This window comes from Rhizobium hidalgonense (genome assembly GCF_005862185.2).
Lineage (GTDB): Bacteria > Pseudomonadota > Alphaproteobacteria > Rhizobiales > Rhizobiaceae > Rhizobium > Rhizobium hidalgonense.
Genome location: NZ_CP054027.1, coordinates 3,143,881 through 3,198,765, shown reverse-complemented (window position 1 = coordinate 3,198,765; position 54,885 = coordinate 3,143,881). Strand labels below are relative to the sequence as shown.

Annotated in this window: 57 protein-coding genes and 2 pseudogenes (2 of these 59 cut by a window edge); 41 read left to right on the top strand and 18 right to left on the bottom strand. The window is 61.8% G+C overall.

Annotation, left to right across the window (positions count from 1 at the left end):
- The 17 genes and pseudogenes from FFM81_RS15510 to FFM81_RS15420 form a co-directional block, all read left to right on the top strand.
- Positions 1–905, top strand: partial view of a hypothetical protein gene (locus FFM81_RS15510; RefSeq protein ID WP_138385186.1) — the 3' portion only. 127 nt of this gene lie to the left of the window's left edge; 905 of the gene's 1,032 nt are visible here — the last part of the coding sequence; the start codon falls outside the window, past its left edge; it ends in the stop codon at positions 903–905.
- Between the two features lie 32 nt (positions 906–937).
- Positions 938–1,912 (top strand): phage major capsid protein, encoded by a 975-nt coding sequence (locus tag FFM81_RS15505; RefSeq protein ID WP_003587937.1) that lies wholly within the window; start codon positions 938–940, stop codon positions 1,910–1,912.
- 21 nt (positions 1,913–1,933) lie between these two features.
- Positions 1,934–2,719, top strand: a complete 786-nt coding sequence (locus FFM81_RS15500) for a hypothetical protein (protein WP_138385187.1) — start codon at positions 1,934–1,936, stop codon at positions 2,717–2,719.
- 158 nt (positions 2,720–2,877) lie between these two features.
- Positions 2,878–3,441 carry a hypothetical protein gene (locus tag FFM81_RS15495; protein ID WP_097537383.1) on the top strand — a complete coding sequence of 188 codons (564 nt, stop codon included), beginning with the start codon at positions 2,878–2,880 and terminating at the stop codon, positions 3,439–3,441.
- Positions 3,442–3,486: 45 nt separating this feature from the next.
- Positions 3,487–4,194, top strand: coding sequence for a phage adaptor protein (locus FFM81_RS15490; RefSeq protein ID WP_138385188.1), 708 nt, complete (start codon positions 3,487–3,489; stop codon positions 4,192–4,194).
- Positions 4,191–6,014: a hypothetical protein gene (locus FFM81_RS15485; RefSeq protein ID WP_138385189.1), complete on the top strand. Its 1,824-nt coding sequence runs from the start codon at positions 4,191–4,193 to the stop codon at positions 6,012–6,014. The genes FFM81_RS15490 and FFM81_RS15485 overlap by 4 nt, the downstream gene beginning before the upstream one ends.
- Positions 6,011–6,427 carry a GNAT family N-acetyltransferase gene (locus FFM81_RS15480; protein ID WP_138385190.1) on the top strand — a complete coding sequence of 139 codons (417 nt, stop codon included), beginning with the start codon at positions 6,011–6,013 and terminating at the stop codon, positions 6,425–6,427. Before FFM81_RS15485 ends, FFM81_RS15480 begins: the two co-directional genes overlap by 4 nt.
- Positions 6,393–7,388 (top strand): annotated as a pseudogene (locus tag FFM81_RS15475) (tail fiber domain-containing protein); the annotation flags it as partial. The gene FFM81_RS15480 and the pseudogene FFM81_RS15475, both read left to right, overlap by 35 nt.
- A gap of 496 nt (positions 7,389–7,884) precedes the next feature.
- Positions 7,885–9,999: a phage tail tip lysozyme gene (locus tag FFM81_RS32750; RefSeq protein ID WP_246401111.1), complete on the top strand. Its 2,115-nt coding sequence runs from the start codon at positions 7,885–7,887 to the stop codon at positions 9,997–9,999.
- A gap of 90 nt (positions 10,000–10,089) precedes the next feature.
- Positions 10,090–11,430: a hypothetical protein gene (locus FFM81_RS15455; RefSeq protein ID WP_138385192.1), complete on the top strand. Its 1,341-nt coding sequence runs from the start codon at positions 10,090–10,092 to the stop codon at positions 11,428–11,430.
- A gap of 59 nt (positions 11,431–11,489) precedes the next feature.
- The gene (locus FFM81_RS15450; RefSeq protein ID WP_138385193.1) at positions 11,490–12,251 is read left to right on the top strand and encodes a class I SAM-dependent methyltransferase; all 762 of its coding nucleotides are present in this window, start codon (positions 11,490–11,492) and stop codon (positions 12,249–12,251) included.
- Positions 12,252–12,275: 24 nt separating this feature from the next.
- Positions 12,276–12,728, top strand: coding sequence for a DUF7338 family protein (locus tag FFM81_RS32745; RefSeq protein WP_246401109.1), 453 nt, complete (start codon positions 12,276–12,278; stop codon positions 12,726–12,728).
- A complete protein-coding gene (locus tag FFM81_RS32740; RefSeq protein ID WP_246401107.1) occupies positions 12,632–13,732 on the top strand; it encodes a hypothetical protein in 1,101 nt (366 codons plus the stop codon). Before FFM81_RS32745 ends, FFM81_RS32740 begins: the two co-directional genes overlap by 97 nt.
- A complete protein-coding gene (locus tag FFM81_RS15435; protein WP_138384712.1) occupies positions 13,732–13,935 on the top strand; it encodes a hypothetical protein in 204 nt (67 codons plus the stop codon). The genes FFM81_RS32740 and FFM81_RS15435 overlap by 1 nt, the downstream gene beginning before the upstream one ends.
- A gap of 94 nt (positions 13,936–14,029) precedes the next feature.
- The gene (locus FFM81_RS15430) at positions 14,030–14,848 is read left to right on the top strand and encodes a class I SAM-dependent methyltransferase (RefSeq protein ID WP_138384713.1); all 819 of its coding nucleotides are present in this window, start codon (positions 14,030–14,032) and stop codon (positions 14,846–14,848) included.
- Between the two features lie 838 nt (positions 14,849–15,686).
- Positions 15,687–16,832, top strand: coding sequence for an acyltransferase family protein (locus FFM81_RS15425; protein WP_138384714.1), 1,146 nt, complete (start codon positions 15,687–15,689; stop codon positions 16,830–16,832).
- 125 nt (positions 16,833–16,957) lie between these two features.
- Positions 16,958–17,881, top strand: coding sequence for a methyltransferase domain-containing protein (locus tag FFM81_RS15420; protein ID WP_138384715.1), 924 nt, complete (start codon positions 16,958–16,960; stop codon positions 17,879–17,881).
- 149 nt (positions 17,882–18,030) lie between these two features.
- Here FFM81_RS15420 and FFM81_RS15415 read toward each other — a convergent pair whose 3' ends face one another.
- The gene (locus FFM81_RS15415; protein WP_138384716.1) at positions 18,031–18,984 is read right to left on the bottom strand and encodes an acyltransferase family protein; all 954 of its coding nucleotides are present in this window, start codon (positions 18,982–18,984) and stop codon (positions 18,031–18,033) included.
- Positions 18,985–19,154: 170 nt separating this feature from the next.
- Between FFM81_RS15415 and FFM81_RS15410 the strand changes: the two genes are divergently transcribed.
- The 7 genes from FFM81_RS15410 to FFM81_RS15380 all read left to right on the top strand — a co-directional run bounded on the left by FFM81_RS15410 (position 19,155) and on the right by FFM81_RS15380 (position 23,140).
- Complete coding sequence (locus FFM81_RS15410; protein ID WP_138384717.1) at positions 19,155–19,409, top strand: DUF7940 domain-containing protein; 255 nt, start codon at positions 19,155–19,157, stop codon at positions 19,407–19,409.
- Complete coding sequence (locus FFM81_RS15405; protein WP_138384718.1) at positions 19,384–19,848, top strand: lysozyme; 465 nt, start codon at positions 19,384–19,386, stop codon at positions 19,846–19,848. The genes FFM81_RS15410 and FFM81_RS15405 overlap by 26 nt, the downstream gene beginning before the upstream one ends.
- Positions 19,848–20,210 (top strand): hypothetical protein, encoded by a 363-nt coding sequence (locus FFM81_RS15400; RefSeq protein WP_138384719.1) that lies wholly within the window; start codon positions 19,848–19,850, stop codon positions 20,208–20,210. Before FFM81_RS15405 ends, FFM81_RS15400 begins: the two co-directional genes overlap by 1 nt.
- A gap of 19 nt (positions 20,211–20,229) precedes the next feature.
- A complete protein-coding gene (locus tag FFM81_RS15395; RefSeq protein WP_138384720.1) occupies positions 20,230–20,442 on the top strand; it encodes a hypothetical protein in 213 nt (70 codons plus the stop codon).
- Positions 20,439–22,295, top strand: a complete 1,857-nt coding sequence (locus FFM81_RS15390) for an SGNH/GDSL hydrolase family protein (protein ID WP_138384721.1) — start codon at positions 20,439–20,441, stop codon at positions 22,293–22,295. The genes FFM81_RS15395 and FFM81_RS15390 overlap by 4 nt, the downstream gene beginning before the upstream one ends.
- A gap of 10 nt (positions 22,296–22,305) precedes the next feature.
- On the top strand, positions 22,306–22,656 hold the full coding sequence (locus tag FFM81_RS15385) for a DUF1515 family protein (RefSeq protein WP_138384722.1): 351 nt from the start codon (positions 22,306–22,308) through the stop codon (positions 22,654–22,656).
- Positions 22,657–22,954: 298 nt separating this feature from the next.
- Positions 22,955–23,140, top strand: coding sequence for a hypothetical protein (locus FFM81_RS15380; protein WP_003569599.1), 186 nt, complete (start codon positions 22,955–22,957; stop codon positions 23,138–23,140).
- A 495-nt stretch (positions 23,141–23,635) separates the two neighbouring features.
- Here the strand turns inward: FFM81_RS15380 and FFM81_RS15375 are convergent, their stop codons facing one another.
- Entirely contained in the window at positions 23,636–23,836 is a 201-nt protein-coding gene (locus tag FFM81_RS15375) for a hypothetical protein (RefSeq protein ID WP_003569598.1), read from the bottom strand.
- Between the two features lie 541 nt (positions 23,837–24,377).
- A complete protein-coding gene (locus tag FFM81_RS15370; RefSeq protein WP_138384723.1) occupies positions 24,378–25,883 on the bottom strand; it encodes a DegQ family serine endoprotease in 1,506 nt (501 codons plus the stop codon).
- A 555-nt stretch (positions 25,884–26,438) separates the two neighbouring features.
- Here FFM81_RS15370 and FFM81_RS15365 point away from each other — a divergent pair.
- Positions 26,439–27,473: a LacI family DNA-binding transcriptional regulator gene (locus FFM81_RS15365; RefSeq protein ID WP_003569596.1), complete on the top strand. Its 1,035-nt coding sequence runs from the start codon at positions 26,439–26,441 to the stop codon at positions 27,471–27,473.
- Positions 27,474–27,584: 111 nt separating this feature from the next.
- Entirely contained in the window at positions 27,585–28,505 is a 921-nt protein-coding gene (locus tag FFM81_RS15360; RefSeq protein ID WP_025415607.1) for a LysR family transcriptional regulator, read from the top strand.
- 56 nt (positions 28,506–28,561) lie between these two features.
- Here the strand turns inward: FFM81_RS15360 and FFM81_RS15355 are convergent, their stop codons facing one another.
- The gene (locus tag FFM81_RS15355; protein ID WP_138384724.1) at positions 28,562–29,515 is read right to left on the bottom strand and encodes an NmrA/HSCARG family protein; all 954 of its coding nucleotides are present in this window, start codon (positions 29,513–29,515) and stop codon (positions 28,562–28,564) included.
- Between the two features lie 202 nt (positions 29,516–29,717).
- On the opposite strand from FFM81_RS15355, the pseudogene FFM81_RS33335 reads away from it, so the two are divergent.
- Positions 29,718–29,842, top strand: a pseudogene (locus FFM81_RS33335) (GntR family transcriptional regulator); the annotation flags it as partial.
- Between the two features lie 201 nt (positions 29,843–30,043).
- On the opposite strand, the gene cysN reads toward FFM81_RS33335, so the two are convergent.
- From cysN to FFM81_RS15340, 3 genes are all read right to left on the bottom strand, one after another.
- A complete protein-coding gene (gene cysN / locus FFM81_RS15350) occupies positions 30,044–31,540 on the bottom strand; it encodes a sulfate adenylyltransferase subunit CysN (RefSeq protein WP_003569593.1) in 1,497 nt (498 codons plus the stop codon).
- Between the two features lies 1 nt (position 31,541).
- Entirely contained in the window at positions 31,542–32,495 is a 954-nt protein-coding gene (cysD, locus tag FFM81_RS15345; RefSeq protein WP_003569592.1) for a sulfate adenylyltransferase subunit CysD, read from the bottom strand.
- A 114-nt stretch (positions 32,496–32,609) separates the two neighbouring features.
- Complete coding sequence (locus tag FFM81_RS15340) at positions 32,610–33,368, bottom strand: phosphoadenylyl-sulfate reductase (RefSeq protein ID WP_138384725.1); 759 nt, start codon at positions 33,366–33,368, stop codon at positions 32,610–32,612.
- Positions 33,369–33,787: 419 nt separating this feature from the next.
- On the opposite strand from FFM81_RS15340, the gene FFM81_RS15335 reads away from it, so the two are divergent.
- Positions 33,788–34,234, top strand: a complete 447-nt coding sequence (locus FFM81_RS15335; RefSeq protein ID WP_003569590.1) for an RrF2 family transcriptional regulator — start codon at positions 33,788–33,790, stop codon at positions 34,232–34,234.
- Here the strand turns inward: FFM81_RS15335 and FFM81_RS15330 are convergent, their stop codons facing one another.
- Positions 34,235–35,578: a chloride channel protein gene (locus FFM81_RS15330; protein WP_003569589.1), complete on the bottom strand. Its 1,344-nt coding sequence runs from the start codon at positions 35,576–35,578 to the stop codon at positions 34,235–34,237.
- 136 nt (positions 35,579–35,714) lie between these two features.
- Here FFM81_RS15330 and FFM81_RS15325 point away from each other — a divergent pair, with 136 nt between their 5' ends.
- The gene (locus FFM81_RS15325; protein ID WP_138384726.1) at positions 35,715–36,101 is read left to right on the top strand and encodes a DUF6152 family protein; all 387 of its coding nucleotides are present in this window, start codon (positions 35,715–35,717) and stop codon (positions 36,099–36,101) included.
- A 17-nt stretch (positions 36,102–36,118) separates the two neighbouring features.
- On the top strand, positions 36,119–36,592 hold the full coding sequence (locus tag FFM81_RS15320; RefSeq protein ID WP_138384727.1) for a DUF6644 family protein: 474 nt from the start codon (positions 36,119–36,121) through the stop codon (positions 36,590–36,592).
- A gap of 84 nt (positions 36,593–36,676) precedes the next feature.
- Here FFM81_RS15320 and betA read toward each other — a convergent pair whose 3' ends face one another.
- The 3 genes from betA to betI form a co-directional block, all read right to left on the bottom strand.
- Positions 36,677–38,329: a choline dehydrogenase gene (betA, locus tag FFM81_RS15315; RefSeq protein WP_138384728.1), complete on the bottom strand. Its 1,653-nt coding sequence runs from the start codon at positions 38,327–38,329 to the stop codon at positions 36,677–36,679.
- Between the two features lie 215 nt (positions 38,330–38,544).
- The gene (betB, locus tag FFM81_RS15310) at positions 38,545–40,008 is read right to left on the bottom strand and encodes a betaine-aldehyde dehydrogenase (RefSeq protein WP_138384729.1); all 1,464 of its coding nucleotides are present in this window, start codon (positions 40,006–40,008) and stop codon (positions 38,545–38,547) included.
- A gap of 1 nt (position 40,009) precedes the next feature.
- Complete coding sequence (gene betI, locus FFM81_RS15305; RefSeq protein WP_025415617.1) at positions 40,010–40,606, bottom strand: transcriptional regulator BetI; 597 nt, start codon at positions 40,604–40,606, stop codon at positions 40,010–40,012.
- A gap of 140 nt (positions 40,607–40,746) precedes the next feature.
- Here betI and FFM81_RS15300 point away from each other — a divergent pair, with 140 nt between their 5' ends.
- The 4 genes from FFM81_RS15300 (at position 40,747) to FFM81_RS15285 (ending at position 44,734) form a co-directional block, all read left to right on the top strand.
- The gene (locus tag FFM81_RS15300; RefSeq protein ID WP_138384730.1) at positions 40,747–41,346 is read left to right on the top strand and encodes an HdeD family acid-resistance protein; all 600 of its coding nucleotides are present in this window, start codon (positions 40,747–40,749) and stop codon (positions 41,344–41,346) included.
- A gap of 107 nt (positions 41,347–41,453) precedes the next feature.
- Positions 41,454–41,696 carry a ribbon-helix-helix domain-containing protein gene (locus FFM81_RS15295; protein WP_138384731.1) on the top strand — a complete coding sequence of 81 codons (243 nt, stop codon included), beginning with the start codon at positions 41,454–41,456 and terminating at the stop codon, positions 41,694–41,696.
- Positions 41,697–41,852: 156 nt separating this feature from the next.
- Entirely contained in the window at positions 41,853–43,658 is a 1,806-nt protein-coding gene (locus FFM81_RS15290) for a GGDEF domain-containing protein (protein WP_138384732.1), read from the top strand.
- A 77-nt stretch (positions 43,659–43,735) separates the two neighbouring features.
- Complete coding sequence (locus tag FFM81_RS15285) at positions 43,736–44,734, top strand: NAD(P)H-quinone oxidoreductase (RefSeq protein ID WP_138384733.1); 999 nt, start codon at positions 43,736–43,738, stop codon at positions 44,732–44,734.
- On the opposite strand, the gene FFM81_RS15280 is transcribed toward FFM81_RS15285, so the two are convergent.
- The gene (locus tag FFM81_RS15280; protein WP_138384734.1) at positions 44,715–46,142 is read right to left on the bottom strand and encodes an MFS transporter; all 1,428 of its coding nucleotides are present in this window, start codon (positions 46,140–46,142) and stop codon (positions 44,715–44,717) included. The genes FFM81_RS15285 and FFM81_RS15280 overlap by 20 nt on opposite strands.
- Positions 46,143–46,244: 102 nt before the next feature.
- On the opposite strand from FFM81_RS15280, the gene FFM81_RS15275 reads away from it, so the two are divergent.
- Positions 46,245–46,868, top strand: a complete 624-nt coding sequence (locus FFM81_RS15275; protein ID WP_025415622.1) for a helix-turn-helix transcriptional regulator — start codon at positions 46,245–46,247, stop codon at positions 46,866–46,868.
- Positions 46,869–46,892: 24 nt separating this feature from the next.
- Here the strand turns inward: FFM81_RS15275 and FFM81_RS15270 are convergent, their stop codons facing one another.
- Entirely contained in the window at positions 46,893–48,104 is a 1,212-nt protein-coding gene (locus FFM81_RS15270) for an MFS transporter (protein ID WP_138384735.1), read from the bottom strand.
- Between the two features lie 213 nt (positions 48,105–48,317).
- Here FFM81_RS15270 and FFM81_RS15265 point away from each other — a divergent pair, with 213 nt between their 5' ends.
- Both FFM81_RS15265 and FFM81_RS15260 read left to right on the top strand, forming a co-directional pair.
- Positions 48,318–48,464: a hypothetical protein gene (locus FFM81_RS15265; protein ID WP_173883789.1), complete on the top strand. Its 147-nt coding sequence runs from the start codon at positions 48,318–48,320 to the stop codon at positions 48,462–48,464.
- 68 nt (positions 48,465–48,532) lie between these two features.
- Positions 48,533–49,540, top strand: a complete 1,008-nt coding sequence (locus FFM81_RS15260) for an asparaginase (RefSeq protein ID WP_138384736.1) — start codon at positions 48,533–48,535, stop codon at positions 49,538–49,540.
- A gap of 74 nt (positions 49,541–49,614) precedes the next feature.
- Here FFM81_RS15260 and FFM81_RS15255 read toward each other — a convergent pair whose 3' ends face one another.
- Positions 49,615–50,370 carry a DeoR/GlpR family DNA-binding transcription regulator gene (locus FFM81_RS15255; protein ID WP_138384737.1) on the bottom strand — a complete coding sequence of 252 codons (756 nt, stop codon included), beginning with the start codon at positions 50,368–50,370 and terminating at the stop codon, positions 49,615–49,617.
- A gap of 140 nt (positions 50,371–50,510) precedes the next feature.
- On the opposite strand from FFM81_RS15255, the gene FFM81_RS15250 reads away from it, so the two are divergent.
- Together FFM81_RS15250 and FFM81_RS15245 are read left to right on the top strand one after the other, a co-directional pair.
- On the top strand, positions 50,511–50,867 hold the full coding sequence (locus FFM81_RS15250) for a hypothetical protein (protein WP_025415626.1): 357 nt from the start codon (positions 50,511–50,513) through the stop codon (positions 50,865–50,867).
- Positions 50,868–51,132: 265 nt separating this feature from the next.
- Positions 51,133–51,753, top strand: coding sequence for a glutathione S-transferase family protein (locus tag FFM81_RS15245; RefSeq protein WP_097537225.1), 621 nt, complete (start codon positions 51,133–51,135; stop codon positions 51,751–51,753).
- A gap of 76 nt (positions 51,754–51,829) precedes the next feature.
- Here the strand turns inward: FFM81_RS15245 and FFM81_RS15240 are convergent, their stop codons facing one another.
- Positions 51,830–52,498 (bottom strand): glutathione S-transferase family protein, encoded by a 669-nt coding sequence (locus FFM81_RS15240; RefSeq protein ID WP_138384738.1) that lies wholly within the window; start codon positions 52,496–52,498, stop codon positions 51,830–51,832.
- A gap of 114 nt (positions 52,499–52,612) precedes the next feature.
- The gene (locus FFM81_RS15235; RefSeq protein ID WP_128398658.1) at positions 52,613–52,978 is read right to left on the bottom strand and encodes a hypothetical protein; all 366 of its coding nucleotides are present in this window, start codon (positions 52,976–52,978) and stop codon (positions 52,613–52,615) included.
- Here FFM81_RS15235 and FFM81_RS15230 point away from each other — a divergent pair.
- Positions 52,950–53,468, top strand: a complete 519-nt coding sequence (locus FFM81_RS15230) for a GNAT family N-acetyltransferase (RefSeq protein WP_138384739.1) — start codon at positions 52,950–52,952, stop codon at positions 53,466–53,468. The genes FFM81_RS15235 and FFM81_RS15230 overlap by 29 nt on opposite strands.
- Here FFM81_RS15230 and FFM81_RS15225 read toward each other — a convergent pair.
- Positions 53,453–53,818 (bottom strand): MmcQ/YjbR family DNA-binding protein, encoded by a 366-nt coding sequence (locus FFM81_RS15225; protein WP_097537227.1) that lies wholly within the window; start codon positions 53,816–53,818, stop codon positions 53,453–53,455. The genes FFM81_RS15230 and FFM81_RS15225 overlap by 16 nt on opposite strands.
- Positions 53,819–53,857: 39 nt before the next feature.
- Positions 53,858–54,052 (bottom strand): hypothetical protein, encoded by a 195-nt coding sequence (locus tag FFM81_RS15220; protein WP_025415631.1) that lies wholly within the window; start codon positions 54,050–54,052, stop codon positions 53,858–53,860.
- A gap of 179 nt (positions 54,053–54,231) precedes the next feature.
- Between FFM81_RS15220 and FFM81_RS15215 the strand changes: the two genes are divergently transcribed.
- Positions 54,232–54,885 carry the 5' portion of a LysR substrate-binding domain-containing protein gene (locus tag FFM81_RS15215; protein WP_025415632.1) on the top strand. It continues 243 nt past the right edge of the window, so only the first 654 of its 897 coding nucleotides appear in the window; its start codon is at positions 54,232–54,234; the stop codon falls past the right edge of the window.

Here is a 54,885-nt window from a genome sequence, read left to right as displayed (position 1 = left end):
GCGATACCGCCGGCCAGCCGCGCGACGGCGAAAATGGCCGCTTCCTCGCCAAGGGACAGGAGCACAAGGGGCAGGAACAAGCCGCCGCCCAGCAGACATCGCAGGCTGAGAACCGCGGGCAGGGCGTCGAACAGCCTGCCGTCGGCGGCAGCCGGGTTCCGCCCGGCTGGTCGGCGGAGGCCAAGGCGCAATTCACAAGCCTTCCCGGCGAAGTGCAGGCGGCGATCGCCAAGCGCGAACAGGAGGTCGATAACGGCTTCCGCGTGCTGCAGGATTACAGGGGCCTCGAGGAATTCACGCCGCTGATCCGTCAGGCCGGCATGACCCATGCCGATGTCATGCGCCGGGCGATCGACTGGGAAAAGGCGCTGATCCGCGATCCCGTCAACACCGTTCTTCACGTCGCCAAGGTGGCCGGGGTCAATCTTCACGCCCTGGTCAACGGTCAGACGGGGGAGACCCTGCAGCGCAATGCGCAGCAGATACAGCCACAGCCTCGATCCATCAATGTCGAGGCCACGGTCGAACACGTTCTGCGGAAAAGGGACACCGAAACTCAAGTCGATGCCTTCCTTTCCGACCCGGCAAACGCGCATGCCGAAGATGTGCTTGACGATATGGTCGCCCTTATCAATGCCGGGCGGGCATCATCGCTTCAGGACGCCTACGACGCCGCATGCTGGATGCGCCCGGACATTCGCCGCCAGTTGATCAGCCAGACTGCGCAGCCGGTCCACCAACACCAAGCCCAGAGGGCCGCAGCGGCAGATCAAGCCCGCCGCGCCTCGCGATCCATCTCTGGCTCCTCCGCACCGGGCCCGACCCGCGACGCGGCAAGAGGCCAGCCCACCTCCATCCGGGACTCGCTGCGCGACGCCATGCGTTTTTCGCGCGGCCAAGTCTGATCAAAGGCCAATTCTGATCAAAGGAATGATCGATGCCCATCTCGCCCAACCTCTCTGAAATCGTCACCACGACGCTGCGCAACCGCAGCGGCACGGTCGCCGACGACGTCACGAAGAACAACGGTCTTCTCACCCGTCTCAACAGCCGCGGCCGCAAGAAGCCCATTTCCGGCGGCCGCACCATCGTCCAGGAACTGCAGTACCAGGAAAATTCCACCTTCAAGCGCTATTCCGGCTACGACATCCTGAACGTCCAGCCCTCCGACGTCATCACCGCCGCCGAATACGATCTCAAGCAGGCCGCGGTCGCCGTCTCCATGTCGGGCCTCGAACAGCTGCAGAATTCGGGCGAGGATGCGATCCTCGATCTGCTCGAGCAACGCATCGAGAACGCCGAGACGACGCTGAAGAACAACATCGCGCTCGATTGCTATTCCGACGGCACGGCCGATGGCGGGAGGCAGATCGGCGGCCTGCAGCTGCTGATCTCGACTTCGCCGACCTCCGGCACGGTCGGCGGCATCTCGCGCGCCACCTGGGGTTTCTGGCGCAACCAGAAATTCTCGGCCTCGGCCGACGGCGGTGCGGCCGCCACCAATGCCAACATCCAGAGCTACATGAACCGGCTCTATATGTCCTGCGTGCGCGGCTCCGACGCGCCCGATCTTGTCGTTGCCGACAACAACTTCTTCCGCCTCTACTGGGAATCGCTGCAGGCGATCCAGCGCATCACCTCGGCCGACAAGGGCATGGCCGGCTTCCAGTCGCTGCAATACATGGGCGCCGACGTGATCTTCGACGGCGGCTTCGGCGGCGGTGCGCCTCTCAACCAGATGTTCTTCCTGAACACCAAATACCTGTTCTACCGCCCGCACCGCGACCGCGACATGGCGCCGATCGGCGATGAGCGCATGAACACCAACCAGGACGCGTTCGTGCAGCTCATGGGCTTCGCCGGCAACCTCACCATGAACAACGCCTTCCTGCAGGGCGTGCTGTTCGCCTGATCGAACGAAAGGAACAAGCAAATGTCGATCGCAACCATCCAGTCCGATCGTCTTGGCGCGAACCCGTTCGTCGTCGAAGGCCCGATCGTCTCCGGCTCCGGTATTCCGGGCCCGAATTTCGCCCTCGGCGCTATCGCCGGCGGCGACCGTGAATCCGAATGGGTCTATTGCCAGCTGGTGCTCGCCTCGCAGACGACCCTGCAGCCCGGCCAGTGGTTCCAGTGGACCCGGGATTATGTCGCCTCGCTGCTGACCACGGCGGCTGCCGTCGTCGGCCAGCGCTGCGGCGTCTTTTCCGGCGCCGCCCAGCCGCCGACGCTGACCGGTGGCCCGGTCGGTGCCATCACGCTTGCACCGGGCACCTATTACGTCTGGCTGCAGCGCAACGGCCAGGCGCCGTCGCAGGTGGCGACTGCAACGGCGGCCCTCGTCGTTGCCGAAACCACCGCCACCGCAGGCCAGGCAAGTGCGCCTGCCTCGGCGACGGCAACTACCAAGGCGATCGCCAACGTCAACTTCGCCGCCGCCAACCAGACGTTCATCGCAACCACCGTCAACGGCTCCAACCTGCTGACCAGCTTTTCCGGCCTCAATGCCGGTTCCGGCCCGTTCATCGGCGCGGCGGTTGCCGGCACGGGTATTGCAGGCGGCACGACGATCTCGGGCATCACCTACAACCCGAACGGCGTCGTCCAGAGCATCACGCTCTCGGCCAATGCCACCGCCAACGGCACCGGCATCACCGTCACGGCGACGGGCGTGCTCGAAGCGACGCTGATGCGGCCGTTTTTGTCGAAGGTGAACTAAAGCAAGCCAACGGGCGTTTTAGGCGCCCGTTTCGCCGACCTCTTTTTGAGGGGCAGGCCGCGCCCTCCAGCGCGAGCGGCGAGCACGCTTTGTCAACATCACACCAGGCGCATCCCCACCCATCCACATCTCCCCGCCATCAACCGCGAGCAAGCACCATGCCCGACAACACCGGAATTTATGCCTCCTTCAGCCTCGAGCCGGTCGAACAGACCTTTCTGACCGAGAAGGAGGGCCGGCCGATTTTTGCCGATAAGGAATTCGTCCGCATTTTCATCGCAGGCGACAAGCATACCGAAGTCTACCGCGAGGTGACCGACAACGACAAACAGCGCTTTGCCGACGCCTATAAGCGCTTCAAGGAAGGGGCCGAGGCCCGCGAGCAGCTGACCGGCACGCCGCTCTCCCAATGGCCCTATCTCAAGCCCAGCCAGATCAAGGAGATGGAGGCGGTCAATATCTATACCGTCGAGCAGCTCGCTGCCCTTTCCGATACAGCCAAGCAAAAGATCGGCATGGGCGCCAACGAACTGACCGCCGCCGCCCGGGCCTATCTCGCAACCGCCGAGAACTCCAGCGCCGCCTCCGCCTTTGCCGCCGAAAACGAGCGGCTGAAGGGCGAGGTCACCCGCCTGCAGGAGCAGATGAGGGAGATGGCCTTGCGTTTCGAGGCGATCGAAAAGGACGGTGAAGGCAAGGGCCGCAGCCGGCAGGCGGCCTGAGGAAGCGCTGAACCAACATCCTGCTCTGAACCGGAGATCTCCCGCATGTCGCTGCTGACCATCATTCAGAATGTCTGCGCCGAGATCGACCTCGATCCGCCGACGGCTGTCATGTCCTCGGCGGATCCGCAGATCATGCAGCTGCGCATCCTCTCCACCCGCGCCGGCCGCGACCTGATGCGCGAGCATGACTGGTCGGCACTCTCGGTCGACCGGCAATTCACCGCGACGGGTGTCAATCCCGAGCCGGCCGAGCCGCCCGCCGACTGGGACCGCTTTGCCGCCAATGCGAAGATCTGGAACGCTTCGCGCCTCTGGCAGCTGAACGGCCCGGTGGAGCCGCAGACCTGGCAGCGCCAGACGATCCTCAATTCGAACCCGGTGCCGCAGATCTGGCGTCTGGCCGGCGGCAAGCTCGACATCTACCCGAACGCCGCGGGCGAGACGATCAGATACGAATATATCTCCGGCTTTTGGGTGGCGGTGAATGGCGGCGTGAGTTTTGCCGGCAATTGGGCGAACGACACCGATACCGCCCGTTTCCCCGAAGACCTTCTCGAACTCTCGCTGATCTGGCGCTGGAAGCGGGCCAAGGGCCTCGACTACGGCGAGGAGATCGCCAGTTTCCAGCGCGCCAAGGAAGCGGCGATCGGCGCCGATCGCGCCGCAGCGCCCGTCGACCTGTCGCTGCCGGCGAGGGGCCAGGCGCTCGAGAATTATTGGCCCGGCACGATCACGGGGGCAAATCCATGACCCGCAGACCTGTTCCCCCCAACGGCCGCACCGGCCGCGTTTCGCCGGGCAAAGACTGGACAGCGCCGATCGGTGGCTGGCGAACCGATGTCGAGATGGCGGATATGCCCGAAAATGCGGCCTTTCAGCTCGACAATTTCTTTCCCGAGGCCAACCGGGTTCGCGCCCGCTACGGCTTCCTTCCCTTCGCCACCGGTCTCGGCGGCGACGTGCAGACGGTGATTGCCTATTCCGGAGTCGGCAATAGGCTGTTTGCCGCCGCCGGCGACAAGATCTTCGACGTGACGGTCGGCGGGGCTGCCGGTGCGCCCGTCGTCTCCGGCCTCGCCAGCGCCCATTGGTCGGTGCAGCAATATACCAACCCGGCTGGCCAGGAATTCCTGCGCCTGGTCAACGGCCTCGACACGCCGCTGCTCTTCAACGGCTCCTCCTGGACGAACAATTTTCTCACCGGCGCCGCAACGCTCGCCACCCAGAACGTCGCCGTCCGCAACATGGCCTATACGCTGAGCTTCTTCGGCACCGGCTCGGTGGCGCTTTCCGGCGCCTTCACCGGCACGCTGAACGGCACCGGCGTCGCCAACCGGGTATTGCTCACCTTCACGCCGGCGGCCGGCACGCTCACCGTTACCGTGACGGGATCGGTGACCAATGCGCAGCTGGAAAAAGGCTCAATCGCCACACCCTATGTCCCTTCGACGATGATCACGGGCATACCCGATGCCTCGCTGCTGATCGCGGTGACGGCCTATCGCTCGCGCCTGTGGTTCATCGAGAAGAACTCGACCAATGTCTGGTATCTCGCCACCGATGCCGTCAGCGGCACGGCGACGGTCCTGCCGGTCGGCGGCAATATGAAATATGGCGGCACGCTGGTTGCGATCAATGTCTGGACGATCCCGGTGTCCACAGGCCTGCAGCAATGCCTGGTGCTGATCTCCTCGGAAGGCGAGGTGATCGTCTTCCAGGGTTCCGATCCCTCGAGCGCGGCCAATTGGGGCCTGATCGGCACCTTCAAGCTCGGCCGGCCGCTCGGCAGCGATCGCTGCCTGCTGTCGGTTGGCGCCGATCTGGCGATCATGACCACCGACGGCATCGTGCCGATCACCAAGGCGGTGCAGCTCGATCGCGGCGCCACCAGCCTTGGGGCGATTACCGCCAGGATTGGCCCGACATGGCGCGAGACGGTGGCCGCCACCGGCACGACATCCGAGGAGTGGCAGCTTTCGAGCTTCCCGGCCCGGCAGATGGCGATCGTCAACCTGCCGTCCTCCTTCGGCCCCTATCAATATGTGATGAACACCGAAACCGGGGCCTGGTGCCGCTTCGTCGGCATGCCGGCCTCCTGCTGGGCGACATGGCAGGACCGGCTGTTCTTCGGGGCGGCCGATGGCACGGTCTATGAGGCCGAGGTCGGCGCCAACGACAATGGCGTGGCGATCGACGCGCTGATGGTCGGCGCCTGGAGCCGCTATGGCGACGGGCTCTCGACCAAGCTCTCGAAGCTGATCGGGGTGACGGCGCAGATCGGCGTTTCCACGGTGATGTATGCCGGGATCTCAGTCGATTACCAGACGAAGATCCCGACAGCGCTGCTCTCCTCGGTCGAAAACAATGCGGCGGCGAAATGGGGAACGGCGATCTGGGGCGTGTCGAAATTCCCCGGCATTTCGCTGGTGCGCAAATTCGCCTCCGCCGGCGGCGCGGGTTCGGCGCTGGCGCCGACGATCCGGGCGCTGATCTCCGGCTCATCCGGCTCCGTCTCCGAGGCCGCCGTCGTCGGCGGCTCGGTGCTTTACGAAAAGGGCGCGCCGATTTGATCGTCTGCCAACCCAGCGAGGAGATCGCCGCCTGGGTGGGCGGCAGGATCGGCGTCACCTTCCACCCGCCTTACACCACGCTTGCCCAAATCGACCGCGGCCGGATCATCGCCGGCTTCGTCTTCAATGTCTGGAGCGAACATGACGTCGAGGTTTCGCTGGCCGCCGACCGGCTGACGCTGACGCTGATGCGATCGGTCTTTGCCTATGTGGTGCACCAGCTCGGCTGCCGCCGCGCAACCGCCAGGACACGCGCCGACAACATCCAGACCCAGACCATGCTGACAAGGCTCGGCGCCCGTCTGGAAGGCCGCCAGCAAGCCTATTTCGGCGACTGCGACGGCCTGCTTTACGCAATCATGAAGGAGGATTTTCCCTATGGTCTCCACGCCGAAGGCACCGAAGGCGCCTGATCCGACACAGACCGCAGCGGCGCAGACGGCCACCAACGTCGACACCGCCATCGCCAATGCGGGACTGAGCCACACCAACCAGTACACGCCGGATGGTTCGCTGGAATACAAAGTCAGCGGCTACCAGACGATGAAAGACCAGACCGGCAAGACCTATCAGCTGCCGACCTATTCCGCCTATCAGACCTATTCGCCCGAGAACCAGGCGATCTACGACCAGACGCAGCAGACGCAGCTCGGCCTTGCCAGGCTCGCCAACGACCAGACCAACAAAATATCAGGCGTGCTCGGCACCAATGTCGATCTGAGCTCCGGCAATGTCGACAAATATGTCAATAATCACTGGCAGTCCGGCTTCGACAACCAGTGGAACCGCGACCAGGCGAGCCTCGATCAGAGCCTGGCCGACAAGGGCATCTCGATGGGCTCGGCCGCCTACGACAACGCCATGCGCGATTTCTCCACCCGCAAGCAGGCCGCCTCCGACCAGTATCTCGGCGACATGTATTCGAACGCCCAGAACGCCATCCTGACCGAGCGCAACCAGCCGCTGAACGAGATATCGGCGCTGATGTCGGGCTCGCAGGTGCATCAGCCGAGCTATGTCAATTCGCCGACGACGCAGCTGCCGACTGTCGATCAGGCCGGGCTGATCAATGAGAACTACAATCAGAAAATGGGCCAGTACAACCAGCAACTGGCCAAGTCGAACGCGGCGATGGGAGGCCTGTTCGGGCTTGGCGGCTCGCTGCTCGGCGGCTGGGCGATGGGATCGGACCGGCGGCTGAAGGAAAATATCAAACGCGTCGGCACGCTCGATAACGGCCTGCCGGTCTACGCCTTCCGCTACAAGAAAGGCGGCCCGGCGCAGATCGGCCTGATGTCGGATGATGTGCGCGAGGTTCACCCGGACGCCGTGTTCGAAGCTGCCGATGGGTTCGATCGCGTCGATTACGAAAGGGGCAGTCGCATGATCCCAACCATCTCAGGCGGCAATACCGGCAGGACACAGGGCGACATCGACGACCGGCGCAAGCAACTGGCCTACGCGATGCTGCAGCAGGGCATGGATACGAGCCCGGTGCAATCGCCGTGGGAAGGGGTCGCGCGGCTTGCCGAGGGCGGGCTCGGCGGCCTGGCGGTTCGCCAACAGCGGCAGACAGGCGCCGGTCAAGGTGCCGGCGCTCCGACAGGCCAGCCTTCCACGTCGGCACCGGCCTCTCCCGGCTTCCTGTCGCTGTTCTTCGGTGGCGGACCGACGCGCCGGACTGGCGGCTGAAGAAGGACATCTGCCGCGGCGGCGGGGGATAACGGCCTGCCGGTCGACCCTTACCGATGGACGGCGGTCCGATCCGGATCGGCCTCGTGTTCAACAATGTGTGAAAAATCCATCCAGACGCCGTGTTCAAACATGCAGACGGTTTCGACCGCGTCTTCTACGAAAGGGCAGTGGACCAATGTCACTAGCGTCATTCATTTTCGGCGGCGATACCGGCAAGACACAGGGCGACATCAGCGACCGGCGCAAGCAGCTGGCCGATGCCATGCTGCGGCAGGGCATGGAGTCGGGTCCCATACAATCCCCTTGGCAAGGGGCTGCGCGTCTTGTCCAGGCCCTCCTGGGTGGGCTGGCGATCCGCCAGCAGGAGCAGGAGCAGCAGGCAAGCGGCGACGGCAGCGCGGCGCCGGCGGGCGACCCGGGCGACTATCCCTTCGCGCCGCTGCCTGACAACGGGCCTATTCCGCCGGAAAGGCCCAATCTCGATCCGCTGATGACGACGGACGATCGCGGCGAACAGCCCATGGCCCCGGCCGCCCAGCCCGGCGCCGGTCTCTTCGCGCCGCTGCCCGACAACGGGCCCATTCCGACGCCGAAACCCTATCGCGATCCGATGGTCACGACGGATTATCGCCGGGAACAGCCCATGGCGGCCGGCCAGCCGCCGCAATTTTCGTTGGAACACTTTGGCGATCCCGTCGCGTCGCCTGCCAATCCGCCCATTCCGACGCCGCGGCCCTATCGTGATCCGATGGTCACGACCGACGATCGCCGCGAGCAGCCGATGGCGACCGATCAGCCGGGCGACGATGCCTTCGCTCCGCTGCCTGACAACGGACCCATTCCTTCGCTGAGACCTGGCTATCGCGACCCACAGGTGACGACGGACGAACGCCGCCAACAGCCCGCGGTGCCAGCTCCTGGCGCCGCCGTCGCCGGATCCGCAAACGACGGGGCAGAGCTTCAAACGATTCTGTCCGATCCCGTTCGTAGCGCCAAGCTGCCGGCCGGCATGCGCAACAACAATCCCGCCAATCTCAAATATGTCGGGCAGCATGGGCCAGGAATCATCGGCCCTTCCGAGAACACCGATCAGGGCGACCCGCAAGTCGTCTATGCCACGCCGGAAGCGGGCATGCGGCACAATGTCTGGCAGATCATGAGGAAGTATCGAAAAGGCATGCTGACCCCGAATCAGATGATCGCTGGAGCCGGCGGATGGACGCCTAAATCTTTCACGGCGGCTGCCAACATTGCGCAAATGATGGGCATCGACCCTGACGACGATCTGCAACTGACCGACCCGGCAATGGCAAAGAAGTTTGTTCGCGCCCTCATCACTCAGGAACAGGGAACATCGGGCGCTCTTTATCCGGACAGCATGATTGAAGCGGCAATCGCAGCACAGTCCAAGGGCGTTGCCCATGCCGTGCCGTCCCAGCCGGCCAAGGGGCCCGTTCCCACGCCGAGGCCGGAATATCCCGATCCGCAGATGACGACCGACGAGCGCCGCCAGCAGCCCGCGACGGCGCCCCAGCTGCCTGACGACGATCCCTTCGTTCCACCGGGCAAAGTGCCCGTTCCCGCACCGAAACCCAGCCGCCACGATCGGCAGGCGGTAAGGGGCACCTCCAGCCAGCAACCCGTCGACGCCGATGTCTTCCACGGTTTCATGGACACGGTGAAGAACGGTTACAAGACGAAGGATGGCTCGATCATCCAGGTCACCAACCCCTACGGTCTGGCGGCCATCGCCTCGACCGGCCAGTCCGAAAGCCGGTTCTCGACCAAGCTAGCCAACAGCTCCTGGTCCGATCCGAGCGCGAGCGGAAAGAAGGGCACCTCGGGCGGCATCATGTCGTGGCGCAATAGCCGCCTGCAAGCGCTCTACGATTTTGCGGCTCAAAAGGGCGAAAAGGTGGGGGCGATCAGCCCGCAGACGCAGGCCGAATTCTTCCTGCAGGAGAATCCCCACCTGATCGCCAGGCTGAACGCCGCCAAATCGCTCGAGGAAGCCCAATCCCTCATGAACAGAGCCTGGGCTTTCAAAGGCTACAATGAGCGTGGAAATCAGGAGGTCTCCAACCGGCTCGCCAGAGCCAGGAGCTTCATGCCGCAGTACCAAACGGAGGGCACTGCCGATCCCTTCGCTCCGCCCGGCAATCCACCGATTGCGACGCCAAGCCAGGGCTCTCGCAACCCGCAGGAGACAATGAAGCGAGGTCAGAAACAGCCATCGGCGGACGCACTCGTGCACGCACTCCTGGGACGGCAGCAAACTGGCCTGTGGTAGCCGGTTCAGGCTTCTGCGGACGTCAGACTAACGACTGCACAACACAAGGCCTCGCAATTCGCGGGGCCTTTTCCTTTTTGGAGAAGGCGAATGCCCAGAAACCCATCAACCGGCGTCTATTCCAAGCCCGCCGGCACGACACCTTCAGTTGGTCAGATCATTGATCCCGCACCGTGGAATCAATTGACGACGGACCTTGGGAACGAGATCACCAACTCACTGCCGCGCGACGGCTCGGCGCCAATGGTTGCGCCGCTGAAGCTTGCTACTGGTACGGCTGGAGCGCCGGGGATTGGGTTTTCGTCGACGCCGCAGACCGGCCTTTATTTGAAGGGCGGCGGGCTGCTTGGGTTCACCCAGAACGGCGTCGATATCTCCTTCGCCCGTGCCTCGGTCTATGCGGCAAAGTCTGGCGATTACACGGCCCTTGCGGTCGACGACGACGCCGTGCTGCGGTTCACTGCGGTGGCGACGCTCTCCCTTACGGCGGCCGCTACTCTCGGTGCCAACTGGTCCATCACGGTCATCGCCGATGGCGGGGATGTAACGATCGATCCGAATGGGGCAGAGACGATTGACGGGGCGGCCACGCTCGTCGTTCCGAATGGTTATTCCGTCTTCTTCGTCTGCAGCGGGACTGCGTTCTTCACCGATAAGGTGTTGACGAGGCTTCAGGCAGTAGCGGCGTCAGCAGAGCCTGGACATCTCTACGGCCTAACGCTTTCGAACAATGTCGCAGACGCAACGAATGACATAGACATTGCGATCGGCTCTGCGGCAAGCGATGCCACATCGCCCGTGATGATCACTCTCGCGTCGGCCTTGACAAAGAGGTTAGACGCCAACTGGTCTGTTGGACCCAATCAGGGTGGCCTCGATACGGGTTCGATCGCTAATACAACCTATCACGTCTGGCTTATCGCGCGATCGGATACGGGCGTCGTGGACGCGCTCTTCTCGACTTCCGCGATAAGCCCGACGATGCCGACAAACTACGACAGGAAGCGGCGCATTGGTGCGTTTAAACGAGAGTCCGGGGCGATTTGGGCATTCAAGCAGGATGGCGACTTTTTCGAACTAGTCGCCCCCACGACAGATACCACAACGATTACAACCAGCTCCGCCCTCAGGACCTTGAGAGTTCCGGTAGGGTTCCCCTTGAGAGCCAATATCACGGTGGTGATCGGCAATACGGCGGGCGCGATGTCTTCGGCCAATCATTGGAACCCAGCGCTCGGAGCAACACTCCCCTCATCTCAAAACGGGTTCGTCCAAACGTTTGTCAACACGCCGGTTTCTCAGGCAGCTTCCGAAATTATGGACATTTCTACAAACGCATCCGCCCAAATCTACAACCAGGCGACAGGCCCGCTATTGACGTCGTATTCCATTACCACTCTGGCATATTGGGACAGGAGAGGGCGCTTTTAAAATCAGCGTGAAGGTTGTAGATGCTTTCCTAATCCCGGAAGGAATAGAAGGCGTCTTGCATGTTGAAGCAGTTGGCGAAAGCCGTTTTCCCAGAGACCGTGCTTGGCGCAGCGAGGGAGTGGCGCGCTCGGGAAAAGCGTTACTGGTCATGGGGTAGCGCGACCAGGGCGGCCGGTGCCGAATATGCAGAAGGAGATTTGACGGCCTTCAGGGTGGCGAGGTCTCGGCAAATTGTTGGGAATGAAGAGTCCTTCGCCAAGCCGTCCGATGAGTTGCTGTTGGCCTTTGATGCGCCATGCGGTCGATTTGTTGATTTCGGCGGATCTGCTGGCGAAATGTGCGCCGTCTTGCAACGGCGGTTCGTCGCATGGTCATTTGCCGTTGTCGAGACAAAGGCGATGGCTGACGCCGCTCAGTCTATCCGGCCCTCGATCTCCTATTCCGACCAGTTGCCGACCGCCTTTGATGTCTTCTACAGCAGCGGGACGCTTCAATATCTCGCTGATCCCTATCCGTTGTGGCGGGATGCTCTCGCAAGGACGGAGCGTTACGCCTTCTTGGCGCGGAATGCTTTTTCAGAACAGAAGACGTTCAGCGTCCAATCATCTAGGCTCTTCGATAACGGCGCTGGGCCGATCCCGGAAGGGTTCAGCGATACCGTTATTCGATACCCGCATAGGACGGTGTCAGAACGAAGACTGATCAAGACCGCGCGTGAAGCGGGCTTCGAACTGGTCAAGCGGGTTGCCGATCAGAACGGCGGACTGATCAAGGGCGCTCGGAACATGTACGGCGCCGATCTGCTGTTCAAACGCCGGTAGCCCCTCACTTTGAGGATCACGACATTGCTGCTCCGCTACATCGCCTACCTGCCGGCAAACATCGGCCTCGTCGGCTGCGCCTATGTGCTGTCACCGTTCCTCGCTGCATGGTCAATGAAGCACGGTCCTGTCCTTCCCGGCCGGTGGCGCTGGTTCTCAACCCTGAACGCCGATCTGGACGGCTATATCCCGCAGCGTGTCTCTGGCTTCGATCCCGCCGCCAAGGGCTTCAAACTCTGGTGGCAGCGGACTCGTGGCGCAACCCCTGCAACGGCTCAATCGAAAGCGCTGGGTATGCCTGCGGATGGAACGCGCATCATCGAGCAGCGGATCACCGATGATCCGAATTCGCGGGGCCTTTTCCTTTTTGGAGAAGGCGAATGCCCAGAAACCCATCAACCGGCGTCTATTCCAAGCCCGCCGGCACGACACCTTCAGTTGGTCAGATCATTGATCCCGCACCGTGGAATCAATTGACGACGGACCTTGGGAACGAGATCACCAACTCACTGCCGCGCGACGGCTCGGCGCCAATGGTTGCGCCGCTGAAGCTTGCTACTGGCACGGTGTCCGTCCCTGGCCTTGGCTTCTCGTCGGTTCCGCAGACGGGTCTATACCTCAAGGGCACATCGCTTGGGTTCACTCAGAACGGCGTCGATATCGCATTCGGCCGCGCCTCGGTCTATGCGGCCAAGTCCGGAGCGTACACGGCGCTTGCTGTGGACGATAACGCTGTGCTGCGGTTCACCGCGAGCTCCACGCTCTCTCTGACTGCGGCAGCTACTCTGGCCGCGAACTGGCGCATCACCATCATCGCAGATGGAGGCGATGTCACCATTGACCCAGATGCATCGGAGACGATCGACGGGGCGGCAACGCTGCTCGTCCCTAACGGGGGATGGGTGAATGTCTTCTGTAGCGGATCGGCATTCTTCACCAACAAAACAGCCGCTCAGGGTGCGGCAATTGCCAACATGAAATGGCGGTCTCGCTTCATCGGAGAGGTGGTCTATGCCAATACAGCGGTTACAGGTGTGGAAACACCTCCAACGTCCGTCACTGACACCGTCTGGATTGAACTCACGTCCGGGCTGACTGGCGTCGGACAGTTCAACAACGCGAAACTGACCAACGAAAGCATCTCCGGTTCGGCGCCGCTTGTGCTGGCGACGGCTGCTATAAGCTATGCTGGTTCGGCGATGAACGGCCAGACCATTCGGTTGATCAACACCGAGTCCCGCGTCCTGCGTCCCAGCATCTCGCCGGGAACAATCCAGGATGACGCCTTTCAGGGGCATCGTCATCCCACAGGCACTACCGTGTTCACGGGTGGCGCTGGCGGCATTGGTACTGGTTCCGGTAACATCAACCCGTTGACCATCGGTGATCCTATCACTGACGGCACGAACGGCACGCCGCGCACCGCCAATGAAACCCGCATGAAAAACATCGGCGTCAAAGCCTACATGAGGATAGCCTGATGCCCTATGCAGTCGGACTCGACCAGATTGGCACCAACACCCCCGTCTATGACGGCAACGGGGAGTCGATCACTGGCGATTACATCGAAATCTCATGGGATGATTACCAAGCCGCAATCAACCTTCTTGTCAGCGGCAAGCACGTCTTCGTCATGGATGGGCAGTTTGTGCTAGGTTACGAGATCCCCCCGCAGGAGCCTTAAGGCAGAGCGCCTGTCTTGCACGCAGGCATTGTTCCCGCCCTTGCAGTCTTTCGATAAAGCTGTAATCGGTAGCTCCGGTTCAAAGGAGCAAAACATGTGGGTGCCATCCAGGCTTAGACACAAAAGGCACGCGCCAGTCGATCTTGACGCCGTATCTGCCGTGCCGTTCGACAAGGTTAGGGAGAAGGCGGAAGGCATCGAGGGGATGCTATCAGGGTTCTCCATGCAGGTCATGGATTCCGTTCTCACGTTCCAAAGAGCGGTCGGCAGCGAAGGCGGCATCTTTGAATTCGGCGTTTACAAAGGGCGATCCGCCGCTGTTCTAAGCGCCCATGCGCAGCCGACAGAAAAGTTCCTGATCGTAGATGTTGAGCGGTATATCACTAATGAGACGCTTTCCAGTCTCTTTTCCAGTCCGGAATTTCATTTGGGCAGTTCCGAGAACTTCTCAAAGGACTACGCCGACTATGCCGGTCTGAAGCGATCAGTGAGGTTCATGCACGTTGATTCCAGCCATTCGTATCGGACGACGTTGAACGAGCTGAAACTGGCCGATGCGCTACTGTCGGCAGACGGGGTACTTTGCCTTGATGACTTCTCTAACCTGCATTATTCGCAGATCTTGCCGGCGCTCTATAAATACCTCTATCGAAGCTGGACAGACCTTCGCGTTTTTCTGGTGACCGATGCGAAATGCTACATCTGCCGACGGAAGCATTTTGATCGATATGGAAGTTTCGTCCTCAACTCTCTTCTGGACGAAATGGGCAAGCGCGGTAATAGGCAAGTGACGCTCGCCAGGACTGACGTGGATCGGGAATACCGCGCGTTTTACTTACGGGAAAAAACCGATCCCGACGAAGACGACCTCTATGGGAGGTCCATTTACGGGCACTTCTACGAGAAACCATGATCGAAACAAGGGGCGCTCTTTCGGGCGCCTTTTCTATAGGGGCAAACAATGATCGTCCGCTACCTCGCCTACGTGCCGGCGAACCTGATCCCCGTTGCCCTGGCTTATGTCTGTCACCACTCCTGGCGGCCTGGTCAATGAAAAACGGCCCTGTCCTTCGGGGCCGCTGGCGCTGGTTCTCGACACTAAACGCCGATCTGGACGGCTATATTCCGCAACGTGTCGGATGGAACGCGCATCATCGAGCAGCGGATGACCGACGATCCGAGGCAGCAATGGACTGATGGAGACGGCCAACGGCGCCCGGTTCTTCTGACCAGCCGCGCATCGGTGGCTTCTGTCTCAAGATTTGGCTCGGAGGGCAAATAAGCCCTACGACGGTCGAAACCGTCACTTCGCATTCCAAGTCAAGCCCCAACGTTCCTGATCTCATCTGGAGCCTCCCCATGCTCGCCCCCTAACTGGCGAGCGGTGATAAAGCATGCCTGGCCGGATCGCTTCATGGTCCCGACGCCGCGGTCAGCAGTACGATATCGCGGCGGTTCGCGGGGCATTGCAATGCCGGTTGGCTTCACCGCCTAATGTCTGCTGCCAAATAGGTGAATTTGACAGATTCGCTGTGCGTGAAGAACGGGAAGACATATTCATGGTGCAAACGGTGCCTTCCGACCAGCCATATGCCAATCGGGAACGCAACCTGCTCGAATACCGCCTACGTGAATCTCCGAAGGCTGGTAGGTTAATGCCGGCAGTCAATCCCCGATGTAAAGCGATGACCTTTAGCGGCTTTTCATCACTCTTTGATTGAGTTATCCACTGCCGGGCATGGAGCTACCTAGTGGATAACGTAGTGACGTCTCAGTTTGTTCGTGGTGGCTCTCGCGATAGGGTTCGAGGGATTGATGGTCTGCGCGCCATATCCCTCATCCTGGTGCTTCAGGCCCATTGGGCGCCGTCAGAAGCATTCCAAGAGATAGCGGAATGGGGGCGTGCCGGCCTACTTGTCTTCTTCGTTATCAGCGGGTTTCTCATCACAAGAATTCTGATCGACCTTTCGGCGCGACGGCAGATTTTTGGCGCCCGCGCATTACTCGTTAACTTCTACTGCCGTCGCTTCTTCCGCATCCAGCCAATCTATTATCTTGGTCTGGCCTTCATCATCTGCATGAGCCTGAATGATGCGGTTCGAGAAGATGTGCTTTACCACGTCCTCTTCCTGCAAAACTTTTCGAACGTATTTCTACGAGAGGATCTCGGCACTTACGGGCCTGCATATCCGTGGTGGTCACTGGCTGTCGAAGAGCAGTTCTATTTGTTTTGGGCGCCTGCGGTGATTTTTCTCCGGCCGAGAGCCTGGAAGGCGGTTTTGGTTGGGTCGATTGCTCTTGCTATCGGGTGGCGCGCTTTTGCTTGGTTCGCAGATCTCGGACAGGCCAACGTCCTTGTGACACTCGGCAACCTTGACGCTTTAGGCGCTGGCGCCGCGGTCGCGATCATTACGTCATCAGACAGGGGGCCTGTCGCGGCTTCTCGGTGGTTCTCGGTAGTGATGGTGTCCGGCATTGTGGGATTTTGCATATTAGCTTGGGCCGAATATAACTTTGGGCTCGTAGCTTTCCGCAGCAGTTTCCTCGGCAAAGTTGTGTGCGATGTTCCGGTCTATCTCGTTGCCGCTTCGCTGATCTTTTTCTTGGCGAGCGGACGCGCGGATATCGCGGCAAAAGTGCTTGATAACCCGGTGCTGACATATTTAGGACGGCGCAGCTATGGCGCATACGTCTACCATTTGGTTGTGAGCTACACTTTCCTCTACTACGTCACTCCGCGATATATCGAGCCTCTCCTTGGCATAAAGCTTGGACTCTATGGGCCGGTTGAGTTTTGCGTATTCGCACCGATAACCATCGCGATTGCCGCACTTTCTTATCGGTACATTGAGAAGCCAATATTCCGACTGCGAGATCGCGCGGTCCCGACACTCTGAGAGAAGATAGGTTCAAAGATCCGCGGCTCGCCCCGCTTTCAGGTAGGACGCCCGCGCATCCGCGTTGAACGAGGCCGCCTTCCGTCGTATAGCTCGGGGAGAAAATGTGCGGCAGTGGTGATTAAATGACGTCGATTTTAGAACAATTGTTGAGTGTATTTTGGCTCCGGCCCGAGACCGCCGTCTGGCGGTATTTGGATACGGAGGCGATGAGGCGCTTCGAATTCGAAGGCAGATCGCTAGACTTTGGATGTGGAGACGGCATTTTTTCGTTTATTAGAGCGAGGGGACAGTTCACCGCAGAATTCGATGCTTTCCAAAAGACGGAGAGACTTGATCGATTTTACCAGAACGTAGACGTATTTGACGCTTATGATGAGAGTTACGATCCCCTCGTCGCTAGCCCTGCGTCGTATCAAATAAGTGTTGGCTTCGACCATAAGGCGAATCTGCTGCGAAAAGCGGCGGCGCTGAACTTCTACAAAGAAACCGTCGAGGGAGATGGAAACGCGCCTCTGCCTTTCGACGATAATTCATTTGGATCGATTTTTTCGAACATCGTCTATTGGCTTGATAACCCGGCCGAGGTCATTTCTGAGCTGAGAAGAATTCTGGTGCCGGGCGGCAAGATATGCCTGATGCTGCCAAATGAAACGCTGCCGCAGTACAGCTTCTATAATTCTTTATATGTCGAGACCAAGGATGAGCAATGGAAGTGGCTCGAGTTATTGGATCGCGGAAGACTGAGTGATAATATCAAGCAGTCGAAATCAGATGATGATTGGCGGCAGATTTTCAGCAGTGCAGGCCTTTCGGTTTCTCATCATTCGCAACACCTGCCTAAAGTAGTAATCCAAGCGTGGGATATTGGATTTCGACCGATGTTCCCAGCGCTCATGAACATGGTAGCCGGCGTCGAACCCGACAAGTTGCCTGGCATCAAAGCAGAGTGGGTGCGTGCGCTCCGAATGTTCGCCGATCCTCTTACCGCTATAGGCGAAAGAAATGACGAGAGCAGTGCATTTCACTGCTATATCCTTACAAAATGATAGATTCACGTGGCTCAATTTCGAGCCTAGCTGGGGCCGTTCTGCGGGGCGCGCCCCATATTCGTGGCGAGGTGCTGAGGTTGCCCAATCAGCGGTCGCGATTTGGCGCTGGGGATTGAACAATCCGTTTCTGGGTGACGCAACTTATCTCACGACGTCCCGACCACCATCCGGCCCCCCAAACGTCGAGAAAGTTCGTGAGCGGGCTTTTCCACGAAAAAGAAGAACGGGGCAACGAGCAGAAGTGAGCCGGCGCAGATGATGACCGGACTGGTGATGCCAAGCCGTTCTATCGCCGCCGCGGCGATGACATGGATCAAATAAATGGAGAAGCAAGCTTCTCCAACTTTCTCCATGATCGCCGAGGCGTTGCCACGCTCAGCATTCGACGCCTCGGAAAGAATCCACCCGCATGCCAGAACACCAAAAGGAATCATCGTCAGATAGAACCCGATCGGGGTGTTAAGCGTCGCCCAATACAGAATTGAAGCGGTGAGCGCGGTCGCCGCTCTCCATATCCAAATGTTCCCGAAATACGTTCCCCTTCGATAGATTTGGGCGATGTAACAACCCATGAACCAGGTTGGTAGTGAGACCACCCAATTCAGTGAGGGGCCGTAGATCTGCGCGTTGCCATATTTATCCGAGCCCAAACCGATCGCGATGAGGTAGGAAATGATGACTGAGACGACGATCATCAGCGGCCACCCCACTTTCCGTGATATTGGAAGGAGTAGCGGATAGAGCGAATAGTAAATGAGCTCACAAACCACGGACCATAAGATATAGCCGTCGATCGGATTGTACTGACGGATGCCGACCCACTGCGCCAGAACCAGTGCTACAGCGGTTGGAATCATGATTCTGAGATATCGCCTCTTTAGAAAAGCCACAGCAGACATTTCCGCCGTTCGGAACGGGAAGTGAATGCAAAATCCCGAGATGATAAAGAAGACTATGACGGCGGGGTGACCGGTGAAGATGTAACGCGAAACGCCGGGCATCGATGGCCCAAGCAAATGCGCAAACACAACAGACAGAGCGGCAACTGCTCTGACCGTATCCAGGCCCGCGATTCTATTTGAAAGTGGAAATGATCTCATTTCGCTAACGTAACCGTTATGCGAAAACGTTAGCAAGAGACAACTATTAGTGTACTTCGCGGTACCTTTATTGGATCTCCGTGCTTGGAACCGGTCCCGCACGCGTCTTCCTCGGTGAGAGCCGCGCGCACCGCGAGACCCAACACCCATCATAACCCGGAGCCCACCCCATGCTCGTCCATAACTGGCGCGCGGTGATCAAGCACGCCTGGTCCGTCCGTCTGATGGCGCTGGCGCTGCTCTGCATCGTCCTCGAGCCCGTCATCAATTTCGTCGCCGCAACCTGGCTGTCGCGCAACCTCTACATCCAGCTCGCCATGTCGGCGGCGACGGGGCTTTTCGCCGTGGCGGCGATCGTCGCCCGCATTTTCGTTCAGCAGAAAATCTCAGGAGATCTGAATGGCAAACCGCCTGCAGAAGGGTAGTGCCGCCGCGGCCATGGCCGTGGCGCTGGTCGGGTCGTTCGAGGGATTGCGGCAGAATGCCTATCCCGATCCGGCCACACGGGGGCAGCCGTGGACGATCTGCTACGGCAGCACCAATGGCGTCAAACCCGGGGATCGCAAGACGGTGGAGCAGTGCAAGGCGCTCCTGGCGCTGGAGCTCAACACCTATGCGCGCGGCGTTGAAGGCTGTGTGCGGGTGCCGCTGCCGGATGCGCGCTTCGTGGCGCTGACCTCCTTCGCCTATAATGTCGGGGTCAAGGCCGCTTGCGGCTCGAGCGCGGTCAGGCTCATCAACCAGGGTAGGACGGCCGAGGGCTGCGAGGCGCTGTTGAAGTGGAACCGCGCCGCCGGCATCACCTTTCCCGGCCTTGTCAGGCGCCGGCAGAAAGAGCGGCAATTCTGCCTGGAGGGCATCTGATGTTCTCCCTGTTCGACAGCCTGAAGATGGGCGCCGGCATCGCCGCCGGTCTGGTGCTCTATCACCTCTATGCCGTTGCGATCGGCTATCCCTCGGCGGCGCGCCAGGCGCGCGCCGGCTATGTGCTGCTGGCCGAGAAGGCTGCGGCCGATGCGAGAGCGGCCGAGATGGAGCGCCAGCGCAATGCGGCCTCGCTCGCCACCGAAGAGCACAGCAAGCGCCTTCTGGCCGCGGAGGCTTCAGAGCAGGCGGCCAGAGACACACTCGAAACCGAGATCCAATCCCATGAGCTTCAGCTTTCTGAAAAGAACCGCGCTTGCGCTGTCACTGCTGCTGATCGTCAGTGGCTGCTCCGCCACTGAGCGGCTGAACAGGGCCTCTGTGATGAAGGGGCAGGCGGCGGCCGGCATCGCGCTGCCGCCTTTGCCCGATGATCTGCGCCGGCAGGAAGCGCATGCGCCGGTCCGCGAAGGCGAGCCCGTGGTCGCCATCCTTGCCCGCGAGCGCCAGGCGCTCGACCGCGCCAATGCCCGCCAGGGGCGCATGGTGCAATTTTACGACGACCTCACCAGCAGAATTGGATCCCGCCGATGATGAACGGAATATCGCTCGCCGTAACAAGCCCGAGGTTCAGGGCTGGCGGATCCGGCCCGGTCGATCCCGATCGATATATGTTCTTCGCCACCCGCAACCGCATGCCCTCCGGGACCATCGTGACGGCCGCATCCGGCACGAATTATGTGTGCAGCAAGATCGTCGTCAGCACGCCGCAATATAAGACGCGGACTTTCCGCTTTCACCTCTCGGGCTTTGCCTCGACGGAAGGCGGAAACTCTCCGCAGGAGACGATCGTCACCGGAACCATCGGCACGCCCGGCAACTCCGTCCTTGTCGATGAAATGTATATGCGGGTTGGCGGCATCTTCCATCAGCTGCAGTTCGGTGCATCGAACACGGTCACGATCGCCGACCAGACCAACGGCGCGTGGACGGACGAAATCACCATTCCCGACGTCGCCGCCGAAAGCGCGATCGAACTCTGGACTTTCTACCACACCGCCGTTGCCGAAAAGATCTGGCCCGTCTACCGCATCCAGAAGCATCGAGGCGAGCGAATCTGGGGGGCAAGTGACCTTGCCACGCTGGAAGCCTTTATGGCCACCCCGGATGCCGACAGCACGGCGTCTCTCGACACGGGATATGGCACACAGGCGCAGCCGCAATATTACGGCCCCGACTTCATGGTCGCCAAAGGCGATTGGGATGGCCGCCCGGTCGCGCTCGGCTTTTGTGACAGCCTCGGCGAAGGTCGACAGGAGTTCAGCTCGGCTGCGGATGACCGCGGCAATCTCGGCTGGTTCCGACGCTGGCTCGACAAGGACGGGATCAATGGCCGCACGCCGCATCTGCTGATGGGCATGCCGGGAGCGGGTTCCGTCCGCGAATATACCGGGTCCGGATCTTCCATTGCCACGCGTCGCAGGGATATCGTCCGCGAAATTATCGCCTTCAACAACGGCGAATGGCCGTTCACTGTCGTCGCCAATCAGCTGGGGCAGAACGATATTTCGACCTCTTACAGCACGTGGTTCAACACCAACTACCGCAGTTTGGTGACCCGCATCCGCGCTGAATATTCTGGCGCCAAGATCGTCGCCTTCCCGCCGCTTGGCCGTACCGACATCCAGAAGACCATAACGCTGACGTCGGTAGGGACGGTGGCAACCGGCACAATAGCGGCCGGCACCACCGGCCTTGCCAGCGGACAGACTGTCAGCATTACCGGGGCGACACCGACCGCCTACAACGGCAACGTCGTGATTACGGTCACAGGTGCGAATAGCTTCACATACGATTTTACGGGCGGTACGTCGCCGGCGACTGGAACAATTCGCCTCGGCGAACTGGGATTGAGGGTCGAGTTTCAAGCCTATTCGGCGAATCAGTCATGGCCGACCGACGGGACGGACGCATCGGGAAAGTGGCGGCTGCATGATGATATCATCGCGCAGACCTCGTCCTGCTGCGACGCGGCGATCGATACTTACTCAGCCTGGGTGTCGCCCTCACGCGGCGGCTGCTGGCCCGGTATGCTGGAACTGCCCAGCACGACGCTGACAGTCCAGGCCGGCACGGACGGTGTTGCTACCTACAATTCCATCACCGTGGCAGATGCGAGCTTCCTTCGAGCAGAGCAGACCATCAATCTCTATTCCGGCCCCGACGGCGTCGCGCGCTTAAGCACGCAGGTCATCGCCAGCATTGCCGGCAACGTCATCACATATCAAGGCACGAGCGCTGTGGTGATGCCGATTGGAACGGTCGTCCGCCCGGCCGCGGCGATCGGCGAAAACACCCCGGCATCCATGGTGCACCCGCAGCCCGTTATGATCGACCGCATTGTGGCTGGCATCGCCCAGTCCGAAAAAACGAAATTCGTAATCTAGAGGCACCCGCATGAACACATCTGACTTCGACCCCCGGCTGCATCAGCAGATGGGGGAACTGCTCGCAGAGGTCCGCAATCTCAGGGATGCTTTCAGGCAATCGGAAATCAAATCCGACAACAGCCGGTCTCAGATGCACGGCCGGCTGGATCTCCTCGTTGATCGCGTTGGCAAGGTCGAGGGAACCGTTTCGGCCGTGCAAGAGGATATCTCGGAAATGCGGCCGGTGACCGATGACGTCCGCCGGTGGAAGCTCATGGGGCTCGGCGCTCTCGGGATCGTCGGGATAGGGGCGTCGGCGCTTACCTTCATGATCACCAAGTTTGGCGCGTCTGCTGCTGGATGGCTTCTCGGAAAATAGAAGGATGGCTCAAAGTAAACTGAGCTGTTGCATTTTGTTTCCACGGCGTTAGATCCCAAAAAAAGCCCCGCCGAGGCGGGGCAGTCTAGACAACTCGGATCGCACGGGAGGAACACCCATGCTTTCCTGCTAATATAACGAAAGAGGGCCCGGCTAGGTTCCGCTACGGTGTCGTATTGACGATAATTTACTGGTCGCACCAAGCGTTCCGCTGCCCTGAAACGAGCCTTTTAAATTTTAGCTATCTCTAACGAACAAATCGGCATCGGGCTGGTTCTCCTTTCAGGAGGAAACAGTCATGAAGAGCATGAACAATCGCCAGGTTCGCATTCCCGGTCCCCGGGAGCTTGATATTGCAGAACATTGCCGCAAGTTCGGGATCAGTCCGGCCGAGGAAAAGAAGCTGAAGAAACTTCTCGGGTCTCGCGCACCTCTGCATGAAATCCAGGCCAACGCTCCGCCGCGACAGCCGAGGTGGCGTTGACAGAGGATGCGTCTGTTTCACGCTGCGTTACGGCCATGACTCAAAGATTGAGCGGCGCCAGACGATGCCGCGAAGGCGAGGGGACCGGATCTTGCTGCCGGGCGTCCTGATCGCCGATCCTGTTGATCAGGAGGGCCGATTGTGGTGCTTACCCGTGAAAATCCGCTGAAAGCCCCGGTCCGCCGGGGTTTTTTGATGGGGTGCCGAGGCGCTTTGGTTTTTCGCAGGCGCCGAAGCATGCCAGTCTAACGATTGAAGCGGATCGAAGCAATTTTTGCTTGTTACTTGGCCCGACGGGGCGAGCGCGCCGGCTGATCTGCGGCGCCTGATTGGCGGAACTTCCGACAAATAGTGACGTTGTGGCCGACGGACCGCGTAGCAGGTCTCGTCTCCTGTACCAACTGCTACCCCTGCAGTCGCTGCGCGGTCCACTGCACATCCGGGATGGCCGGAGCGCTTCTCTGCCCGGCCCGCACAGCCCGAAGCGCGAGCCGATCAATGGGCAAGTTGGCGCGACAGCATGAGGATGTAATCATCAGCGATATCGGCGACCACCATTGCGGCTTCGGCTGGCGGATAGCCCTTGCCGATGGCCTCGCTGAGGATTTTCATCACGAGCGGTTCGAGCGCTTCCCGGCAGTCGGCGAGAGTTTCGACATGCGGGCATTTCGGACGAAATTGCAGGACGTTGTTCATGGCGTACCCTCCATATGATCGAGTTCGGCCCTTTATGGAAGCCGGCCTCTCGATGAAAGGCGGGCCACGGTTCCGGCGAGCTGTCCCGAAACCAAATGAGTCATCGTGAAAATACGATGGCATAGGGCGGGAGGTATTCAAGGTGATGCTGATATTAAGGTAAGCCAGTAGGGTTAATTCGTCCACTGAGGGTTGATCGGTCCTCAACGGGTGCGTCCGTCAATGGCGCAACACCTTGTTTACATGTCGCTTTTCGGGACAAAAAGACGGGGCGTTTTTTCAGATTTCCAGAAAAATGCCAGCATTCGCCATGCGGGCGTCAGGCTTGACATCGCGAGCCGGAGGATTTGTCCCGGGGCTGGACACCACATCGGAAAAGCCCACTTTCGCGGGCTTCTCCTTTCCAATCTCAAATTCGAAATGCGCGCTCGTCCCAGGCTGCGCTGAACGGCACGGCGACGACGGTCTTGCTGCCAGGCGCGGCCGTTCAGGCGGCGGCAAATGGCACGGCGACGAAGGTTTTACTGCCAGGCGCGGCCGTTCAGGCGGCGGCAAACGGCACGGCGACGAAGGTTTTATTGCCATCGCGTTCGACGAGCAGCAGCACCGATTTGCGGCCGGATTTGCCGGCCTCGGCAATCGCGGTCTTGACGTCGCGGCTGTTGTGGACCGGTCGGTCGTTGACCGAGACGATCACATCGCCCGCCTGGATGCCGGCGGCAGCGGCCGACTTGTCGGGATCGACGCTGGCGACCACCGCGCCGCTGACGGCGCGCGGCAGGTTGAGCTGCTGGCGCATATCGGGCGTCAGCTCGGCAAGGCCGATGCCGAGGCTCGGCTGGCCGCTGCTCCCGCCCTTGCTATCCGGGCTTTCGGCGGCGGCCTGTTTCTGGCCGTCCTCATTGCCGCCGACGGTGACGTTGAGGTCGATCGCCTTGCCGTCGCGCCAGATGCCGAGGGATTTCTTGGCGCCCGGCGAAAGATCGGCGACCAGCCGCGACAGGTCCTTCGGCGTCTTGACAGTCTGGCCGCCGACCGATGTGACGATATCGCCCGGCTTCACGCCGGCATGGGCGGCCGGCGTATCGGCGGTCACGGCGGCAACCAGTGCGCCGCCTGACTTGTCGAGGCCGACGGCATCGGCGACATCTTTCGTCACCGGCTGGATCTGCACGCCGAGATAGCCGTGATCGATCGAGCCGTCCTTCTGCAGCTTGGCGACGATCGCCTTGGCCTCATCGGACGGAATGGCGAAACCGACACCGACGCTGCCGCCGTTCGGCGAATAGATCGCGGTGTTGATGCCGACGACATTGCCGCTGCGGTCGACCAGCGGCCCGCCGGAGTTGCCGTGGTTGATCGGCGCGTCGATCTGGATGAAATCATCATACGGCCCGCTGTGCAGGTCGCGGCCGCGCGCCGAAACGATGCCCGCCGTTACCGTGGTGCCGATGCCGAACGGGTTGCCGATCGCCAGAATCTGGTCGCCGAGCTTCAATTTGTCGGAATCGCCCCAGGCAATGGTCTGCAGCGGCTTTCCCGCCTCGATCTTGACGACGGCGACATCGGATTTCGGGTCGGTGCCGATCAGCTTCGCCGGCAGTTCGGTACCGTCATCGAGCGTCACCTTGATGTCGACGGCATTGTCGATGACGTGATTGTTGGTGACGATCACCCCGTCTGGGCTGATGATGAAGCCGGAGCCGAGCGCCATGGCCTGCTGCGAAGGCCGGTTTTTCGGCGCCTGGCGCGGCAGCGGGATGCCCTGATCCTCGAAGAACTGGCGGAACTGCTCGTCCATCGGCGAATCCTGCTCGCCGGCGCTGACATCGGTCGCCTTCACAGTCGTGGTGATGGTAACGACGGCGGGCTTGTCGGCGTCGACGATCGACGCGAAGGAGCCGCTGGCTGCGAGAACGCCGCCGGCATCGGCCGGTGCGGCAGAGGCGTTCGACGCGTTGATGGTCAACGGCAGGCATGCGGCGCCGGCGAGGATGGCAGCCCCGACCAGGGCTGCGGCGCGATGTTTGCGGAGGATGTGTGACATGGTGATGGTCCTTGGAAGGGTGGCCCTTGCTAGAGCATTGACTTTGGATGGCGTCGGGCTTCCCCCTGGACCTGGCGTCGGATGGCGTTGGGCGCCAATTGCTCTCATCGCGGCGCAGCCGTTGGGGGGCGACCGGGCGAAAAAGAAGAATTCGCGCTCGGGATTCATATGATCGCCGCCAGCGGATTTACAAATTAAATATTGATCATGTTGATATTGCCGATTTGTAAGACATTACTGGAAGTTAATCTTTGTGCCGAGGGATTTTCGGGCCAGCGCCCACGCTTTGGAAATTCCACGCCGACTTTGTTCCGCCTCGCGTCCGCCGCGGCGGTTTCACTTGAAATCTAATGGACTTATTCCCGCAGCCGGTGATCCGGTCGGCGCGCACGCCCGTACATTCCCGCCAGACGATCCAGCGGCTCTGTCTGCAGTTTTATCCCTGGATTCTGTTGCTAATTTAAAACGTTAGTAGACTCTAAATTATTTATTCTTCAGAAAGCAAAGGCCGCGAATCGAGGGTTGGTGAGTCTCGCGGGCAGCATTTGAGGGACAATGAACAAGGCAGTGGGGCCGGGGACGGCCAGGCGCGGCGCGCAAGTGAAGTTGATCGATGTGGCGAAGAAGGTGGGCGTCAGCCCCATCACCATTTCGCGCGCGCTTCGCAATCCCGCAATCGTCTCGGAAGATCTGCGCGAGGTGATCCTGCGCACGGTCGCCGAAATGGGCTATATGCCCAATCTTGCCGCCCGGGCGCTCGCCGGCCGCCACAACGGTGTCGTCGGCGTCATCACGCCCGCCTTGCACCAATACGGCTTCACCGACCTGATGGTCGGGATCGAGGATCGCTTCCGCGACACCGAACTCACCGTGCAATATTCCAATACGCTGCGCCATGCCGAGGGCGAGGCGGGGCTGCTGAAATCCTTCCTGACGCAGAAGCCGGCCGGCGTGATCATCGCCGGCGCCGAATCCTATCGTGATCTTCTGCCGCTGATCGAAAGTGCCGCCTGTCCCATCGCCCATGTTGCCGATCTCAGCCAGGAGCCGCAAAGGCTGGTCGTCGGCCTCGACCATTATTCGGCAGGCACCGGCCCCACCCGCTTCCTGTTGTCGAGGGGCTATCGCAGGATCGCTTTCATGGGCCGCGGGGCCGATGTTCGCTCGCGCCGCCGTATCGAAGGTTATGAGGCGGTAATGCGGGAAGCCGGATGTTTCGACCCCGATCTCATCATCGGCGGCGATTCGGCCAGCCGCACCGGCCTCGGCCGGGAACTGTTTTCCCACCTGTTGCAGCGCGTTCCCGATGTCGATGCCGTCTTTGCCCAGAGCGACGAGATGGCGCTCGGCGTCCTGATCGAATGCAAGGAGCGCGGCATCCGCGTGCCGGAAGATGTCGGCATCTGCGGTTTCAACGATCTGGAATTCTCGGCCTTTACCGAGCCGTCGCTGACGACGGTGCACATTCCCCGCTACGAGATCGGCTACCGCGTCGCCGACATGCTGCTGCGCGCCGTCCGCGACGAGCCGCCCCACGAAGGCAAGGCCGACTTGGGCTTTACCATTATTCCGCGCGGTTCGACGCGGTAATTTGGTACGCACCGCGACAACAGACGTGGAGCCGAGCCTCGCGGAGGCCTGGACTGGGCATGGCCAGAATTATTCCGTATAAGGATCGGATGGCAACCACTGTGCTGAAAAATGGATAAAGCGGGCCTGTCTTTTGACAGAATGCGCACCTTTGTTCGTGTCGCCGAGCGCGGCAATCTGTCGATGGTCGCAAGGGAGCTGGGTGTCGGCCAATCCACCGTCACGCGGCACCTCAATGAACTTGAGGAGGCTGTCGGCGTGCCGCTTCTCAGCCGCACCACGCGCCGTGTCACCCTTACTGACGAAGGCAGTCGCTATTATACCAACTGCCTTCAGATATTGCGCCTGGTCGAACAGGCAGCTGAAGAAGCCAGGGATGCCCGTCAGGCCCCCGCCGGCGCTGTTCGGCTTTCCTGTACGGCAGCGCTCGGCGTCATGCATGTCACGCGGATGATCTTCGACTTTCAGGACAGGCATCCGGATATCCGCGTCGATCTCAACCTGACTGACGAGCGTATCGACCTGGTGCGCGAAGGCGTTGACGTGGCGCTCCGTCTTGGACCTCTCGCCGACAGCGCAATGAAACTTCATGCGCTCGGAGAGAGCCAGCGGCTGCTGGTCGGTGCTCCGGCGTATTTGTCTGTTCGCGGACGGCCGCAGCGCCCGGCCGATCTGTCACGCTACGAAACCGTCGTGATGTCCAACGTGGCGGGCAGCAATCAGCTCCTTCTTTCCTCTCCCGATGGCACCAGCCTGGTAGTCCCTGTCAGCGGTCGTCTGCGCGTCGATCACGGGCTTGCGGCGCGCGAAGCCCTTGCCGCCGGACGCGGCATCGGTCCTACCCATCTCTGGCTGATCCACGATCTTCTGGACGACGGCCGGCTCGAGGTCGTGCTTGGCGACTATCGGCCTTCGCCGGTTCCGGTGAGCTTGCTGATCGTTCCGGAGCGTGCAGCCATTGCCCGCGTTCGGCTGCTCGTCGACTTTCTTGCCGCCGAGATTTCCAAACTGCCGGGAATCCGGCAATCGTAAGTGCTTGTTTTCAAGCACGCCGTTGTCAAAATCGCTGCCGCGAGGCGCGCTATGCATCAACCTCCGAAGGACCGCTTGTCGCCGCGCCACCCCGTCGTCCGCAGAAACTGCTCCCAGTCAAGCGTCTCGGGATTCAGGCGACGGCTCCATTCGAGATCGTGCTCCTTACCGAAATAGCCATACTCGACAGCATATTCGACCATCCCGAGAATCTCTCGAACAAGAAATTCGTTGGCGGCAAACTCGGGAAAATAGTGCAGCAGGCCGTCTCTGGTGAAAGCATTTCGATACTCGGCCTTGAGGCCCGTCACGCGTTGAAAGGTTTCGACCATCTCCCGCGGAGAAATGATATCGCCGACGATCGGCAGCGTTTTGCCGTTGTAGCGCTCAGGGTTCGAGAAGATCTCGAGGACAACAGGCCCGGTTGCCGTCAGCGGATCGACGAAGGGTGCTGCGAAATCTTCCGGAAGATAAATCGGCAAGAGCAGGGTGTCGCCTTCCATGCGCGGCGCATAATACTCGAGAAGATTGGTGTAGAAGAATGCCAGCATGATGAAGGAATGAGAGATCGGCAGGCCGCGGATATAATCTGCAACGCGCGCCTTGTCGGTGAAGTGCGGTGCATACTTCGTCCCACCGGCGATCTTGTCGACATTCTCGAGCGTGCTGAAAACAATGTGCCCGATGCCGGCCTCCACGGCCGCATCCGCCAACTGCCGGCCGAGAGGGGCCTCGCTCGTCTCCGGCGGGGCGATCGGAGGCGTCATCAGAAATGCGCCATCTGCGCCCTTGAATGCAGCAACGAGTTCCTTCTGAAGGCCGAGTTCGAGAGGCACGGTGGCGATTTCGGCGCCGAGTTGCTCGAGACGTAAAGCTTCGGGCGAATCCTTTCTCCGAGTGAAAGCACGGACGCGGAAACGTTGGCTCTCAAGAAGTGTCGCAACGACGCTGCGCCCTTGTTTGCTCGTTGCCCCCATTACCGCGATCAGTGGCTTACTGTCTGTAGACATAGCTTCATCCTTTTCCCTGTCATTCGCCGCCAGATCGGCGGCGTCCTTGCAAGGCAGGGCGGTCGGTCCGTGCCGAACGCCTACCTTTGACGTGGTACTTTATCGAAGCAGGTTCTTTTGATGTAGATCGCTGAAATGCATAATATAATGCCATTTTGTGGATAAGTGGCGCCGGCCGGACATCTATACTTGTCGGTAGTCAATGCCACGCTACGATATCACTAGCGCGTCGCCGACATGCTGCTGCGGGCCGTCCGCGACGAGCCGGCTGTGGGAAGACAAGGTCACTTGGGCTTTACCATTAATCCGCAGGGTTCGACGCGATAAGTCGATAGGGTCTGCAGAGCCAGAAGCCGCCCCTCACCCTAACCCTCTCCCGTTCTGACGGGGAGAGGGGACGTGCCCTGCGGAGAGGTTGCTACATGGTCCCTTCGCCCCGTTTACGGGGGCCCGAAGGACGGGTCGAGACCGTGGCTCGACCCCGGTCGGTGCCGGCAGGCGGATGAGGGGTAGCCCCCTCGAACCTTATCAAATATCGCTGGCAGCGCTCGACCAGAGGTCGGCCGCTTCCGCTGCCGTCATGCGCCGTACCTCAGCCTCATGGCTGCGGCTGGCGAAGAGTTCGCTGGCCATGATCTGTTCGGCGAGATCGGCCGGCAGCGAGAGGATGACGCGGCCTTCGCCATTGTGCAGGCCGCCGAGTTCGGTGCGTTTGCCGGTCACCATGCCGCCGGCGACCGTGTTGTTGGTCTCCGGATCGATCAGGATGAAGGAGCCGGACTGCCGGTTCTGCTCATAGGGGTCGAAGATCGCCGCTTCGTCGAAGACGAGCCGGACTTTGCCGATGGCGTTCATGTAGAGCCGCTGGGCGGCGTTCCATGTGCCGGTCTTGAGTTCCAGCTGGCTGAGCGGCTGCACCTGGACGCGCTGGCGGCGCGAACCGCTCTTCAGCCAGTAGCGCTTGCCGGGCTCGATGCCCTCGGGCTGGAGCGCGACGATCTGCGCGTCGAAGGCAAGGCCGACCTGCGGCTGGGCATCGATCGAGACGATCATGTCGCCGCGCGCCACATCGACCTGGCGGTCGAGCACCAGCGTAATCGCGTCGCCGGCAACCGCGGCATTGCGCACGAGATCGAAGGTGACGATCTTGGAGACATTGGCAACCATGCCCGACGGCAGGATCATGACGCTGTCGCCTGGTTTGACCGAGCCGCCGGCAACCGTGCCCTGGTAGCCGCGGAAGCTTTCGCCCGGACGCGACACGCGCTGAACCGACAGGCGGAAGCCGACCGTCTGCGACGAGCGCACGGTGGCAAGCTCCAGCGTCTCAACCAGCGTCGGGCCGCTGTACCAGGGCATGGCGGCCTGGCCGGAATAGACGACGTTTTCGCCCTTCAGCGCCGACATCGGGATGGCGGTGATCTGCTTGACGCCGAGCGACAGCGCAAATTCCCGGAACTCATGGCTGATCTTGTCGAAGCCGGCGCGGTCGTAGCCCGTCAGGTCGATCTTGTTGACGGCAAGCACGAACTGCTTGATCCCGAGCAGCGAAGCGATCGTCGCATGGCGGCGCGTCTGCTCGAGAATGCCGAAGCGCGCATCGACCAGCAGGATGGCGAGATCGGCGGTCGAGGCGCCGGTCGCCATGTTGCGGGTATATTGCTCGTGGCCGGGCGTGTCGGCGACGATGAAGGAGCGCTTGTCGGTCGAGAAATAGCGATAGGCGACATCGATGGTGATGCCCTGTTCGCGCTCGGCCTGCAGGCCATCGAGCAGCAGCGCGAAGTCGGGCAGGCCGAGATCGTTCTGCTTGCCGGTGGAATCGCGCTGCAGCGTGGCGGCCTGGTCTTCCTTGACCGCCTTGGTGTCCCAAAGCAGGCGGCCGATCAGGGTCGACTTGCCGTCATCGACGCTGCCGCAGGTGATGAGCCGTAGCGGGCGCGAGTCGCGCTGGGCCTTCTGCGGCTCGGCGGCGGGCAGGCTGACGGCGGTTGCGGCCGAGACGGCGGTTTGCACTACGGTCATCTCAGAAATATCCTTCACGCTTCTTCTTTTCCATGGAGCCGGACTGGTCGCGGTCGATGGCGCGGCCCTGGCGTTCGGACACCGTTGCGATTTCGAGTTCGGCGATCACCTCTTCGAGGGTGGTGGCCTCAGAGCGGATGGCGCCGGTCAGCGGGAAGTCGCCGAGCGTGCGGAAGCGGATCATGCCTTCCTGACGCACTTCGCCGGGCAGCAGTTCCAGGCGCGGATCCTCGGCGAGGATCATCATGCCGTCGCGTTCGACGAACGGCCGCTTCTTGGCGTAATAGAGCGGCACCAGCGGAATGTCCTCGGCCTGGATGTAACGCCAGATATCGACTTCGGTCCAATTCGACAGCGGGAAGGCGCGCACGCTCTCGCCCTTGCGGATCATGCCGTTATAGACGTTCCAGAGTTCCGGCCGCTGGTTGCGCGGGTCCCAGCGATGATCGGGTGTGCGGAAGGAATAGATGCGCTCCTTGGCGCGGCTGGCTTCCTCGTCGCGGCGCGCGCCGCCGAAAGCGGCGTCGAACTGGCCGGCATCGAGCGCCTGGCGCAGGCCCTCGGTCTTCATGATGTCGGTGAAGGCGGCCGAACCATGGGTGAAGGGCGTGATGTTTTCGGCTGCACCGCGCGGATTGATATGCTCGATCAGGTCGAGATCGTACTTCTTCGCGGTCGCGTCGCGGAAGGCGATCATCTCGCGGAACTTCCAGCCGGTGTTCACATGCAGGAGCGGGAAGGGCACGCGGCCGGGATAGAAGGCCTTGCGCGCCAGGTGCAGCAGCACCGAGGAATCCTTGCCGATCGAATAGAGCATGACGGGACGCTCGAATTCGGCCGCAACCTCGCGGAAGATATGGATGGATTCGTTTTCCAGCGCCTTCAGATGCGGGTCGAGCGGCGCCTTGGCGCTCTGTGGATTGCTGAGTTCCGTATCCGGACGGCTATCGGGCATGTCTTACTCCAGACTGTCGGTCGTTTGCGGCGGCCCGCAAACAATTCCTTGATGTTGGCTTTCCCAAGGCAGCGGCGGTCGCCGCGCCTTGAATTGGGATAGCCGTGAAGTTGATTATACCGCGGCGACCGCCGCTGCCTCTTCGGCGACATGCAGGCCGCATTCGCGCGTCTCATCCTGCTCCCACCACCAGCGGCCGGCGCGTTCCGGCTCGCCGGGCTTGATCGCCCGGGTGCAGGGCTCGCAGCCGATCGAGGGATAGCCGCGGGCATGCAGCGGATTGACCGGCACGCCGTTTGCGGAAACGAAGGCCTTGATCGCCTCGAGATCCCAATCGGCGAGCGGATTGACCTTCAAGAGGTGGCGTTCGGCTTCATATTCGGCAAAGGGTGTCTCGGCGCGGTTGGCCGATTGGCCGCGGCGCAGGCCGGTGACCCAGATCGCAGCGCCCTCAAGTGCACGCGCAAGCGGCTTCAGCTTGCGCACGCCACAACAGGCATGCCGGGCTTCGACGCTCTCGTAGAAACCATTGAGGCCGTATTGCGCCGCATAGGCGTCGATATCGGCCTTTTCAGGCTCGTAGCGCTGGATCTTGATGTCGTACTGGCTTTCGGTCTCTTCGATCAGCGCCAGCGTCTCGGCAAACAGCCGACCGGTCTGCAGCGTCGCAACATCGATCGGCAGGCGATGCGTGCCGATCTCGGCGGTAATCACCTGGTCTTCGATGCCGAGCGAAGTGGTGAACACCACGCGGCCGCCGAGGCCCGCGACCAGCGACAGACGTCCGGCCAGGTCGAGACCCGCCAGCCTGGCATTCAGCGCCTCGGCTTCGGCAATCGGCCCTTTTTCCGCAATCGACTTGATAACAGTCATGAGAATCCTGTCCTTTGTTGACCGGAGTATCGCAGTTCGATCCTGGATCGGACAGAAAAAGGGATTTCGAAAGCTGCGGGCGGAGGAGCAAATATCTCTCCGAAGCTGCCGCAATGCAAAAAAACAGCCGCCCGAGGATAAAAATCCCCGCGAACAGCTGGTATGTCTATAAAAATAGTAGAGTTACACGCGGCCTGTCAATCCGAAATCTGAAGTGATGCCGAAAAAGGTGCAGAAAGGGCGGTTTAAGCGTAGATTGTGACAGCTTGGCCGAGAGGGAAAAACAAGGCCGAAAACGCTTAGTCCTCAAGGCTTTCTCCGGTGCGTTCAAATTCCGTTCATGCTGGTTGTGCCATAGAGGCGAAAGTACTTCCGTAGCGGCGCGGAAAATCGCGCCGCCTGTGTGTCGATGGTCTGAGATGATTACGCAAAAGGCGAAATATGCGCTGCGGGCGCTGACGGTCCTGGCGGATGCCGATGCCGACGAACCGGTGATGATTTCCGACATCGCGGCGCAGCAGAAGATCCCGAAAAAGTTCCTCGAACAGATCCTGCTCGACCTCAAACATCACGGCATCGTCGTCAGCCGCCGCGGCAAGCAGGGCGGCTATCTGCTGCTGAAGCCCGCCCATACCATCACCTTCGGTGAAATCCTGCGCATCATCGACGGCCCGATCGCCCCGCTGCCCTGCCTGTCGATCACCGCCTACCGCCGATGCGACGATTGCGACGGCGAACAAAACTGCCAGATCCGCCACGTCTTCGCCAAGGTGGCCGACGCCACCCGCAAGGTGCTGTTCTCCACAACCATCGCCGATGCCGTCGGCCCGAGGCACGGCGCCGAAGTCACCCGGCTGCTGGCCTGATTAGCTCTCAACCGTTTCCCTGGCACGCCGGGCCCTGATCGCCGCGGCGATGAAGACGCGTGACAGGCCGTGATAGAGCGGTTCGCGTGAGAGGATGCGCGAGGTGATGTAGCCGATCATCGAGACTGCCATGATCGGGATGACGGCCTGGTGATCGCCGGTCATTTCGAGGATGATGACGAAGGCCGTCATCGGCGCCTGCACCACACCGGAGAAATATCCAGCCATGCCGAGAATGGCTGCAAGCGCGATACTGCTGCCGAGGAGCGAACCGACGGTACTGCCGAAGCCGGCGCCGACGGCAAGCGAAGGCGCGAAGATGCCGCCCGGAATTCCCGAGATCATCGACAGGAAGCCGGCAAGGAGCTTTTCGAGGAAGAACAGCAGGGGCAGGGGATTGCCCTCGACGGCGGCTTTCGCCTGGTCGTAGCCCGTTCCAAAGGTCGTGCCGTCAGACAGGATGCCGATCACCGCGACGGCGAGGCCGCAGACTGTTGCCAGCATCACCATCCGCCGCAGCGGCTGCGGATGCGCCCATCGGCGGACATGCTGTCCGAGATGGAGCGCAAGTCCGCTGAAAATAGCACCCAATGCGCCGCCGCCGATGCCGCAGACGAGCACCAGTTCCCAGTCGCGCACGGAGGCAGGGGCGACCGCAGCGGAGCCGAAATAGCTGTAGCTGCCGGCAAGCCCGAGGGCGGCAAGGCCGGAAAGGATGACGGCGGTCAGCACCAGGCCGTTGGCGCGCGACTCATAGGTCCGGCTCATTTCCTCGATCGCAAAGACGACACCGGCGAGCGGCGTGTTGAAGGCGGCGGCGATGCCGGCCGCCGAGCCGGCGAGGATCAGCCCGCGCGCCTGCGCCATGCCGCCGAAGCGGGCGACGGCCAGCATGATCGAGGCGCCGACCTGCACCGTCGGGCCTTCGCGGCCGATCGATGCGCCACTCGCCAGCCCCAGCACGGTCAGCACGATCTTGCCGACGACCAGCCGCAGCGACAGCAGGCGCGCCCGGTCGTCCGGATCGCGCAGGTGCCGCGCGGCGATCGCCTGCGGAATGCCGCTGCCCTGCGCATTCGGGAAAAACGTCGCGGCGAGATAGGCCGACAGCATGAAGCCGAGCGGCGTGATGATGAGCGGCAGCAGAAAGCTCCATTGCCCCGAAGCGGTCACGCCGGCGAAGGCGTGTTGCGCGAGATCCGCGAGCCGGGCGAAGCCGACGCTGATGACGCCGATCGCCAAGGCGCCGAACCAGAAGATCAGCCGCGGACGCCACACCGAAAAGGAGCCCCACAGGACACGGGATCTGCGAAGAAGTCTGGACTTGCGATACAACACTGGCATGCCGAGGAATATTGGATATGACCTCTTAAACCGGTTTGCCGGGAGGCGACCACCTCTTTCTTCAAGATTTGGTGAAATAGCTTTTCTTCGCTCGGCGATGCTCCACCTGCCTGTCCATACGGGTAGGGAGAACATCATGTTGCCAATTTCAATACAGCGCGTCGTGGCCGCGGCCATGCTTTCGATGTCTTTCGCCACCGGCGCAATTGCCCATCACGGCTGGTCATGGGCCGAGGCGGACCAAATCGAGCTGCGCGGCACCATCGAGAAAATATCCATGGGCGGGCCGCATCCGACGCTCGATGTCGCCACCACCGATGACGGCCTGTGGCGCGTCGAACTCGGCAATCCGCGCCAGACGGAACGCTCCGGCTTCGTCGAGGGCGTCGCCAAGCCCGGCGATCAGGTGGTCGCACTCGGCAACCGTTCGCAGGATCCGAAGGAAAAGCGGATGAAGGCGGTGCGCATCACCATCGGCGAGAAGCGCTACGATATCTATCCCGACCGCATCCGGACGAACTGACCAAGGCGAACCGAGCTGTGATCGACATTCTCGAATGGCTGTCGGCCACCACACCCGCGGTCGCGCTTCGGCGCTCCGGAACGCTCTATATGTTCGTCAATGCCGCCCATATCCTGGCGATCGGCCTGCTCGTCGGCGCCATCCTGCCGCTCGATCTGAGGCTCGCCGGCTTCTTCCGCAAGGTGCCGGTCGACATCGTCGCGCCCTTTCTCTCCCGCTCCGCAGGCGTCGGCCTCGTTCTGGCGATCGCGACCGGCTTCTGCCTCTTCAGCGTGCGGGCGGTCGAATATGCCGAAAATCCTGCCTTTCTCGCCAAGCTCGGGCTGATTGCCTTCGGTCTACTCAACCTCCTGACGGTTCATGTCGGGCGAGGGTGGAAAACGCTTATTGCCACCGGTGTCATCCGACCCAGCCTGCGCGTGTCCGCAGCCCTGTCGGTTGCGATCTGGATCGCCGCGGTATTGGCCGGGCGGTGGATCGGATTCCTCTGATGTGCTGCCATTCTCGATACGACACAAAGATCCGTCCTATCGCAATCGCAACGCACGCTGCCGCGACAGGAAGGCTACCACTGACTATCGATCGCTAATCGCCGCCCTTGGATTAACCCACGGTTCCTGGTTCGAGCGCGCCAGCGGCTGTTTGCCGAGGATATGGTCGGCGGCCTTTTCGCCGGTCATGATCGAGGGGCCGTTCAGGTTGCCGTAGGTAACGTGCGGGAAGATCGAGCTGTCGGCAACGCGAAGGCCATCGACGCCGATCACCCGCGTCTGCGGGTCGACCACCGCCATTGGATCGTCCTTGGCGCCCATCTTGCAGGTGCCGCAGGGATGATAGGCGCTTTCCAGGTGTTCGCGCAGGAAGGCGTCGATCTCATCGTCACTTTGCACGCCTTCTCCGGGCTGGATCTCCGCGCCGCGATAGTCGTCGAAGGCGCTCTGCCCGAAGAGTTCGCGGGTCAGCCGCACGCAGTGGCAGAATTTCTCCCAGTCCTCGGCATGGCTCATATAGTTGAAGCGCAGCACCGGATCGGCCTTCGGATCGGAAGAGCGTAAGCTCACGCTGCCGCGCGATTTCGACAGGTTGTAGCCGACATGCACCTGGAAGCCGTGGCTTTTCGCCGCCGCCTTTCCGTCGTAGCTGATCGCAACGGGGAGGAAATGATACTGGATATCGGGCTGCTTCAGCCCCGGCGCGGAGCGCAGGAAGGCGCAGGCCTCGAACTGGTTGGAGGCGCCGAGCCCGCCTTTGGAAAGCAGCCATTGCGCGCCCGCCACGCCCTGCCAAAACCAGGGCAGCCAGGAATAGAGCGACACCGGCTTGGTGCTCACCTGCTGGAAGTAAAATTCCATATGGTCCTGCAGATTGGCGCCGACACCCGGCCGGTCGGCCTTTACCTCGATGCCCATTTCCTTCAGGTGCTCACCCGGTCCGATGCCCGACAGCATCAAAAGCTTCGGCGAATTGAAGGAGGAGGCCGAGACGATCACTTCGCGGTTGGCCCTCACCACTTCTACCTTGCCGTTGCGTTCAATCTCGACGCCGGTGGCACGGCCGTCCTCGATCACGATCTTGCGGGCGAAGGCGTAGACGATCCCGACATTTTTCCGCTTCAGCGCCGGTTTCAGATAGGCATTGGCGGTAGACCAGCGGCGGCCGGCAAAGATGGTCTGCTCCATCAGACCGAAGCCTTCCTGCTTGCTGCCGTTATAATCCTCGGTCGTCTCGAAGCCCGCCTGTTTGCCGGCCTCGATGAAGGCACGGAACAGCGGGTTGGTGAAACCGCCGCGCTGGACATGCAGCGGCCCGTCGGTACCGCGCCAGCCGTCCTCGCCGCCATGCGAATGCTCCATCCGCTTGAAATAGGGAAGCACGTCGGCATAGGCCCAGCCGCTGGCGCCAAGCTCTTCCCAGCGGTTGAAATCCTCGGCATGGCCGCGCACATAGACCATGCCGTTGATCGAGGAGGAGCCGCCGATCACCTTGCCGCGCGGCGCGGTGATGCGCCGGTTGTTGAGGTTTGGTTCCGGCTCGGACAGATAACCCCAGTTGTAGCGCTTCATGCTCATCGGCCAGGCAAGCGCCGCCGGCATCTGGATGAACGGCCCGAAATCGCTGCCGCCCGCCTCGATGACGAGCACGCTGTTCTGGCCGTCCTCGGAGAGGCGGTAGGCCAGCGCCGAGCCGGCGGAGCCCGAGCCGATGATGACGAAATCTGCTTGTTGCATCTTCTTGTCTTTCTCGAGCTGCCGTTATCCGGCTGCTTCCTGTTTTCCCAGAGCCTGCCCCTCATCCGCCTGCCGGCACCTTCTCCCCGCCTGCGGGGAGAAGGGGATATGCCGCACCGGCTTCGTCAATCCTCGACGTTGCGTTTGGCACGTCCCCTCTCCCCGCCTGCGGGGAGAGGGTTAGGGTGAGGGGCAAAGGCAGGCACAAATATTTCTCAATAAGGCGCCGCCACCGGCCCCATGCCGACGTAAACCGTCTTCAGTTCGGAATAATGCTCGAGCGCCGCCAGCGAATTCTCCCGGCCGAAGCCCGATTGTTTCGAGCCGCCGAAGGGGATTTCCACCGGGCAGAGATTATAGGTGTTGATCCACAGCGTGCCCGCTTCCAGCCGGTCGACGACGCGGTGGGCGCGGGTGAGGTCGGCGGTAAAGACACCGCCGGAGAGGCCGAATTCGCTGGCATTGGCGCGTGCGATCACCTCGTCCTCATCGTCGAAATCGAGCACCGACATCACAGGCCCGAAGATCTCCTCGCGGGCAATGGTCATCTCGTCGGTGACGTCGGCAAACACCGTCGGCTGCACATAATAACCTTCGCCCGCGACGTTGTTCGGAATGCCGCCGCCGGCAACAAGCGTTGCGCCTTCGGACTTGCCCTTCTCGATATAGGCGATCACCTTCTCGCGCTGAGCCCAGGAAACCATCGGGCCGATCTGCGTCGCCTCATCCATCGGATCACCGATCAACATCGCCTCGGTGCGCGCCTTCAGCCGCTTCAGGAATTCGGTCTTGATGCCCTTCTGCACGAAGACCCGGGTGCCGTTCGAGCAGACCTGGCCGGTGGAATAGAAGTTGCCGAGCATCGCCCCGCCGACCGCCGAATCGAGATCGGCATCGTCGAAGACGATGAGCGGTGACTTGCCGCCGAGTTCCATCGTCACGTGCTTGAGGTTGCCGGCCGCCGCCGCCGCGACCCTGCGGCCGGTGGGCACCGAGCCGGTCAGCGACACCTTGGCGACATCGGCATGGTTGACGAGCAGAGGCCCGGTGTCGCGGTCGCCCTGGATGACGTTGAAGAGCCCCTTCGGCAGCCCGGCCTCATGCAGGATCTCGGCGATCTTCAAGGCGCCGAGCGGCGTGTTTTCCGAGGGCTTGAACACCATGGCATTGCCGCAGACGAGCGCCGGGGCCGCTTTCCAGCAGGCGATCTGCTGCGGATAGTTCCAGGCGCCGATGCCGACGCAGACGCCGAGTGGAACGCGCTTGGTATAGGCGAAATCCTGGCCGAGCGGGATATGGGCGCCGTTGAGGCCGGCGGGTGCAACGCCGCCGAAGAATTCGAAGGCATCCGCGCCCGAGGTCGGGTCGGCGACGATGGTCTCCTGGATCGGCTTGCCGGTATCCAACGTTTCCAGTTCTGAGAGCGACCGGTTGCGCTCGCGCATGATCTCGGCGGCGCGTTTGAGGATGCGCCCACGCGCCATCGGGCTCATCGCCGCCCATTCCGGCTGGGCGCGTTTGGCGGCGGCAATCGCCTTTTCGATGATGGCAGGCGTTGCCGCATGCAGCCGGGCGATCACCTCGCCGGTGGCCGGATAGAGGCTCTCGATGACGGTGCCATCGGTATCCTCGACATATTCGCCGTCGATGAAGTGCGAGGCTTTCGGCTGGGCTTTCATGTCATTTGTCCTTGGGGGAGGTGGTGGATAGAAGCGCGTTCAGATAATCCTCGGTCAGCGCGATCGAAGCTTCGATGCCGATCGGCGCCGATTTCAGACTTTGCCTGATATAGAGCCCGTCGATCATCGCCGCTGCGCCTTCGGCGATGCGTTCTGCGGCCTCAGCGGGCAACAGCGCCTTGAGATCGGCGAGCAGGTTGGAGCGCAGCCGGCTGGCATAGATCACCAGGAAGCGCCGCGTCTCCTCCGAGCGTTGCGCTTCGGCGTAAAAGGCAAGCCAGGCGGCGATCGTCTCCGGCGCGAACTGGTCAGCGTGGAAATTGACGCGGATGATGGCCGAAAGCCGCTCGCGCGGCGTCCGGGCGACTGCCAGCGCCGCCACGGTATCGTGGCGCAACTGCCTGAGAAGCGAGCGGATCGTCTCGATCAGCAACTGTTCCTTGCTGCCGAAATAATGATGGGCAAGGGCTGGCGATACGCCGGCCTGGCGGGCGATGTCGGACATGGTGACGGCAAGCGAGCCGTGATCGCCGATCACTCGCAGCGCTGCATCGACCAGCGCCTTGCGGCGCACCGGCTCCATTCCAACTTTCGGCAAACCGCCAACCCCCAAAAAATTTCGGCCAGAGTATTTTTGATTGACTGATCAATCAACAAAAATCTTTCTGAATTGGCGTGAACCCGATCTTTCCCCCCACAATTGCTGCAACATATTGCTTAAGCAACAGGAGGTGCGTCATGGCCGATGTCTTCAACGCAGAGCCCACAACATCCTCGTTGCAGTCGAAATGGATCTGGTTCGTCGGCCTCGGCGTGTTGCTGCTCGTCTGCGGTCTGATCGCGCTCGGCAATCTGATGCTCGCCACCGTCGTCTCGGTCTATTATGTCGGCATGCTCATGCTGTTCGGCGGGGTGGTCTATCTCGTCCACGCCTTCCAGGTGCGCGGCTGGGATCACGTGCTGTTCTGGGCGCTGAGCGGCCTGCTCTATGTGCTGGCCGGCATCTGCGCCTTCGTCAATCCCATCCTCACCTCGGCGGCGCTGACGCTGTTTCTGTCGCTGGCGCTGGTCATCGCCGGCGTCTTCCGCACTTGGGTCGGCGTGCGCATGAAGCCCACCAAGGGCTGGCGATGGGTCGTCGCCAGCGGCGTCATCACCGCGCTTGCCGGTTTCGTCATCGCCCTTGGCTGGCCGGTCAACAGCCTGTGGATCCTTGGCCTGTTCCTCGCTGCCGACCTTATCGTCCAGGGCTGGACGATGATCGCCTTCGGCCTCGGCATCCGCAGCGGACCTGCCGAAAGCGATGCGCCTGCGCCGCTTTCCGATCGTTCTTTTTGACAAGGGGATGAGAGGGGATTAAACTTTAGAGGTATGTGCGATCGCCGCGAATGGTCATGCGTCCCCCAAAGGCAGGGTTCTGCCTGAATAAAAAAGGGAGGAAGTTCATGCCGATGGTCACCGTTTCCATCTCTCCGCAACAGGCAGCGGGCATCCGCGCCGCCGTCGATACCGGCGGTTATGCATCGAGCAGCGAGGTCGTCCGCGAGGCGCTGCGTCTCTGGGATACCGCCCGCAAGCTCAACGAATTCCGCGACGATGTCCTCGATGACGAGGGCGCTCCGTCAGGCGGCAGATGCGTCGCCGATATGTTCGCCGATCACGAGGCGGAGCGTCGCCGCACCGCCTGAGCAAGCGCCTGATTGTATTTTGGAATCCGGATAAACGCAGAACGCGTGGCGATGGCCCCGTGTCTTTCACAAAACTTTCATATTGGCGAAAGGGTTCATTGATCCTTCCGGGGCATCTTCGTGACCAAAGAAGAACACGTCACAGTGGAGATCAGCATGTCCCTGGCTGCCACCGTCGAGCCCGGCGTCCTGCGCCGCTATGCCAGCGACCAGATCGTCACGCTTGCCAAGCTCGTGGTCGAAAACGCCTTTCAGCCGATCGTCGAGGCCGGCACCGGCACGGTTTTCGGTTACGAATCCCTGATGCGCGGCCAGGAGCGTATCGGCTACGACACCCCGGTCGACATTCTCGACGAGGCCCATCAGGCCGGCCAGCTGCTGCAGTTCGAACAGATGCTGGCGAGCCGGGCGCTGGCCAAATTCGCCACCCTGTCGAATTTCTCCACCGCGACGCTGTTCCTCAATCTCGATGTCCGGCTGATCCCGCATGGCGAACGCCTGATCGAGAGCCTGCTGCAGCATCTGCGGAAGGCGAATATTCCGCCGTCCTCCGTCTGCTTCGAATTCTCCGAGCGGTTCGACAATACCAGCGTGCCGGAATTTGCCGGCCTGGTTTCGAAGTTGCGCAAGGCCGGCTTCAAGCTGGCGATCGATGATTTCGGCGTCGGCCACGGCGAAATGAAGCTGCTCTGCGACCATGCCGTCGATTACCTGAAGATCGACCGGCATTTCGTCGCCGAGATCGATCGCAGCCCCCGCAAGCGCCATCTGTTGAAGAGCATCGTCAACATCGCCCATGTGCTCGGCACCCGCGTCATCGCCGAAGGCATCGAGACCGAAGCCGAATTCATCGCCTGCCGCGAATATGGCGTCGATCTCGTCCAGGGCTGGTTCATCTCGCGGCCGACGACGCATATGTCGGAGCTGGCGCCGTCCTTCCCGCATCTGCAGGAGCTCGGAAAAACCAAGCGAGGCAGCCAGTCGCTCGACGAAATCCTCATCCGCAAGCAGATCGAACTGCTGCCGACGGTCTATGAAAACGACAGCATCGACAGCGTCTTCGAACTCTTCCGCCGCAATCCGCGCCAGGCTTTCTTTCCCGTCCTCAACGCCAATGACGAGCCGCGCGGCATCATTCACGAGCAGCACCTCAAGGAATATATCTATCAGCCCTTCGGCCGCGATCTCCTGAAGAACAAGATGTATGAGCGCAGCATCTCGCATTTTGTCGAAATGGCGCCGATCGTCGGCCTCGACAGCGATGCCGAGCAGCTGATGGCGATCTTCGCCAATATGGAGGGCAGCAACTGCCTGATCCTCACCGACAATATGCGTTATGCCGGCGTCGTCTCCGCCGCCTCGCTGATCAAGGTCATCAACGAGAAGCAGCTGAAAACCGCCCAGGACCAGAACCCGCTGACCGGCCTGCCGGGCAATCGCGCCATTCGCGATTTCATGCGCCAGTCCGGCCGCGACGGCGATGAGGTCCGCCATTTCTGCTATTGCGATTTCGACAATTTCAAGCCGTTCAACGATGCCTACGGCTTCCATCTCGGCGACCATGCGATCTCGCTGTTTGCCGCACTGATGCGCCGCTATTTCTTCGCCGAGCGCCATTTCCTCGGCCATGTCGGCGGCGACGATTTCTTCATCGGTGTCGTCGGCTGGACCAAGGAGGAGCTGACAGAAATTCTCGATCGGCTGATCGGCGATTTCCATGACGACGTGCTCGATCTCTATTCCGACGAGCACCGCGCCGCCGGCCGCATCCTCGGTCACGACCGCGCCGGCGCCGAAGCCCTGTTCCCGCTGATGCGCTGCTCGATCGGCGTCATCGAACTGCCGGAGGGCCTGGTTATCGACGATATCAACCGCGTCAGCGCCGAGATCGCCGTCATCAAGTCGGCCGCCAAGGAGAGCGATGATGGCCTGGTCTTCCATCCGCTGGGCGAGGCGAATTGACGCCCTTGCCACATCAAGCCTTCCCAAGCCCGCGGGGCTGACTTATCTCCAACAGTCGGGATCAGGAGGGTTGCGCCATGCCATTGCCGCAGGAAATGCGTTTCGTCGATCTGCCGTCCTTCGGCGGGCCGGAGGTGATGACCATCGGCAGAGGCCCACTTCCGGAGCCGGGTGAGGGGCAGGTGCTGGTGCGCGCCGAGGCGGTCGGCGTCAACCGCCCCGATGTCGCCCAGCGCCAGGGCAGCTATCCCGCGCCCAAGGATGCGAGCCCGATCCTCGGCCTGGAGCTTGCAGGTGAAATCGTCGCGATCGGCCCCGGCGTCAGCGGCTATAGCCCCGGCGACAAGGTCTGCGGCCTCGCCAATGGCGGCGCCTATGCCGAATACTGCCTGTTGCCGGCAGGCCAGATCCTGCCCGTTCCGAAGGGTTATGATGCGGTCAAGGCCGCCGCTCTCCCCGAGACCTTCTTCACCGTCTGGGCCAATCTCTTCCAGATGGCCGGGCTGACGGAAGGCGAGACGGTGCTGATCCATGGCGGCTCCAGCGGCATCGGCACGACGGCGATCCAGCTCGCCCGCGCCTTCGGCGCCGAGGTCTACGCCACGGCCGGCTCAGCCCAGAAATGCGAGGCCTGCGAAAGGCTCGGCGCCAAACGCGCCATCAACTACCGGAGCGAGGATTTCGCCGCGGTGATCAAGGCCGAAACCGGTCAGGGCGTCGATATCATCCTCGACATGATCGGCGCTTCTTATTTCGAGCGCAATCTCGCCTCGCTGGCGAAGGACGGCTGCCTGTCGATCATCGCCTTCCTCGGCGGCGCCGTTGTCGAAAAGGTCAACCTGTCGCCGATCATGGTCAAGCGGCTGACGGTGACCGGCTCCACCATGCGCCCGCGCACGGCGGAAGAAAAACGTGCCATCCGCGACGACCTGCTCTCTGAGGTCTGGCCGCTTTTGGAAGCCGGCACCGTCGCCCCCGTTATCCACAAAGTGTTCGCCTTCGAGGACGTCGTCGAAGCCCATCGGCTGATGGAAGACGGCAGCCATGTCGGCAAGATCATGCTGCGCGTCGATTGAGCGTCAGCGAAACGCCGACGGCGAGAACCCCGGGCAGCGCCGTCAGCAGATAAAGCCAGTAGGCCGCCGACAGCGCGCCTGCTATCCCGCCCGGATCGACGAGGCCGGCGCCATTGGCGATGAGGCCGGCGAAGGCTGCGCCGAACGCGCCGCCAAGCGAACTCATCGTCGGGATTGCCGCCGAAGCCTTGTCCTGTTCGCTGTCGGCGACGAGCGTCAAGACCATGGCGACGAGGTGCGCCCAGCCGAGCCCGACGCCGAAGCCCATCATGAACATGCCGATGGCTGCCGGCACGATGAAGAGCATCTGCGCATGCGGATTATCGTTGGCGAGGAAGGCCGCAAGGCTGGCGGTCGCCGCCGCTTCGATCAGCGCACCGGCAATGATGGCGAAATAGGCCTGCCGTCCGGTCAGCGAGCCGCTGAGGAAGGCGGCGAACGTCCAGCCGAGGGCGACGAGCGCGACGAGATAACCTGAGACAAGCGGTGTCACCCCGTGCAGCACCTGCAGGAAATAGGGAATGAAAACGTCGCTGACGAGCACGATCGCCATGGCCAGCATCGTCAGGTAGACGCGCGCGATCGGCCGGGAAAAACTCACCGCGCCGGAGGGCAGCAACCGGTTCGGGCTTCGGCCCTCGATGAAAAGCATGCCGGCGACAGCGACGACAGAGGCCGCGATCAAAGCGATTTTCGCAGCCATGGTCTCGATCGTCCCGGCGGTGCTGACCATCAGCACGGCGCCAAGCAACAGCCCGATCTGGGCACGCGGCGTTTTCGCGTGGTCGCGGTCGTCTTCGACTTCGGGCAACAGCCGTGGCGCCAGAACCGCCATCGCCAGGCCGAGCGGCACGAGCACGACGAACGCATAGCGCCAGTTGCTGCCGCCGGAAAAGAAGCCGCCGAGTGTCGGCCCGATAACGGTCGCCACACCCCAGATCGCCGCATAGAGCGTCGACGCCTTCGTCCATAGCGGCTCGGGAAAGACGAAGCGGATGAAGGCATAGCCAAGCGCTGCAAGCGCGCCGGTGCCGAGACCCTGCACCGCGCGGCCGATCAGCACCACCGGCATCGACGGCGCGGTTGCGGCAATCAGGCTGCCGACGCCGAAGACCAGCGCAGCAATCACATAGACGGCGCGAAGCCCGATACCCCGCGGCCGCATGGCGACGAAGATCGAACCGAGCACGGCGGCGGCGACGAACAGGCTGGTAACCCAGGAAAACAGCGCCAGCCCGCCGATATCGCGCACGATCGACGGCGCTATCGTCGCCATGATGTAAGTCTCCACCGCATAAAGCGTCACGCCGCCGGCAAGGATCAACGTTGCCGGCAGATGCTCAGGCAGGAAGAGGCGGAGGAGGGAGCTGGCGTTGGCAATGGTTGCAGTCTGGTCGATATCCGACATGGGCTAACCCCGAGATTTTTGCTGGCGAAGGATTATTTTCCAAGTTATAAATTGGAAAAATACATGTCGCCCCAATTAAAACAAGTCATGACTTGGAAAAATATGCGCCAGTCGCCCGCCAACCGCATCCTGATCCTGATAAAGACCGACGGCCCGCAGCTTGGCGGTGCGATCGGCGATGCACTCGGTATTTCGGCCGAGGCCGCCCGCCAGCAGCTCGCCAAGCTGGCGGAGCAGGGGCTGGTGGAGCCGGTCACCATCGGTGCCACAGGCAGGGGCCGGCCGCGTCAGCTCTGGCACCTCACCGCCGCGGGCAACCGGCAATTCCCGGACGGCCATGCCGAACTGACGGCAAACCTGCTTGTGACGCTGGTCGAACAGCTAGGCCCCGCAGCGCTCGACACGGTCATCTCCGCCCGCGAGGCGGATACGCTGCAGCGTTATCGGCTGGAACTGGAAAATGCCGGCGACCTTGCCGCCCGCGTCGAGGTCCTGGCCGCCATCCGCACCCGCGAGGGCTATATGGCCGATCACTGGCAGGAGGCGGACGGCTCCTTCACGCTGGTCGAAAACCACTGCCCGATCTGCGCGGCTGCCACGGCCTGCGCCGGCTTCTGCCGCTCCGAACTCGAGACCTTCCGCACCGCCCTCGGCGCCGACGTCGAGCGCCGCGAACACATCCTCGCCGGGGCAAGGCGCTGCGCCTACCGGATCACGCCGCGTTGACCAATATCGCAAGCAGCCCGCACCTTACGCCGGCTGCCGCGCCTGCCGTCGGCTGCTTTCGAGATAGAGCAAGACCCCGACCGATGCGAGGCCTGCGGCGGCGCCGACGAAAGCGGTGCCGGAATAGTCGCTGACCGATGTGCCGAAGGCGAAGAGCCCGGCGGCGATGCCGGTGCCGATGAAGGTGTTGAGCGAGATCAGCGAGGTTCCAAGCCCCGGCCGGTCGGCGATCAGGTCCTGCAGATAGGTGATCGGCACGCTGAGGATTGCCGCCGCCCCGCCGGCATTGAGAAGAAGCAGCGCATAGATGTGCCAGGGCGCCGAGGCAAAGCCCAGCAACAGCAGATAGGCGCAGTAGATCAGCGCGCCGAAGGCGAGCACATGCACGGTGCGGAACCGCCGTTGCGCCATGCCCCACATCATCATGAACGGCATCTCGAGAAGGGCCGTCAGCCCGGCGATGAAGCCGACATCGACCACGGTTCCGCCGGCCGCATGGGTGATGATCAGCGGCAGCAGCATGCTGTTCAGCCGCTGCAGTCCGAAAAGCAGCGCCATGACGATAACGCGGACCAGCACATAGGGCATGAAGATCCGTTTCAGCGACGCAAGGAAACCGACGGGATCGGGAGCACGGCCGGCCGTGCCGTTTCCGGGGGCGAAGAAGAAATATAGGCAGAAGCAGGTGAGGCTTGCGAAGGCCGCGATACCATAGGCCGGCGTCATCGACGGCGAATTGACGAGATAGAGGCCGATCAGCCCTGGAGCCAGCGCCCATGAGCCGGAAAAAAGCGCCCGCACCGTTGCCGTGACCGCCGCTCCCTGGCCGCGATCCATCTGGTTGGTCCTGGCGCGCAGGCTGGCAAACAGCAGCGAATAGGTGGAATTGCTCATCGGCACCAGCAACAGCGTCGAGACGATGAAGACGGCAGGGTTGTGAAAGATCGCGATCGACCCGAAGCCGAGCATGCCGGCGACCGAAAGCCCCAGCACCAGCGGCCGCCGCTCCTTCAGCCTGTCGGACCAGATGCCGAGCGTCAGGCTGGTGGTGACGTTGACGATCGCCGAGAAGAAGATCAGCGACGAATAGGTGCCGTTGCTAAGGCCGAGTTCGTTGATCCCGATGATCGACTGATAGGGCGCGGTCGAGGCATAGGTGAAGGCGAGCGCGATGAGGGTCACGGTTGGAATGCGGATCCTGTTGTCGCCAAGGATCAAGGAAAATGTGGAGGGCATGGTGCGGTTCCTGATGCACCACTCTTAGCGGCATCGGACACATCAGAGAAACGATAGTTTTCGATCGGCGGCGTCAATTCTTGTGATGAGTATCGAGATGATGCGGTTGTTCGACGGAGCATGCATGGTCGAGCAGATCGCATGTATTCCAGGCTCAAGGCCTGGAATGACGGAGGGTGGGGCTCAACAGGCAGGAAGCGCGATGGGGAGAGCTTGACCAAGGTAGGCGCAACCACCTGCTGCTCCGCCGCACGTCGCTTGCTGCAGACGCTTACCCCACTCTCCGTCGTGCTCGGCCTTGAGCCGAGCATCCACGACACATCAACCAGCGGTCGTCGCCCGAATTCCGGCGTCACCTAAACCCCGTTGGCTTTCGCGTCGCGACGCGTTATGCCTGCCGCATCCCGCCAGCATCCGGATAAGAACCAATGACCAATCCCGTCACCGTCGAAGTTACCCGCGGCCTGCTCGTCGAAAGCCGCCATCGCGGCGCGGTGGCCGTTGTCGATGGTGATGGCAAGCTCGTCTTTTCGCTGGGTGACATCGAGGCCGCCGTCTTCCCGCGCTCGGCCTGCAAGGCGATGCAGGCGTTGCCGCTGATCGAGAGCGGTGCGGCCGACGCCTATGGCTTCGGCGACAAGGAATTGGCGCTTGCCTGCGCTTCGCACAATGGCGAGGACGAACACGTGGCGCTTGCCGCTTCCATGCTATCGCGGGCCGGCCGAAATGCCGAAGCGCTGGAATGCGGCGCCCATTGGTCGATGAGCCAGAAGGTCCTGATCCATCAGGTCCGCACGCTCGATGTGCCGACCGCGCTGCACAACAATTGCTCGGGAAAACATGCCGGCTTCATCTGCGCCTGCTGCCATAGGGATATCGATCCGAAGGGTTATGTCGGCTACCAGCACCCGCTGCAGGTCGAAATCCGCGCGGTGATGGAAAGCCTGACCGGCGCCGTGCTCGGCGCCGAGAGCTGCGGCACCGACGGCTGCTCCATTCCGACCTATGCCGTGCCGCTCAAGAGCCTTGCCCACGGCTTCGCCAAAATGGCGACCGGGGTCGGCCTGGAGCCCTTGCGCGCCAAAGCATCCCGCCGCCTGATCGATGCCTGCATGGCCGAGCCCTTCTATGTTGCCGGCACCGGCCGCGCCTGCACGGAGCTGATGCAGATCGCCCCCGGCCGCATCTTCGTTAAAACAGGCGCCGAGGGCGTCTTCTGCGCCGCGATCCCGGAAAAGGGCATCGCCGTCGCGCTGAAATGCGAGGATGGCGCCACCCGCGCCGCCGAAGCCATGGTGGCTGCGACACTCGCCCGTTTCTTTGAGACTGAGAGTGAGGTGCATGCCGCACTGATGGGCTTTGCCGCCACCTCGATGCGCAATTGGAATGGCATCCATGTCGGCGATATCAGGGCCACTTCCGCCCTGACCACATAAGCAGGGGGCTGAATTCGCCGGTGACGTGACCATGGTTCCCGCATGCCGCAAGGGCAGGGCGGCCAGCAGCACCGTCACGCCACAGCGATCGTGCCATTGAGATCGCGATAAGGTTTCAGCCGCTCGGCCGGCATCTCAGCTGGCACGATCAGCCCCGCCACTTCGGATATACCGAGCACCGGGCAGGGCGAGACGAGGTCGAACTTCTCCTCCGTCAGCAGCACATGCGTTTCGGCCGAGCAGCCGGCAATATGGCGTTTGATCGCCGCTTCCTCGAAATCGCCGGTGGAAAGCCCGTGCACCGGATGGGCGGCCGTGACGCCGAGGAAGAACAGGTCGGGGCGCAGCTGCGAGATCGCTGCAACTGCTACTGCCCCCGTTGCCACCATCGAATGTTTGTAAAGTCGCCCGCCGGTGAGGATCACCTCGGCAGCCGGGTGGTGTTCCAGCTCGGCGGCGATCGTCGGGCTATGGGTGGCGACGGTGAGCGGGATGTCGCGCGGCAAGTGCCGGGCGATCTCGGCCGTCGTCGTGCCGCCGTCGAGAAAGATCATCTGCCCCGGCCTGATCATCGCCGCCGCCTTCGCCCCGAGCCGCGCCTTGATTTCCGACGAGACGCTGCGCCGCGCGGTGAAATCCGGCAGATCGGGCGAAAGCGGCATCGCCCCGCCATGCACGCGTTTTAGCAGCCCCTCCGCGGCCATCTCGCGCAAATCGCGCCGGATCGTGTCTTCCGAAAGCGAGAAATCCTCGGCGACGCGCTTGGCGATCACCTGGCCGTCACGGCGCAGGATGTCGAGAATCAGGGCCTTGCGTTGCGTCGTCAACATGCTCTCTCCGCACGAAATTGAACGAGATGGCATGATCTTGCACGAATTGACTCGACATTCAAGAAATATCGTGCATTTTCACGACATCCCGTGCATGAGGCCGGGATGTGCCCGCGCATGAAGCGGAGATGGAGTGGATCATGTTGATTTTAATTGCCGGGCCCTACAGGTCGGGAACGGGCGACGACCCGGAGAAGATGGCCGCCAACCTGCAGCGGCTGGAGGAACCCTCGCATAAGCTCTTTGCTGCCGGCCACGTGCCGATGATCGGCGAATGGGTGGCGCTGCCGATCTGGCAGGCCGCTGGCGGCAAGTCGGTCGGCGATGCGCTCTACGAAGAGATCTTCCACCCGGTCGCCGGCCGGCTGCTGCAGCTCTGCGAGGGCGTGCTGCGGCTGCCGGGCGACTCCAAGGGCGCCGACAACGACGTGCGCATCGCCAGGGAACGCGGCATCCCGGTCTGGCACCGGCTGGAGGATGTGCCGGGTTGCAGCTGAGCAGCGGACCCGAGGCTGCCCCTCACCCTAGCCCTTTCCCCGTAAAACGGAGAGGGGACGTACCCAGCGCGAGATCTGCGGGGAACCGAGAGGACGCGGCATGTTCCCTTCTGCCCGTAAAACGGGGAGAGGTGGCGGCAGCCGGATGAGGGGCTGCCGCACGGCACGCCGATCATTGTCCGGCTGCCGAAAGGCGAGGCAATCTCCCCGGTTCCGCCGCACGCCTCCCTGCGCTATACCAACTCCCGAAAGGGAGACGAGAACCATGCTGACATTGTATTACGCGCCGGGAACCTGCGCACTCGCAAGCCTGATTGCCCTGGAAGAATCGGGGCTCGCCTTCGAAACGCGCAAGCTCACCTTTGCCAATGGCGAGCAGCGTTCGCCGGACTATCTGCAGATCAATCCGAAGGGCCGGGTGCCGGCGCTGGTCACCGATCGCGGCGTGCTGACGGAAACGCCGGCGATCCTCGGCTTTATTGCAGAAAGCGCGCCGGGCGCCAAACTGGCGCCGCTCGGCGATGCCTTCGAAATGGCGCGGCTGCAGTCCTTCAACAGCTATCTATGCTCGACCGTGCATGTGAACCATGCCCATCGCCCGCGCGGCTCCCGCTGGGCCGACGAGCCGGCGGCACTCGAGGCGATGAAGGCCAAGGTACCGCAGAATATGGCTGACTGCTTCACGCTGATCGAAGAGAAGATGTTCGAAGGCCCGTGGGTGATGGGCGAGACCTACTCGCTCGCCGATCCCTATCTCTTCGTCATGACCGACTGGCTGCCATCCGACGGCGTCGATCCCACCCGCTTCGCAAAGGTCACCGACCACCACGCCCGCATGCTGCAGCGCCCCGCCGTCCAGCGGGCGCTGGCTTACGATCGGGGCTGATGCTTCGCTCGGGCCGGAACGGGCTAGGTAGGGACGGTATCCGAATTGGCGGCCCGCGGCTTGGGGTCACAACTGTCTAAGTAACCGGCCCTTTGTCAGCGGCCGATGCGGCGGTGAACACGGCCAGCTGGGCCGCGAAAGCGCGCTGATAGGCCGGTCGGGCTTCGCCGCGGGCCACATAGGCGCCAAGGTTCGGATATTCCTCCAATAGACCCGATGCTCGCGCCCTAAGGAGCACCGTCACCATCAGCAAGTCGCCGGCGCTGAACGCACCATCGAGCCAGTCGGCATCGCCAAGGCGAGTGGAAAGGCTCCCCAGCCGTTTGCGGATGCTGTCATCGAGGACGCTGAGGCGCCTCTCGTACCAGGGTTCGTCGCGCTCGAGGATGGTGGCGAGGCTGCGCTCGAAGATCGGTGACTCCACTGTATTAAGCGCGGCAAACATCCACGTGACAGCGCGCGCCCGGGCATTCGCATCCTCCGGCAGCAGGCCCGCATGGCGCTCGGCGATATGAAACACGATCGCTCCGGACTCGAACAGAGCGAGATCGCCTTCTTCATAGGTCGGAATCTGCCCGAAAGGATGAAGCGCCAGATGCGCGGGCTCCTTCATCGTCTTGAACGAAACGAGACGAACCTCGTAGGGCTGCCCCGCTTCTTCGAGCGCCCAGCGAACGCGCATGTCGCGCGCCAGACCTCGGCCGCGATCGGGCGAGCGTTCAAAGGCGGTAATGGTAATCGTCATCGCTTCCTCCCTATAGATTTATCCTCAGATCGATGCCGATTTAAGGCGTCATGTGGCTTGAAGACGGCCGGCGAAACGCGATTCCGACACGATGCTCGCGATAATCTTCGCGGGTCAGATTAGATTCAGTTTCACAAGCCCTCCGATTGTCGGCAGATCCTCCAGCCATTGCAATTGTGAACGCCAAATCAGCCGATCTGCAAAGCCTGGACAAACATCTAGCTCCGCTTCAGTATCGATCCACACAAGCTCTTCCGAAGCCATGTGTTTAACAGGAGAATGCCTTTGTTTGCCGTCGCAAAACACCCAGAACGCACCGGCCGGGGCGGACGAGACAGGCACGGCTTCCGCTAGCCAAACAGTTCCTGCAAAAATGCGCAGCGGTTTGCGCGCGGAATCTGGAATAAATGCTCTGATCTCGCTGCTCGGCCTTGAGCGCCAAAGCTGGCGCATGTCCAATGTCGAGAAGAATATGATCATCGAATTGTCTGCTTATGATTTCGACGCGTTGCTGAAAGGCTTCGTGCCCGCAAATATCCGCCTGGTTTCCGATAGCGTCGTCGCGCCGCCGCAGATTCTGGAGATGCTGGCGAGGATCGCCGCCGAGATCGGCGCCAAGTTTACCCCGTCGGCCTGGATGATTGTCGAGGCGGGTGAGATCGTCGGGCTATGCTCCGTCGTTCGCACACCCGAGAACGGCGAAATCCACATCGGCTATGGGGTAGCGCCCAGCCGTGAGCGGCGTGGATGCGCGACGCGGGCGATAGGCGAGCTGCTCGAATGGGCGCGGAAGGACCCGCGGGTGAGGCTGCTTTCCGCCGAGACCGGGGTGGAAAACATCGGCTCCCAGCGTGTCCTCGAACGCAACGGATTCATCCGCACCGGCGAGCGCATCGATCCCGAAGACGGTCTGGTGATCTGCTGGCAGGCATCTGCCGATGAGCAGGTGCCGGCCTATAATCGGGGCTGATGTCCAAACCGCGCGGCAAGCTTCTTCGGCGCCCGCCTCAGCCAGGCGCCGATCAACCGCAACCGCAATTCCTCGTCGCCGATCATGGCCGCACGCACCGGCAGATACGGCCAGCCGACATAATGGTCGGTCTGGAAGTAGATGTCGGGCGCCATTTCTAGCAGACGATCCTTGTCGTCGAGCGAAATCGAAATCACGATCGTCTCGGCGTTCTTGATCGCCACGAAGCTCTTGCCGGCGACCTTCAGAGCCGGGTTGCCATAGGAGGTGCTTTCCTCGACATCGGCCAGGCCGGCTTCGGCCACCAGCCGTTTCAGCCGTTCAAAGGTCGCATCGACGTCACCGGCCATTGTTCCCGCCTTTCCACGCGGGCGAAATCTAGCATGAATTCACGCGCATTTCGCCAGCGGCGGCTTCCCCTCGGCAAGAAAACCGGTCTCAGCACCCAGCGGCAGATCGGCGATTTCGCGCAGCGACATGCGCTCGACCTCGGGATGCCTCAGCGGGTCGTCTTTCCAGGTTGGAGCGATGTCGACACCGCCCATGGCAAGGGTTGGCTTCAAGAAATACTTCAGCAACGACATGGCATGCCTCGCTTTCTCCAACGGTGCGGGATCGTGACCGCAGGCGGCTGACGCCGATTTGTTCCATCCCAGCTTCGCTGACGGTCAGCGTTCAAGCGGGATTGCCGATGCTTGCAATGTCGGCTTCTGCAGGCGGATTTTCAATTGAGATTACGGCGGCGCTGCTATAGAAAAACTATATGAAGAACCTCAATTCCGTCCATCTCAACGGCCTGCGGGCGCTGGAGGCCGTTGGTCGTCTCGGCTCGCTGCAGGCAGCCGCCGACGAGCTCGGCGTCTCGGTCGGCGCCGTCAGCCAGCAGGTCATCAAGACCGAAGCCCAACTCGGCCAGGTGATGTTCGAGCGCACCGCCCGGGGAATGATCGCCACCGAAGCCGGCCGGCCGGTGCTCCTGGCGCTCGACGAGGGTTTTGCCCGTCTTTCCGCAGCGGTGTCGATCGCAAACCGCAAGGACGACACGATCCTGACCATTTCGGTGGCGCCGGTTTTCGCTGCCCGCTGGCTGGTTTGCCGCCTCGATCGTTTCGCCGAGCGTCACCCCGACATCAAGCTGCGGCTCGATGCAACCAGCAACCTCGTCAATCCAGCCCTTTGCGACGTCGATATCGGCATCCGAGTCGGTGCCGGCAAATGGCCTGACGTGAAAGCCGAACTGTTGCTGGAGCAGGAGGTCTTTCCCGTCTGTTCGCCCGAGATGGCGGCGCAATTGAAAGAGCCTGCCGATATCCTCGCTTTGCCGGCGATCATCGATGGCCCTGCCATGTTCACCTGGGAAGTCTGGATGCGCGAGGCGGGGCTGTCAGGCGCGACGCTTGCGACGCGCCACGTTTTC

What these genes read in the sequence shown, in the direction of transcription:
- FFM81_RS15505 (WP_003587937.1), top strand. Translation starts at nt 938, where the DNA reads ATGCCCATCTCGCCCAACCTCTCTGAAATCGTCACCACGACGCTGCGC.
- FFM81_RS15500 (WP_138385187.1), top strand. Translation starts at nt 1,934, where the DNA reads ATGTCGATCGCAACCATCCAGTCCGATCGTCTTGGCGCGAACCCGTTC.
- FFM81_RS15495 (WP_097537383.1), top strand. Translation starts at nt 2,878, where the DNA reads ATGCCCGACAACACCGGAATTTATGCCTCCTTCAGCCTCGAGCCGGTC.
- FFM81_RS15490 (WP_138385188.1), top strand. Translation starts at nt 3,487, where the DNA reads ATGTCGCTGCTGACCATCATTCAGAATGTCTGCGCCGAGATCGACCTC.
- FFM81_RS15485 (WP_138385189.1), top strand. Translation starts at nt 4,191, where the DNA reads ATGACCCGCAGACCTGTTCCCCCCAACGGCCGCACCGGCCGCGTTTCG.
- FFM81_RS32750 (WP_246401111.1), top strand. Translation starts at nt 7,885, where the DNA reads ATGTCACTAGCGTCATTCATTTTCGGCGGCGATACCGGCAAGACACAG.
- FFM81_RS15455 (WP_138385192.1), top strand. Translation starts at nt 10,090, where the DNA reads ATGCCCAGAAACCCATCAACCGGCGTCTATTCCAAGCCCGCCGGCACG.
- FFM81_RS15450 (WP_138385193.1), top strand. Translation starts at nt 11,490, where the DNA reads ATGTTGAAGCAGTTGGCGAAAGCCGTTTTCCCAGAGACCGTGCTTGGC.
- FFM81_RS32740 (WP_246401107.1), top strand. Translation starts at nt 12,632, where the DNA reads ATGCCCAGAAACCCATCAACCGGCGTCTATTCCAAGCCCGCCGGCACG.
- FFM81_RS15435 (WP_138384712.1), top strand. Translation starts at nt 13,732, where the DNA reads ATGCCCTATGCAGTCGGACTCGACCAGATTGGCACCAACACCCCCGTC.
- FFM81_RS15430 (WP_138384713.1), top strand. Translation starts at nt 14,030, where the DNA reads ATGTGGGTGCCATCCAGGCTTAGACACAAAAGGCACGCGCCAGTCGAT.
- FFM81_RS15420 (WP_138384715.1), top strand. Translation starts at nt 16,958, where the DNA reads ATGACGTCGATTTTAGAACAATTGTTGAGTGTATTTTGGCTCCGGCCC.
- FFM81_RS15415 (WP_138384716.1), bottom strand. Translation starts at nt 18,984, where the DNA reads ATGAGATCATTTCCACTTTCAAATAGAATCGCGGGCCTGGATACGGTC.
- FFM81_RS15410 (WP_138384717.1), top strand. Translation starts at nt 19,155, where the DNA reads ATGCTCGTCCATAACTGGCGCGCGGTGATCAAGCACGCCTGGTCCGTC.
- FFM81_RS15405 (WP_138384718.1), top strand. Translation starts at nt 19,384, where the DNA reads ATGGCAAACCGCCTGCAGAAGGGTAGTGCCGCCGCGGCCATGGCCGTG.
- FFM81_RS15400 (WP_138384719.1), top strand. Translation starts at nt 19,848, where the DNA reads ATGTTCTCCCTGTTCGACAGCCTGAAGATGGGCGCCGGCATCGCCGCC.
- FFM81_RS15390 (WP_138384721.1), top strand. Translation starts at nt 20,439, where the DNA reads ATGATGAACGGAATATCGCTCGCCGTAACAAGCCCGAGGTTCAGGGCT.
- FFM81_RS15385 (WP_138384722.1), top strand. Translation starts at nt 22,306, where the DNA reads ATGAACACATCTGACTTCGACCCCCGGCTGCATCAGCAGATGGGGGAA.
- FFM81_RS15380 (WP_003569599.1), top strand. Translation starts at nt 22,955, where the DNA reads ATGAAGAGCATGAACAATCGCCAGGTTCGCATTCCCGGTCCCCGGGAG.
- FFM81_RS15375 (WP_003569598.1), bottom strand. Translation starts at nt 23,836, where the DNA reads ATGAACAACGTCCTGCAATTTCGTCCGAAATGCCCGCATGTCGAAACT.
- FFM81_RS15370 (WP_138384723.1), bottom strand. Translation starts at nt 25,883, where the DNA reads ATGTCACACATCCTCCGCAAACATCGCGCCGCAGCCCTGGTCGGGGCT.
- FFM81_RS15365 (WP_003569596.1), top strand. Translation starts at nt 26,439, where the DNA reads ATGAACAAGGCAGTGGGGCCGGGGACGGCCAGGCGCGGCGCGCAAGTG.
- FFM81_RS15360 (WP_025415607.1), top strand. Translation starts at nt 27,585, where the DNA reads ATGGATAAAGCGGGCCTGTCTTTTGACAGAATGCGCACCTTTGTTCGT.
- FFM81_RS15355 (WP_138384724.1), bottom strand. Translation starts at nt 29,515, where the DNA reads ATGTCTACAGACAGTAAGCCACTGATCGCGGTAATGGGGGCAACGAGC.
- cysN (WP_003569593.1), bottom strand. Translation starts at nt 31,540, where the DNA reads ATGACCGTAGTGCAAACCGCCGTCTCGGCCGCAACCGCCGTCAGCCTG.
- cysD (WP_003569592.1), bottom strand. Translation starts at nt 32,495, where the DNA reads ATGCCCGATAGCCGTCCGGATACGGAACTCAGCAATCCACAGAGCGCC.
- FFM81_RS15340 (WP_138384725.1), bottom strand. Translation starts at nt 33,368, where the DNA reads ATGACTGTTATCAAGTCGATTGCGGAAAAAGGGCCGATTGCCGAAGCC.
- FFM81_RS15335 (WP_003569590.1), top strand. Translation starts at nt 33,788, where the DNA reads ATGATTACGCAAAAGGCGAAATATGCGCTGCGGGCGCTGACGGTCCTG.
- FFM81_RS15330 (WP_003569589.1), bottom strand. Translation starts at nt 35,578, where the DNA reads ATGCCAGTGTTGTATCGCAAGTCCAGACTTCTTCGCAGATCCCGTGTC.
- FFM81_RS15325 (WP_138384726.1), top strand. Translation starts at nt 35,715, where the DNA reads ATGTTGCCAATTTCAATACAGCGCGTCGTGGCCGCGGCCATGCTTTCG.
- betA (WP_138384728.1), bottom strand. Translation starts at nt 38,329, where the DNA reads ATGCAACAAGCAGATTTCGTCATCATCGGCTCGGGCTCCGCCGGCTCG.
- betB (WP_138384729.1), bottom strand. Translation starts at nt 40,008, where the DNA reads ATGAAAGCCCAGCCGAAAGCCTCGCACTTCATCGACGGCGAATATGTC.
- FFM81_RS15300 (WP_138384730.1), top strand. Translation starts at nt 40,747, where the DNA reads ATGGCCGATGTCTTCAACGCAGAGCCCACAACATCCTCGTTGCAGTCG.
- FFM81_RS15295 (WP_138384731.1), top strand. Translation starts at nt 41,454, where the DNA reads ATGCCGATGGTCACCGTTTCCATCTCTCCGCAACAGGCAGCGGGCATC.
- FFM81_RS15290 (WP_138384732.1), top strand. Translation starts at nt 41,853, where the DNA reads ATGTCCCTGGCTGCCACCGTCGAGCCCGGCGTCCTGCGCCGCTATGCC.
- FFM81_RS15285 (WP_138384733.1), top strand. Translation starts at nt 43,736, where the DNA reads ATGCCATTGCCGCAGGAAATGCGTTTCGTCGATCTGCCGTCCTTCGGC.
- FFM81_RS15280 (WP_138384734.1), bottom strand. Translation starts at nt 46,142, where the DNA reads ATGTCGGATATCGACCAGACTGCAACCATTGCCAACGCCAGCTCCCTC.
- FFM81_RS15275 (WP_025415622.1), top strand. Translation starts at nt 46,245, where the DNA reads ATGCGCCAGTCGCCCGCCAACCGCATCCTGATCCTGATAAAGACCGAC.
- FFM81_RS15270 (WP_138384735.1), bottom strand. Translation starts at nt 48,104, where the DNA reads ATGCCCTCCACATTTTCCTTGATCCTTGGCGACAACAGGATCCGCATT.
- FFM81_RS15260 (WP_138384736.1), top strand. Translation starts at nt 48,533, where the DNA reads ATGACCAATCCCGTCACCGTCGAAGTTACCCGCGGCCTGCTCGTCGAA.
- FFM81_RS15255 (WP_138384737.1), bottom strand. Translation starts at nt 50,370, where the DNA reads ATGTTGACGACGCAACGCAAGGCCCTGATTCTCGACATCCTGCGCCGT.
- FFM81_RS15250 (WP_025415626.1), top strand. Translation starts at nt 50,511, where the DNA reads ATGTTGATTTTAATTGCCGGGCCCTACAGGTCGGGAACGGGCGACGAC.
- FFM81_RS15245 (WP_097537225.1), top strand. Translation starts at nt 51,133, where the DNA reads ATGCTGACATTGTATTACGCGCCGGGAACCTGCGCACTCGCAAGCCTG.
- FFM81_RS15240 (WP_138384738.1), bottom strand. Translation starts at nt 52,498, where the DNA reads ATGACGATTACCATTACCGCCTTTGAACGCTCGCCCGATCGCGGCCGA.
- FFM81_RS15230 (WP_138384739.1), top strand. Translation starts at nt 52,950, where the DNA reads ATGTCCAATGTCGAGAAGAATATGATCATCGAATTGTCTGCTTATGAT.
- FFM81_RS15235 (WP_128398658.1), bottom strand. Translation starts at nt 52,978, where the DNA reads ATGATCATATTCTTCTCGACATTGGACATGCGCCAGCTTTGGCGCTCA.
- FFM81_RS15225 (WP_097537227.1), bottom strand. Translation starts at nt 53,818, where the DNA reads ATGGCCGGTGACGTCGATGCGACCTTTGAACGGCTGAAACGGCTGGTG.
- FFM81_RS15220 (WP_025415631.1), bottom strand. Translation starts at nt 54,052, where the DNA reads ATGTCGTTGCTGAAGTATTTCTTGAAGCCAACCCTTGCCATGGGCGGT.